Annotated in this window: 56 protein-coding genes and 3 pseudogenes (2 of these 59 only partly in view); 39 read left to right on the top strand and 20 right to left on the bottom strand. The window is 63.5% G+C overall.

From position 1 onward, the window contains the following. The 5 genes from ugpB to IC608_RS11970 form a co-directional block, all read left to right on the top strand. Positions 1-87, top strand: partial view of a sn-glycerol-3-phosphate ABC transporter substrate-binding protein UgpB gene (gene ugpB, locus IC608_RS11990; protein ID WP_191775647.1) — the final stretch only. 1,242 nt of this gene lie to the left of the window's left edge; only the last 87 of its 1,329 coding nucleotides appear in the window; its start codon lies off the left edge, out of view; it ends in the stop codon at positions 85-87. Between the two features lie 83 nt (positions 88-170). After that, on the top strand, positions 171-1,055 hold the full coding sequence (ugpA, locus tag IC608_RS11985) for a sn-glycerol-3-phosphate ABC transporter permease UgpA (protein WP_191775646.1): 885 nt from the start codon (positions 171-173) through the stop codon (positions 1,053-1,055). A gap of 12 nt (positions 1,056-1,067) precedes the next feature. Beyond that, positions 1,068-1,910 (top strand): sn-glycerol-3-phosphate ABC transporter permease UgpE, encoded by an 843-nt coding sequence (ugpE, locus tag IC608_RS11980; protein WP_191775644.1) that lies wholly within the window; start codon positions 1,068-1,070, stop codon positions 1,908-1,910. Positions 1,911-1,914: 4 nt separating this feature from the next. After that, the gene (ugpC, locus tag IC608_RS11975; RefSeq protein ID WP_191775642.1) at positions 1,915-2,961 is read left to right on the top strand and encodes a sn-glycerol-3-phosphate ABC transporter ATP-binding protein UgpC; all 1,047 of its coding nucleotides are present in this window, start codon (positions 1,915-1,917) and stop codon (positions 2,959-2,961) included. A gap of 114 nt (positions 2,962-3,075) precedes the next feature. Further along, positions 3,076-5,778, top strand: a complete 2,703-nt coding sequence (locus IC608_RS11970) for a bifunctional diguanylate cyclase/phosphodiesterase (protein ID WP_210316344.1) — start codon at positions 3,076-3,078, stop codon at positions 5,776-5,778. On the opposite strand, the gene IC608_RS11965 is transcribed toward IC608_RS11970, so the two are convergent. Then, the gene (locus IC608_RS11965) at positions 5,747-8,953 is read right to left on the bottom strand and encodes an alpha-mannosidase (protein WP_191775640.1); all 3,207 of its coding nucleotides are present in this window, start codon (positions 8,951-8,953) and stop codon (positions 5,747-5,749) included. The genes IC608_RS11970 and IC608_RS11965 overlap by 32 nt on opposite strands. Before the next feature lie 114 nt (positions 8,954-9,067). Here IC608_RS11965 and IC608_RS11960 point away from each other — a divergent pair, with 114 nt between their 5' ends. Beyond that, positions 9,068-10,093 carry a LacI family transcriptional regulator gene (locus tag IC608_RS11960; RefSeq protein WP_191775638.1) on the top strand — a complete coding sequence of 342 codons (1,026 nt, stop codon included), beginning with the start codon at positions 9,068-9,070 and terminating at the stop codon, positions 10,091-10,093. 2 nt (positions 10,094-10,095) lie between these two features. Here the strand turns inward: IC608_RS11960 and IC608_RS11955 are convergent, their stop codons facing one another. After that, complete coding sequence (locus tag IC608_RS11955; protein WP_191775637.1) at positions 10,096-11,034, bottom strand: aldo/keto reductase; 939 nt, start codon at positions 11,032-11,034, stop codon at positions 10,096-10,098. Beyond that, positions 11,006-11,569 carry a hypothetical protein gene (locus IC608_RS11950; RefSeq protein WP_191775635.1) on the bottom strand — a complete coding sequence of 188 codons (564 nt, stop codon included), beginning with the start codon at positions 11,567-11,569 and terminating at the stop codon, positions 11,006-11,008. The genes IC608_RS11955 and IC608_RS11950 overlap by 29 nt, the downstream gene beginning before the upstream one ends. Positions 11,570-11,796: 227 nt before the next feature. On the opposite strand from IC608_RS11950, the gene IC608_RS11945 reads away from it, so the two are divergent. From IC608_RS11945 to IC608_RS11920, 6 genes are all read left to right on the top strand, one after another. Then, positions 11,797-13,392, top strand: coding sequence for an ABC transporter substrate-binding protein (locus IC608_RS11945; RefSeq protein WP_191775633.1), 1,596 nt, complete (start codon positions 11,797-11,799; stop codon positions 13,390-13,392). Between the two features lie 175 nt (positions 13,393-13,567). Continuing rightward, positions 13,568-14,575: an ABC transporter permease subunit gene (locus IC608_RS11940; protein WP_191775631.1), complete on the top strand. Its 1,008-nt coding sequence runs from the start codon at positions 13,568-13,570 to the stop codon at positions 14,573-14,575. A 1-nt stretch (position 14,576) separates the two neighbouring features. Beyond that, a complete protein-coding gene (locus IC608_RS11935; protein ID WP_191775630.1) occupies positions 14,577-15,476 on the top strand; it encodes an ABC transporter permease subunit in 900 nt (299 codons plus the stop codon). A gap of 4 nt (positions 15,477-15,480) precedes the next feature. Next, on the top strand, positions 15,481-16,326 hold the full coding sequence (locus IC608_RS11930; protein WP_191775628.1) for an ABC transporter ATP-binding protein: 846 nt from the start codon (positions 15,481-15,483) through the stop codon (positions 16,324-16,326). Next, entirely contained in the window at positions 16,326-17,153 is an 828-nt protein-coding gene (locus IC608_RS11925; RefSeq protein ID WP_191775626.1) for a dipeptide ABC transporter ATP-binding protein, read from the top strand. The genes IC608_RS11930 and IC608_RS11925 overlap by 1 nt, the downstream gene beginning before the upstream one ends. Positions 17,154-17,194: 41 nt before the next feature. Then, positions 17,195-18,229, top strand: a complete 1,035-nt coding sequence (locus IC608_RS11920) for a YihY/virulence factor BrkB family protein (RefSeq protein WP_191775624.1) — start codon at positions 17,195-17,197, stop codon at positions 18,227-18,229. Here the strand turns inward: IC608_RS11920 and IC608_RS11915 are convergent. Next, positions 18,219-19,253, bottom strand: coding sequence for a Gfo/Idh/MocA family protein (locus IC608_RS11915; protein ID WP_191775623.1), 1,035 nt, complete (start codon positions 19,251-19,253; stop codon positions 18,219-18,221). The genes IC608_RS11920 and IC608_RS11915 overlap by 11 nt on opposite strands. Before the next feature lie 82 nt (positions 19,254-19,335). Here IC608_RS11915 and IC608_RS11910 point away from each other — a divergent pair, with 82 nt between their 5' ends. After that, positions 19,336-20,061, top strand: a complete 726-nt coding sequence (locus IC608_RS11910; RefSeq protein ID WP_191775621.1) for an SIMPL domain-containing protein — start codon at positions 19,336-19,338, stop codon at positions 20,059-20,061. Here IC608_RS11910 and IC608_RS11905 read toward each other — a convergent pair. Then, a complete protein-coding gene (locus IC608_RS11905) occupies positions 20,039-20,362 on the bottom strand; it encodes an integration host factor subunit alpha (RefSeq protein WP_210316343.1) in 324 nt (107 codons plus the stop codon). The two genes, IC608_RS11910 and IC608_RS11905, sit on opposite strands and share 23 nt — an antisense overlap. Before the next feature lie 167 nt (positions 20,363-20,529). Between IC608_RS11905 and rirA the strand changes: the two genes are divergently transcribed. Together rirA and IC608_RS11895 are read left to right on the top strand one after the other, a co-directional pair. Then, complete coding sequence (rirA, locus tag IC608_RS11900; RefSeq protein WP_191775617.1) at positions 20,530-21,009, top strand: iron-responsive transcriptional regulator RirA; 480 nt, start codon at positions 20,530-20,532, stop codon at positions 21,007-21,009. Positions 21,010-21,168: 159 nt separating this feature from the next. Next, the gene (locus IC608_RS11895) at positions 21,169-22,983 is read left to right on the top strand and encodes an ABC-F family ATP-binding cassette domain-containing protein (protein WP_191775615.1); all 1,815 of its coding nucleotides are present in this window, start codon (positions 21,169-21,171) and stop codon (positions 22,981-22,983) included. Positions 22,984-22,992: 9 nt separating this feature from the next. Here the strand turns inward: IC608_RS11895 and IC608_RS11890 are convergent, their stop codons facing one another. After that, positions 22,993-24,039 (bottom strand): LacI family transcriptional regulator, encoded by a 1,047-nt coding sequence (locus IC608_RS11890; RefSeq protein ID WP_345890893.1) that lies wholly within the window; start codon positions 24,037-24,039, stop codon positions 22,993-22,995. 489 nt (positions 24,040-24,528) lie between these two features. On the opposite strand from IC608_RS11890, the gene IC608_RS11885 reads away from it, so the two are divergent. After that, positions 24,529-24,744: a hypothetical protein gene (locus tag IC608_RS11885; RefSeq protein ID WP_191775613.1), complete on the top strand. Its 216-nt coding sequence runs from the start codon at positions 24,529-24,531 to the stop codon at positions 24,742-24,744. Between the two features lie 48 nt (positions 24,745-24,792). Here the strand turns inward: IC608_RS11885 and IC608_RS11880 are convergent, their stop codons facing one another. The 5 genes from IC608_RS11880 to IC608_RS18155 are packed head-to-tail and all read right to left on the bottom strand — an operon-like array spanning position 24,793 to position 27,569. After that, entirely contained in the window at positions 24,793-24,984 is a 192-nt protein-coding gene (locus IC608_RS11880; protein ID WP_191775611.1) for a hypothetical protein, read from the bottom strand. Then, on the bottom strand, positions 24,971-25,117 hold the full coding sequence (locus tag IC608_RS11875; protein ID WP_191775610.1) for a hypothetical protein: 147 nt from the start codon (positions 25,115-25,117) through the stop codon (positions 24,971-24,973). Before IC608_RS11875 ends, IC608_RS11880 begins: the two co-directional genes overlap by 14 nt. A 54-nt stretch (positions 25,118-25,171) precedes the next feature. After that, the gene (gene phnN / locus IC608_RS11870) at positions 25,172-25,738 is read right to left on the bottom strand and encodes a phosphonate metabolism protein/1,5-bisphosphokinase (PRPP-forming) PhnN (protein WP_191775608.1); all 567 of its coding nucleotides are present in this window, start codon (positions 25,736-25,738) and stop codon (positions 25,172-25,174) included. Next, entirely contained in the window at positions 25,735-26,877 is a 1,143-nt protein-coding gene (locus IC608_RS11865) for an alpha-D-ribose 1-methylphosphonate 5-triphosphate diphosphatase (protein WP_248306362.1), read from the bottom strand. The genes phnN and IC608_RS11865 overlap by 4 nt, the downstream gene beginning before the upstream one ends. After that, on the bottom strand, positions 26,874-27,569 hold the full coding sequence (locus IC608_RS18155; protein ID WP_248306361.1) for a DUF1045 domain-containing protein: 696 nt from the start codon (positions 27,567-27,569) through the stop codon (positions 26,874-26,876). Before IC608_RS18155 ends, IC608_RS11865 begins: the two co-directional genes overlap by 4 nt. 119 nt (positions 27,570-27,688) lie before the next feature. Here IC608_RS18155 and IC608_RS11860 point away from each other — a divergent pair, with 119 nt between their 5' ends. From IC608_RS11860 to IC608_RS11845, 4 genes are all read left to right on the top strand, one after another. After that, positions 27,689-28,942 carry a glycerate kinase type-2 family protein gene (locus IC608_RS11860; RefSeq protein ID WP_191775604.1) on the top strand — a complete coding sequence of 418 codons (1,254 nt, stop codon included), beginning with the start codon at positions 27,689-27,691 and terminating at the stop codon, positions 28,940-28,942. A 56-nt stretch (positions 28,943-28,998) separates the two neighbouring features. Beyond that, positions 28,999-29,352: a VOC family protein gene (locus IC608_RS11855; protein WP_191775602.1), complete on the top strand. Its 354-nt coding sequence runs from the start codon at positions 28,999-29,001 to the stop codon at positions 29,350-29,352. Between the two features lie 83 nt (positions 29,353-29,435). Further along, positions 29,436-30,374: a Gfo/Idh/MocA family protein gene (locus tag IC608_RS11850; RefSeq protein ID WP_191775601.1), complete on the top strand. Its 939-nt coding sequence runs from the start codon at positions 29,436-29,438 to the stop codon at positions 30,372-30,374. A gap of 21 nt (positions 30,375-30,395) precedes the next feature. Beyond that, positions 30,396-31,310 carry an SMP-30/gluconolactonase/LRE family protein gene (locus IC608_RS11845; RefSeq protein WP_191775599.1) on the top strand — a complete coding sequence of 305 codons (915 nt, stop codon included), beginning with the start codon at positions 30,396-30,398 and terminating at the stop codon, positions 31,308-31,310. Between the two features lie 119 nt (positions 31,311-31,429). On the opposite strand, the gene IC608_RS11840 is transcribed toward IC608_RS11845, so the two are convergent. From IC608_RS11840 to IC608_RS11820, 6 genes and pseudogenes are all read right to left on the bottom strand, one after another. Then, positions 31,430-31,807, bottom strand: a complete 378-nt coding sequence (locus tag IC608_RS11840) for a response regulator (protein ID WP_191775597.1) — start codon at positions 31,805-31,807, stop codon at positions 31,430-31,432. 283 nt (positions 31,808-32,090) lie between these two features. Beyond that, the gene (locus tag IC608_RS11835; protein ID WP_191775595.1) at positions 32,091-32,417 is read right to left on the bottom strand and encodes an NIPSNAP family protein; all 327 of its coding nucleotides are present in this window, start codon (positions 32,415-32,417) and stop codon (positions 32,091-32,093) included. Positions 32,418-32,426: 9 nt separating this feature from the next. After that, a pseudogene (locus IC608_RS18150) lies at positions 32,427-32,578 on the bottom strand (mandelate racemase/muconate lactonizing enzyme family protein); the annotation flags it as partial. A 31-nt stretch (positions 32,579-32,609) separates the two neighbouring features. Next, positions 32,610-33,173, bottom strand: a complete 564-nt coding sequence (locus tag IC608_RS11830) for a pyridoxamine 5'-phosphate oxidase family protein (RefSeq protein WP_191775593.1) — start codon at positions 33,171-33,173, stop codon at positions 32,610-32,612. A 673-nt stretch (positions 33,174-33,846) separates the two neighbouring features. Next, a pseudogene (locus IC608_RS18145) lies at positions 33,847-34,221 on the bottom strand (HK97 family phage prohead protease); the annotation flags it as partial. A gap of 112 nt (positions 34,222-34,333) precedes the next feature. Then, the gene (locus tag IC608_RS11820; RefSeq protein WP_248306360.1) at positions 34,334-34,657 is read right to left on the bottom strand and encodes a hypothetical protein; all 324 of its coding nucleotides are present in this window, start codon (positions 34,655-34,657) and stop codon (positions 34,334-34,336) included. 620 nt (positions 34,658-35,277) lie between these two features. Between IC608_RS11820 and IC608_RS11815 the strand changes: the two genes are divergently transcribed. From IC608_RS11815 to denD, 3 genes are all read left to right on the top strand, one after another. Continuing rightward, a complete protein-coding gene (locus tag IC608_RS11815) occupies positions 35,278-35,685 on the top strand; it encodes a RidA family protein (RefSeq protein ID WP_191775591.1) in 408 nt (135 codons plus the stop codon). Between the two features lie 288 nt (positions 35,686-35,973). Continuing rightward, a complete protein-coding gene (gene bla, locus IC608_RS11810; RefSeq protein WP_345890892.1) occupies positions 35,974-36,747 on the top strand; it encodes a class A beta-lactamase in 774 nt (257 codons plus the stop codon). Between the two features lie 175 nt (positions 36,748-36,922). Next, positions 36,923-37,909, top strand: a complete 987-nt coding sequence (denD, locus tag IC608_RS11805) for a D-erythronate dehydrogenase (protein ID WP_191775589.1) — start codon at positions 36,923-36,925, stop codon at positions 37,907-37,909. Between the two features lie 3 nt (positions 37,910-37,912). Here denD and otnC read toward each other — a convergent pair whose 3' ends face one another. Genes otnC through IC608_RS11790 form a run of 3 tightly spaced genes read right to left on the bottom strand, consistent with a single transcriptional unit; the run spans position 37,913 to position 40,583 of the window. After that, entirely contained in the window at positions 37,913-38,554 is a 642-nt protein-coding gene (otnC, locus tag IC608_RS11800; RefSeq protein ID WP_191775587.1) for a 3-oxo-tetronate 4-phosphate decarboxylase, read from the bottom strand. Continuing rightward, entirely contained in the window at positions 38,551-39,807 is a 1,257-nt protein-coding gene (otnK, locus tag IC608_RS11795) for a 3-oxo-tetronate kinase (RefSeq protein WP_191775585.1), read from the bottom strand. The genes otnC and otnK overlap by 4 nt, the downstream gene beginning before the upstream one ends. Before the next feature lie 38 nt (positions 39,808-39,845). Further along, positions 39,846-40,583 (bottom strand): FadR/GntR family transcriptional regulator, encoded by a 738-nt coding sequence (locus IC608_RS11790; RefSeq protein ID WP_191775583.1) that lies wholly within the window; start codon positions 40,581-40,583, stop codon positions 39,846-39,848. 144 nt (positions 40,584-40,727) lie between these two features. Between IC608_RS11790 and IC608_RS11785 the strand changes: the two genes are divergently transcribed. The 16 genes and pseudogenes from IC608_RS11785 to IC608_RS11710 form a co-directional block, all read left to right on the top strand. Next, entirely contained in the window at positions 40,728-41,726 is a 999-nt protein-coding gene (locus tag IC608_RS11785; protein WP_191775581.1) for a 4-hydroxythreonine-4-phosphate dehydrogenase PdxA, read from the top strand. A gap of 108 nt (positions 41,727-41,834) precedes the next feature. Next, positions 41,835-42,827, top strand: coding sequence for a Bug family tripartite tricarboxylate transporter substrate binding protein (locus IC608_RS11780; protein ID WP_191775579.1), 993 nt, complete (start codon positions 41,835-41,837; stop codon positions 42,825-42,827). Positions 42,828-42,895: 68 nt separating this feature from the next. Beyond that, positions 42,896-43,378: a tripartite tricarboxylate transporter TctB family protein gene (locus IC608_RS11775; protein ID WP_191775578.1), complete on the top strand. Its 483-nt coding sequence runs from the start codon at positions 42,896-42,898 to the stop codon at positions 43,376-43,378. Positions 43,379-43,398: 20 nt separating this feature from the next. Beyond that, entirely contained in the window at positions 43,399-44,913 is a 1,515-nt protein-coding gene (locus tag IC608_RS11770; RefSeq protein WP_191775577.1) for a tripartite tricarboxylate transporter permease, read from the top strand. Positions 44,914-44,940: 27 nt separating this feature from the next. After that, positions 44,941-46,338 carry an NAD(P)H-dependent oxidoreductase gene (locus IC608_RS11765; RefSeq protein ID WP_191775576.1) on the top strand — a complete coding sequence of 466 codons (1,398 nt, stop codon included), beginning with the start codon at positions 44,941-44,943 and terminating at the stop codon, positions 46,336-46,338. A gap of 15 nt (positions 46,339-46,353) precedes the next feature. Further along, positions 46,354-47,106, top strand: a complete 753-nt coding sequence (locus IC608_RS11760; RefSeq protein WP_191775575.1) for an SDR family NAD(P)-dependent oxidoreductase — start codon at positions 46,354-46,356, stop codon at positions 47,104-47,106. A gap of 7 nt (positions 47,107-47,113) precedes the next feature. After that, positions 47,114-47,905 (top strand): 2-oxo-tetronate isomerase, encoded by a 792-nt coding sequence (gene otnI, locus IC608_RS11755; protein WP_191775574.1) that lies wholly within the window; start codon positions 47,114-47,116, stop codon positions 47,903-47,905. A gap of 229 nt (positions 47,906-48,134) precedes the next feature. Continuing rightward, positions 48,135-48,329 carry a hypothetical protein gene (locus IC608_RS11750; RefSeq protein WP_191775573.1) on the top strand — a complete coding sequence of 65 codons (195 nt, stop codon included), beginning with the start codon at positions 48,135-48,137 and terminating at the stop codon, positions 48,327-48,329. After that, positions 48,326-48,596, top strand: a pseudogene (locus tag IC608_RS11745) (transposase zinc-binding domain-containing protein); the annotation flags it as partial. The gene IC608_RS11750 and the pseudogene IC608_RS11745, both read left to right, overlap by 4 nt. 49 nt (positions 48,597-48,645) lie before the next feature. Then, a complete protein-coding gene (locus IC608_RS11740; protein WP_191775572.1) occupies positions 48,646-51,186 on the top strand; it encodes an ATP-binding cassette domain-containing protein in 2,541 nt (846 codons plus the stop codon). After that, positions 51,183-52,172: an ABC transporter permease gene (locus tag IC608_RS11735; protein ID WP_191775570.1), complete on the top strand. Its 990-nt coding sequence runs from the start codon at positions 51,183-51,185 to the stop codon at positions 52,170-52,172. The genes IC608_RS11740 and IC608_RS11735 overlap by 4 nt, the downstream gene beginning before the upstream one ends. Before the next feature lie 36 nt (positions 52,173-52,208). Further along, complete coding sequence (locus IC608_RS11730; protein WP_191775568.1) at positions 52,209-53,210, top strand: rhamnose ABC transporter substrate-binding protein; 1,002 nt, start codon at positions 52,209-52,211, stop codon at positions 53,208-53,210. A 53-nt stretch (positions 53,211-53,263) separates the two neighbouring features. Beyond that, positions 53,264-54,037, top strand: a complete 774-nt coding sequence (locus tag IC608_RS11725) for a glutamine amidotransferase (protein ID WP_191775567.1) — start codon at positions 53,264-53,266, stop codon at positions 54,035-54,037. Continuing rightward, positions 54,034-54,705, top strand: a complete 672-nt coding sequence (locus tag IC608_RS11720) for a nucleoside/nucleotide kinase family protein (RefSeq protein ID WP_248306359.1) — start codon at positions 54,034-54,036, stop codon at positions 54,703-54,705. The genes IC608_RS11725 and IC608_RS11720 overlap by 4 nt, the downstream gene beginning before the upstream one ends. After that, complete coding sequence (fsa, locus tag IC608_RS11715; RefSeq protein ID WP_191775566.1) at positions 54,702-55,355, top strand: fructose-6-phosphate aldolase; 654 nt, start codon at positions 54,702-54,704, stop codon at positions 55,353-55,355. The genes IC608_RS11720 and fsa overlap by 4 nt, the downstream gene beginning before the upstream one ends. Positions 55,356-55,455: 100 nt before the next feature. Next, a protein-coding gene (locus tag IC608_RS11710; protein WP_191775565.1) for an ROK family transcriptional regulator crosses the window boundary here: on the top strand, positions 55,456-56,237 show its 5' portion. It continues 457 nt past the right edge of the window; only the first 782 of its 1,239 coding nucleotides appear in the window; the start codon lies at positions 55,456-55,458; the stop codon falls past the right edge of the window.

Genomic DNA, 56,237 nt, shown 5'->3' with positions numbered 1-56,237 from the left:
GGCGACAAGACCGCCCAGGAAGCGCTGGACGAACTGGTGAGCCGCGGCAACCAGCAGTTGCGCGATTTCGAGGCCGCCAACCAGTAAGGCGCCTCACCTCGGCCGGGCGTGGCGGGTCAACCGCCGCGCCTTTCCTTTGACGCATCGCGTCGGCTCCAGCGGATCGGGCCATGGATACCAAACGCACAGTCTTTCCGGCACGCGGGCTGCCCTATCTCCTCGTGGCGCCGCAACTGCTCATCACGCTGATCTTTTTCATCTGGCCGGCCGGGCAGGCGGTGAAATCGTCCTTCGAGGCCGAGGATCCGTTCGGCCTGTCCACCCGGTTTGTCGGGATGCAGCACTACCTGCGTCTATTTTCCGAGCCGGCCTACCTTGCCTCGATCGGCCGCACGGCCGTGTTTGCCCTGGCCGTCAGCATCATCTCGATGGGTTTTGCGCTGATCCTTGCCGTGGCCGTCAACCGGCTGGTGCGCAGCGCGTCGGCCTACTCGACCCTGCTGCTCTGGCCCTATGCCGTCTCGCCCGTGGTGGCCGGTATCCTCTGGTGGTTCATCTTCAACTCCACGACCGGCATTCTGCCCTTCGCGCTCGAGCAGATCCGCATCCGCTGGAACCACCAGCTCAACGGCACGCAGGCGATGATCCTCATCATCATCGCGGCCAGCTGGAAGCAGGTGTCCTACAACTTCCTGTTTTTCCTGGCGGGCCTGCAATCGGTGCCGCAATCGCTGAACGAAGCGGCCGCCATCGATGGCGCAGGCCCGGTCAAGCGCTTCTGGACCATCGTCTTTCCGCTCCTCTCGCCCACCACCTTTTTCCTGCTGATCGTCAACCTCAACTACACGATGTTCGATACCTTCGGCATCGTCGACGCCACGACGGGGGGCGGACCCAACCAGGCCACCAACACGCTGGTCTACAAGGTCTATACGGACGGCTATATCGGCCTCAACCTCGGCTCGTCTTCCGCCCAGTCGGTCATTCTCATGGCCTTCGTCATCGCGCTCACCGTCATCCAGTTCCGCTACGTGGAACGCCGGGTGCAGTACTAGGGAAGCGCCACCATGGTCGAAAACCGTCCCTTCCTCGCCGTTCTCACCCATCTCGTGCTTTTGGCCGGCGTGGTGATCGTGGCCTTCCCGGTCTATATCGCGCTCGTCGCTGCCACCCATGGCCCCACCGCGCTGACTTCCGGCGCCATGCCGCTGCTTCCGGGAGGCGAACTGTTCGCAAACGTCATGCAGGTGCTGACGGAGAACCGCCGCGGCGTGGCCCCGTTCTGGCTGATGGCGTGGAATTCGCTCTGGATGGCGGTCATCATCACGCTGGGCAAGATCGCCATCTCCATCATCTCGGCCTTTGCCATCGTTTATTTCCGCTTCCCCGGGCGGGTGCTCGCGTTCTGGCTGATTTTCATCACGCTGATGCTGCCGGTCGAGGTGCGCATCATCCCCACCTTCAAGGTGGTGGCGGATCTTGGGCTGCTCAACTCCTATGCCGGGCTCACCATCCCGCTCATCGCCTCGGCCACGGCGACGTTCCTCTTCCGGCAGTTCTTCATGACCATTCCCGACGAACTGATGGAGGCGGCGCGGGTGGACGGGGCAGGGCCGCTAAAATTCTTCCGCGACATTCTCCTGCCCTTGAGCCGCACCAACATCGCCGCGCTCTGCGTCATCCTCTTCATCTATGGCTGGATGCAGTACCTTTGGCCGCTGCTCGTCACCATCGATCCCAACTACTACACGCTGATGATGGGCGTGAAGCGCATGGCCGCCGTGTCCGATGCCGATCCGCAGTGGAACATCATCATGGCGGCAGTGCTGCTGGCCATGCTGCCCCCCATCCTCATCGTCGTCTTCATGCAGCGCCTGTTCGTCAAGGGCCTGGTCGAAACGGAGAAATAAGCCCATGGCAAGCATCGACATCAAGGGCGTGAAAAAGGTCTATCAGGGCAACGTCACGGCCATTCATGGCATCGATCTTGCCATTGGCGATGGCGAACTGGTGGTTCTCGTCGGACCCTCCGGCTGCGGCAAGTCCACGCTGCTGCGCATGATCGCGGGCCTCGAAACCATCACCGAGGGCACGATTGCGATCGACAGCGCGGTGGTCAATTCCAGGGAGCCCGCCGAGCGCGACATCGCCATGGTGTTCCAGAACTATGCGCTCTACCCGCATATGAGCGTGCGGCAGAACCTCGAATACGGCCTCAAGAACCGCGGCACACCGCGTGCCGAAATCGACAGCCGCGTCGCCGAGGCGGCCCGCATGCTCGAGATCGAGCCGTTCCTCGAGCGCAAGCCGCGCCAGCTGTCCGGGGGCCAGCGCCAGCGCGTCGCCATGGGCCGGGCCATCGTGCGCCAGCCCAAGGCGTTTCTGTTCGATGAGCCGCTGTCCAACCTCGACGCCAAGCTGCGCGGCCAGATGCGCGTCGAAATCCGCCGGCTGCAGCACCGGCTAAAGACCACGAGCGTCTATGTTACGCATGACCAGCTCGAGGCCATGACCCTGGCCGATCGCCTTGTGGTGATGAACGGCGGCCGCATCGAACAGGTCGGGAAACCCACCGAAGTCTACGACCGCCCCGCTTCGCTCTTCGTTGCGGGCTTCATCGGCTCGCCGCCCATGAACCTCATTCCGCTCGAGGCGCTGAAAAACATCGTCGGGAGCGCCGTGCTGAAGGATCTGCCGACCGAAACCGATCTCATCGGCGTCCGTCCCGATCGCATGCAAACGGGTGAGGGAGAAGGGTTTGTCCTTACTGGCACCGTGGATCTGATCGAACCGGTGGGCGGGGAGAGCCATCTTTATCTGCACGTGGAGGAGATCGCCGCCCCCTTGGTTATGGTCATGCCCGGCCGACCCGACCTTTCGGAGGGTGCAGTAGTGCCGATCCGCTTGCCGCTCGACGCCTTGCACCCGTTCTCGACGCGAACGGGACTGCGCACCGATTGAGGCGTCGTTTGCCTCCCGTTTACCAAGCCGGAGATTGGCCGACCCCTTAAGCCAATCGTCAACGCTCTCGGCTCTAGCCTAAGGCTTGAAGAGGCCGGATTGGGTTGGGGCGGCATGGCGAGGACAAAGGGAGCAGGGCGGTCCTGGCGCTGGTTGGGGCGTGGCGGCACCACCGCGCCCGTCCTTGTGGCGCTCATCGTCATCGCGGTGGTTGCCGTCCTCGTCGATCGGCAGGCCCAGACGCTGGCCGAAAACCAGATGCGGGCGCAAACGCTGGCGCAGATCTCGGTCATCCGCGCCAAGCTCGAAGGCAACATCTCCGCCAACGTGCAACTCGTGCGCGGTCTGGTCTCCACGCTCTCGACCGAGCCGGAGATGAACCAGGCACGCTTTGCCGCACTCGCCTCCAACCTTTTTGAGGAAGACAGTCAGCTCCGCTCCGTCGCGGCAGCGCCCGATCTCGTGGTGCGGCTGACCTATCCCTACGAGCCCAATCGGACGGCCATCGGTCTCGACTACCGGAATATGCCCGCGCAGTGGGGCAGCATCGAGGAGGTCATTCGAACCGGGCGGCTCGTCATGGCCGGCCCGGTTGACCTGGTCCAGGGTGGGCAGGGTTTCATCAGCCGCTTCCCTGTCTACACCGGTGATGGGGCCGACCGACATCTTTGGGGAATCGTCTCCGCCATCGTCGATGTGGAGCGGCTCTATGCCGACAGCGGCTTGCTCGACCCCACGCTGCGCCTCGACATTTCCATCTCATCGGCATCGGCCGCCGACGGCGCGGGGGGCCGGTTTTTCGGTCCCGACCTGAGCGCCACCAATCCCGTGGTGGCCGATGTGGTCCTGCCTGCCGGCGCATGGCGCATCGCCGCCGTTCCGTATGGCGGGTGGCAGCGCGACATGGGGGCGCTGCTGCTCCTGCGTGGCGGCATCGGGCTTGCGGGCGCTCTCATCTTCCTGCCCTTTCTCATGACCGCCCGCATGGCGAGCGAGCGCCACCGTCACATTGAAGCGCTCGGTCTGCGCGAGAAGGCCCTGGCTCAGGTCACAAGACGTCTCAACCTGGCGCTCGACGCCTCGAAGATCGGCGTCTGGGAAATGGACCTCACCCAGAATGTCGAGATGTGGGACGAAAGAACCCATCAGCTCTACGGGCGGGTTCCCGATGGCGCCTTGCGCAAGCATGCGGATTGGCTCTCGGCAGTGCACCCGGAGGACCGCGATCGCGCCGAGGGGGCATTCCGCAGCATGATCGGGTCCGGCCGCTACGAATGCGACTACCGTGTTCTGCGGCCCGATGGCACCGTGCTCCACGTGCGGTCCATGGGCGCGCTTCACCGCGAACCGGGGGAGCCGGAGCGCGTCATTGGCGTCAACCTCGACATCACCGCCGACGTGAGGCTGGCCGAAGACCTGCGGCGGGCCAACACGCTGAGCGAGGCCCGGAACCAGGCCCTCGAGGAGGCCCGTGTCCGCATCGAGCACAACGCGCTGCACGACAGCCTGACGGGGCTGCCCAATCGCCGCTATCTCGACGACATCCTGGCCCGCAACGCGGAGCATGGCTTCCACGAGAGCGGTGGTATCGCGCTGCTGCACATCGACCTCGACCGCTTCAAGCAGATCAACGATACGCTCGGCCATGCCGCCGGCGACGCCATGCTGATCCACGCCAGCCAGGTGCTGAGGCAGCAGTGTCGCGACGATGACTTCATCGCGCGGATCGGTGGCGACGAGTTCGTCATCGTCGCCGAAGCCGGTCAAACCGACGCTGCGCTAAGCGATCTCGCCCTGCGCGTCGTTGCCGAGATGCGCAAACCGGCACTGCATGAAGGGCACGAGTGCCGCTTCGGGGTCAGTGTCGGCCTCGCCGTGGCGCGCGGACGGGACATCGACGTCCGGCAATTGCTGATCAATGCCGACATTGCGCTCTATCGGGCCAAGGACCGAGGCCGCAACCGCCTGGAGTTCTTCTCGGAGAGCCTGCAGGCCGAAGTCATCACCGCCAAGCGCGTGGCCGATGAAATTCTCAAGGGCCTGGAGGAGGGTGCATTCTTTCCCCACTACCAGCCGCAGTTCGACGCAAGGACCCACGACCTGATGGGCGTGGAAGCGCTGGCGCGCTGGAGCCACCCCACCCGTGGGCTGCTCGCTCCAGACGCCTTCATGACCATCGCCGAAGATCTCAACGTGGTCGCCTCGCTCGATCGGATGATCCTCGAAAAGACCCTCGCCGACCTCAAGCGCTGGGATGAACAGGGGCTTCGGGTGCCGCGCGCGTCGGTGAATGTTTCCCTGCGTCGCCTCGACGATGAGGGCCTTGTGGCGAGCCTGCGCGATCTCGCCATCGAGCCGGGCCGAATTTCCTTCGAGCTCGTGGAGTCCATCTATCTCGATGAACGCGATGGCGTCGTCGGCTGGAACATCGACCAGCTTAAGGATCTGGGCATCGATATCGAGATCGACGATTTCGGCACGGGCTACGCCTCCATCGTCTCGCTGCAGAAACTTCGCCCCAACCGTCTCAAGATCGATCGGCAGTTGGTGACGCCGATCGCCGATGATCCGGCACAGCGCCGCCTCGTTTCCTCGATCGTGGACATTGGCGCCTCGATGGGCATCGGCATCGTCGCAGAAGGGGTCGAGACCCTGGAACAGGCCGAGATCCTGCGCGATCTCGGCTGTGACGTGCTCCAGGGCTATGCCTTCGCCCGTCCCATGGCACCCGCAGACCTCCAGCAGTTTCTGGTTGCGCGGCGGGCGGACCGGGGCGCTATCGCGCTCAACTCTCCTTCAGTTCGACGAGGAGCGTGACGATCTCGAAGGGCCGCAGCGAGAGCGTCACCCCGCCGTTCTCGACCACGAGGGAAGCGCCGGGATTTTCCTCCATCAGGTCGACCGGGCGCACACGCCCGACCGGGATGCCGAACTCGATCCGCGTGCGCGCCCGCTGGTTGGCGGTCTCGAAGACGCGCAGCACCAGAGCGTTCGACGCCTCTGCCTTCTTGACGGTTTCGACGGCCACGTTGGGCGCCGTCACGCGCGCCAGGCTGAAAGCACCGAGATCGGCATCCGCTGCGTCCACTGGATGGCTATTGCCGATGACGGCTACGGGGTTGTTGAACCGTTCGGCCGCGTCGTGAACGGTGCTGAGATCGACCACGCCGTCATGGACGAAAAGTCCATAGCGGATGCGATGCTCTCCGATGTCGGCATCGGGGCTTGGGAAGCTCGAGCCGCGGACCAGGGTCAGCCGAACGGTCTGCTCATGGCAGTCATAGGCGTACTTGCTGTCGTTGAGCAGCGCCACGCCGAAGTCGGGCTCCGAAAGATCGACCCACCGGTGCATCGAGGCCTCGAACCGGGCCTTGTCCCAGCTGGTGTTGCGATGGGTCGGGCGCTTGACGTGCCCGAACTGGATTTCCGAGCGGATTTCGGAGGTATTGAGATCGAACGGGAACACCGCCTTGATGACCTGCGCGCGTTCGCGCCAATCGATGAAGGTGTCGAACTCGACCTGGCGTTCACCCACCGCCAGCGACACGATCTGCACGATGCGCGAGGCGCGATAGGCACGCTCGATGCGGATGGCCGCACGCAACGGCCCGCTCTCCACCACGGAGATGGCCGCTTTCTCCTCCGCCAGGGGCCAGAACTGCTCTTCGAAGTACCGGTCGATGTCCCAGGCGTCCCATTCCATCGGCTTGTCTTCATAGGCAATGAGGCGGTTGGCGGCCAGGCCCGGTGCGAGAACCTCGCGGTCGCGCTGCTTGTCATGGATGGAGATGATCTCGCCGCTCGGATCGAGTTCGATCCGCAGATGCGCGTTTTCGAGATGCTGCGGCGAGACGGAGAGCTCGGCGGGAGCACTGCTCTCCCCCGCGACGATCTGCGCCGCCGCCCAGCCCAAGGGGGCGATATCGCCTGCCCAACCCACGGACAAGGTTGACCCGTCGGCTCGGGTGATCTGCTGCAGCGGGGCCGTGCCGGCGGCAGTGGCCAGTGCAAAACCCTCCGCGGGGACGGCAGCGCCGAGGGATATGAGACCCTTTCGGCCCTGGCTGGTGAAGTTGAGAAGCCGCAGCTGGTGGCCGGGCCTGGCGGCGGCCATGGCGCTGGCGTGCCAGGGGCCGTTGGCCGAGTTGAGCGTTGAAAAGATGCGTTCGTAATCCGCATCGCTATCGACATAGACCTCGGGGATCGAGGTGCCGGGCAGGATGTCGTGGAACTGGTTGATCAGCACCAGTTCCCAGAATTCCGCCAGGATATCGCAAGGGTAGGCGACCCCGGCGGTGGCCAGCGCCGTGGCGCCCAAGAATTCGAGCTCGCGCAGGCGCCGCTCCGCGTTGCGGTTGTTGGCCTTGTTTTTTGCCACCGAGGTCAGCGTGCCGCGGTGGTACTGCAGGTAAAGCTCCCCGTTCCACACCGGGAATTTATTGGGGTTGGCCTCCATCGCCGCGCCCAGCCGATCGAGGAAGGGCACGATGCCTTCGAGCTTGACCCGCGGCGCACCGGGGATGCCGCGCTGGAGGCGGATGCCGCGCTCGATCATGGCGCGCGTCGGGCCACCTCCACCATCGCCATAGCCATAGGACATGACGACCTCGTTGTGGGCCGCCTTGGGCTCGTAGCGCTTCCAGACGCCCATGGTCTCGCTGACGGACAGGTCGCCATTGTAGGTCGTGAAGATCTGCTCGCTGTCATAGGCCTGCGCCGTGATCAACTGCGCCTTGGTGACGGTGCCGTCGATGCCGCGCCAGAAGAAGGTGTCGTAGGGATGCCGGTCGGTGTCGTTCCAGCTGAGCTTGGAAGTGACGAAGTACTCAAGGCCCGACTTGGCCATGATCTGCGGCAGGTTGGCCGAATAGCCGAAGGTGTCGGGCAGCCAGACCGTGCGTGGATCGACGCCGAAATTCTCCCGATGGAAGCGCTTGCCGCGCATGATCTGGCGCACCAGGCTCTCGCCCGAGGCGATGTTGACGTCCGGCTCCACCCACATGGCGCCTTCGATTTCGAACTGCCCGGATTTGACGCGCTTGAGCATGCGCTCCCAGAGTTCGGGGTAGTCCGTCTTGAGGAAATCGAAGAGCACCGACTGGTTGTACATGAAGACGAACTGCGGATACTCCTCCATGAGGTTGAGCACCGTGGCAAAGCTGCGGCCCGTCTTGTCCCGTGTGTGCAGGACGCGCCAGAGCCAACCGACGTCGAGATGGGTGGAGCCGACGGCGGTAATCTGCGGCTGCACTTGCGTGTCCACGAGGGCGTAGATTTCGGCCGCGATCTTTTCGGCGGCGGGCAGGCTGGCCTCAAATTCCGGGGTGTGGCCATCGCGCCGGTCGAGGGCGCGCAGGGCCCGCTCGACAATCCCGAGGATTGCATGCCGGCGCGGGTCGTTCTGGTAGAGCAGCACGGCAACGTCCAGCGGGGTTTGCAGATCGTAGTAGAGCTGTTCGGCCCGTTCGTTGCGGATGAAGAAGTCCGTGTTGAAGCCCACCAGCGGCCGGTCGAAGAAGGTGAAGGCGTTGATGAGGAGGACGTGTCGGTTGCCGGGCGTCGCATCGCGCTCGATGACGAGTTCGGTGTGGTTGCCGTCAAGCGCCTGGGCGATGTGGCCGTCGAGATAAGCCAGGCACTGGGGATCCGTCGATCCCGGGCGATCCTGCCACTGGCTGGTGACGTGCATGACGAACGTCTTGCCGCGCGCTCCCTCCGGAACCACGATCTCGGCCGCGAACCAGGTGTGTTCCTGGTGCTTGCCCCAGACGGAGTGGCGCCCGAACGGCTCCCACTGCCGCCAGTCCGCGGCCAGCGCATCGGAGGCCGAAAAACCATCCGCGCGCTGCACGCGCCATTCGAACGGCACATCCGGCAGGGGCGTACGGGTCTTCTGCTCAAGATCCTTGCACAGCCGCAGGAGCTTGCCCTCCATCTTGAGATCGTCGTCGAGCAGGCCCAGCTTGGTGGCGAGCGGATTGGAGTAGGTCATGGCGCGGTCCGAGATGCAAAGATGGCGGGAGAGTAGCCGTCCCGTTGCAACGTTGCAATCCGGAGTGGTTCCCTTGCGGGAGGAACCGCACTAGAACGGCAACAGGAGCCGAAAATGACAGAGCAGAGCCCGGACGAGGCGCATGAGCGGGTAACGCTCAAAACCATCGCGGAAAAGACGGGGCTTAGCCTCTCGACGGTGTCGCTGTCGTTGCGCGGTGGCGCGACGCTCAAGGCAGAGACCCGCGACCGCGTGGCGGCAGCGGCGGCCGAACTGGGATACGTGCCCGACCGCGCCGGGGTACGGCTGCGAACGGGCAAGACCAACGTCCTGACTTTGGTGCTGGGCGGCGGGGAGGACTCGGTGGATTTTGCGCGGCAGATGATCCAGGGCATCGGGCGCGCGCTGGTCGGGACGCGCTATCATCTCAACGTGGCGCCGGAATTCAGTGCTGAACCGACACTGGAAACGGTGCGCTATATTCTGGTCAACCGGGCGGCAGACGGGGTGGTAATCACCCACACCACGCCCGATGACGAGCGGGTCAGGTTTCTGACCGAACGCGGTTTTCCCTTCGTCAGCCACGGCCGGACAGGCTTTTCGGCGCCGCACGCGTTCGTCGATTTTCATTCCGAGGTCTTCGCGCAGAAGGCCGTGGAGCGGCTGGCGCAGAAAGGCCGGCGGCGGCTGCTGCTCATGATCGGCGACGACCGGACCACCAACTACGCCAATATTACCAGAGCCTTCCGCAAGGCGGCCGCAAAGGCGGGCGTTTCCGCCGAGGTTCTCGATACCCGGCCGGCACAAGGGGATCCGGCCCGCATTCGCGATCTGGCGCGGGATCTTGCCGGGCGCGCTGATGCCCCCGATGGGATCATCTGCGACAGCGAAATGCGCGCGATTGCGCTACTGGGCGGGCTGATCGCCAGCGGACAGTTCCCCTCTCGCGCCATCGACGTCATCTACAAGCAGACCTCGGGGATCGTGCCCACGCTGTTCCCGGACCTCGACTCCATCGAGGAGAATGTGACGGCCGCTGGCGATGAACTGACGCGCCTGTTGCTCCGCCGCATCGCCGGCGAACCGCCGCAGGACCTGCAGCGGCTCGCCGAGCCCGTGCTGCATTGGCGCAGCGGCTGACCTCAGCGTCCAGCCGCGTCCAGCTTGGCGACAGCATCGTCCGACAGGGAAAGGCGTGCGCCACGGGCGATGGAGCGAACCTGCTCCACCGAAGTCGCCGAGGCGATGGGGGCCGAAACGCCGGGCTTGGCAATCAGCCAGGCCAGCGCCACCTCGGCAGGGGTGGCATCGAGATCGGCGGCCACGGTGTCGAGAGCGCCCAGGATCGCCAGGCCCTTTTCGTCAAGATACCGCTCGACGCCGCCGCCGCGCGGCGACTGCCCCAAGTCGCTCTTTGAGCGATATTTGCCGGTGAGAAAGCCCGAGGCGAGGCTGTAGTAGACGACAGCCCCTACCTCGTTCTTGACCAGATAGTCGCGCAGCGCCTCGAACTCGGCGCGATCATAAAGGTTGTAGCGCGGCTGGACGACCTCGTAGCGGGGCAGGGATTTGACGATCGAGGTCTGCTGGGCATCCTCCATCATTTCCGTCGTATAGTTCGAGGCGCCGATGACACGCACCTTGCCGGCCCGGATCAGCACATCATAGGCCTCGAGCGTCTCCTCGTGGCTGGCTTCGCTGTCGGGCCAATGGCTGAAATAGAGGTCGATATAGTCGGTCTGCAGGCGCTTGAGGCTGTCCTCCACCGAGCTCTTGATGGCATCGGCCTTGAGCCCGCCCGGCTTCTTGCCCGAATTGACCTTGGTGAAGATGTGCACCTTGTCGCGATTGCCACGCGCCTTGAGCCACTTGCCGATAATGGTCTCGCTCATCCCCGGCGGATTGCCGGGCACCCAGTTGGGGTAGCCCTCGGCCGTGTCGATGGCGGTGAACCCTTCCTCGACAAAGGCGTCGAGGATGTCGAAGCCCCTGGTTTCGTCGACGGTCCAGCCGAAGACATTGCCACCCAGGACAAGCGGCTCGATCACCAGTTCACTGCGGCCCAGGGGACGTCGGTTCATTACTGTTCTCCATTTCCGTTTGCGGCGTAACGCGGGAAAGCGTGTTTTGTTCGGAGACTGGCGCCTTGGGTGCGCACCAGTAGAGGGCCTCGCGGATGGAAGTAAGGGAGCCGGCCAGGTCGATGAACACGAAGGCGTCACTATCGTCATCGTCGCGCCGGAGATAGACGAACGTGCCCTGTTCGAGCCTCTCGAGGATGGGCGCAATATCGCCCACCACCCGCGCGGCGTAGGGGCTCGCGGCGGGTTCGGTCCTCAAGGCAAGGTTTTCGCGATCGATGGTCAGCGTCCACCGGGCAGGGCTGGCGGGCGGATCGCTGGCGTGGACATAGAGGCCGGTCGTGAGATCGTCTTCGCACCGCACGGCGAGGCATGTGAATGCCGAGGCCGTCGCCTTGCTGTCGCACCCCAAAGATGCACGGTCGCCTTCGCCGGGAAGCGGCGAATAGTGCCAGCCGGGCTCCACGGCCCTGACGCCGGAGACGGACAGGAAAAGAGCAAATGCCAGGCTGGCAAGGCGAAGGGCGCGGCGCATGCAGCCATCTAGCACGGGCCGCGGGAGGCGGGGCAAGCCGTAAGGCCGCGTCCGAACGGTTGTTTTCGTTTCCGTCCATTTCTGTGGAAGGGCGTTCCCTCCGTCACACGGTTGACCAATTGGTCAAACTCACCCATTGCGCTCCTTTAGAATCTAGGCTTTTGTGTCCCTCAAGCCCCTGGCGTGCAATCCAGGTGCGCAATAATTCGTTTCGGGAGACGACACTGATGAAATTGATGAAGACGATGATGGCGGCTACGGCGATGGTGGCTCTTGCCGCCGGCGCTGCCGAGGCCAAGCAGCTTGTATACTGCTCGGAAGCTTCCCCCGCCCACTTCGACCCCGGTCCGCTGACCGGCGGCAACGACTTCGACGCCTCCTCGCAGACCATCTACAACCGTCTGGTCGAATTCGTCCCCGGCACCACCGAGGTGGCTCCGGCCCTGGCCGAGAGCTGGGAAATCTCTGACGACGGCCTGGAATACACCTTCCACCTGCGCCCCGGCGTCAAGTTCCACACCACCTCGTACTTCACCCCGTCGCGTGATCTCAACGCCGACGACGTGATCTTCTCCTTCGAGCGCCAGTACAAGGAAGACAATCCCTGGAACCAGTACCTCGAAGGCATGACCTGGGACTATTTCCAGGGCATGGACATGCCCAAGTACATCAAGTCGCTTGAAAAGGTTGACGATCTCACCGTCAAGCTGACCCTGACCGAGCCCAATGCGCCGATGCTGGCGAACCTGGCGATGGACTTCGCGTCGATCGTCTCCAAGGAGTATGCCGACAAGCTCGAAGCCGACGGCAACATGGCCGCCTTCTCGACGCAGCCGATCGGCACCGGTCCGTTCCAGTTCGTCGACTACCAGCTCGACACCGTCATCCGTTACCAGGCGTTTGCCGACTACTGGGACGGCAAGCAGCCGATCGACGACCTCGTTTTCGCCATCACCACCGACGCCTCGGTGCGCGCCCAGCGCCTCCTGGCCGGCGAATGCGATATCATGCCCTATCCGGCACCTGCCGATATCGAAACGCTCAAGGCCGACGAAAACCTCAACGTGATGGAGCAGGAAGGCCTCAATATCGGCTACATCTCCTACAACGTCACCGAGAAGCCCTTCGACAATCCCGAAGTGCGCAAGGCGCTGACCATGGCCATCGACAAGCAGGCCATCATCGACGCCGTCTACCAGGGTGCCGGCCAGGACGCCAAGAACCTGATCCCGCCCACCATGTGGTCCTATAACGACGCCATTCCGGCCGACGTCTATGATCCGGAAAAAGCCAAGCAGATGCTCGAAGAGGCCGGCGTGACCGACCTCACCACCGATCTCTGGGCCATTCCGGTGTCGCGTCCGTACAACCCGAACGGCCAGCGCGTTGCCGAACTGATCCAGTCCGACTGGGCCAAGGTGGGAGTTACCGCCAACATCGTGACCTACGAGTGGACCGAATACCGCGAGCGCGGCAAGCAGAAGGACCGCAAGGGCCCCTTCATGATCGGTTGGACCGGTGACAACGGCGATCCGGACAACTTCTTTGCGACCCTGTTCTCCTGCTCGGCCATCGGCGTCTCGAACTATTCGAGCTGGTGCAATGACGACTTCGAGACGGCCATCCAGGACGCCAAGAAGACCGCCGACCAGGACGAGCGCGCCGCGCTCTACACCAAGGCCCAGGAAATCTTCAAGCAGGAAGAGCCGGCGATCACCCTGGCCCATAGCCGCGTGTTCATGCCGATGAACAAGAAGGTGCAGAACTACAAGATGAGCCCGCTCGGCTCGCACATCTTCAAGGGCGTCGACATCGCCGAATAAGGCGTCGACCGCGCATTTTCGCCATTGAGCCTCGATCCGGCGCCGCCGGACCGGGGCTCAGCTTTAAGAGAGCGGGATCACGAGGCGCCGAACAACGGCACCCGGCCAGATCCGGCCACAACAGGAAACGCGGTGTGTCGCCTAGACGGACCGCCAAGGGGCAAGAACCCGACCCATGCTCACCTATGTCCTGCGCAAGCTTGCCTTGCTGCTGCCGACCATTCTCGGCATCTCCATCTGCGCCTTCGCCTTCGTGCGCGTGCTTCCTGGCGACCCGATCCTGGCCATGGCGGGCCAGCACGGCGTCACGCCGGAGCGCTACGAAATCCTCAAGGAGCAGTTCGGCTACAACCTGCCCATCTGGCAGCAATACTTCAATTATCTCTGGTCGGTCCTGCGCGGCGATTTCGGCATTTCGCTGGCCACCAAGCGCCCGGTGATCAATGAGTTCATGACGCTCTTCCCCGCCACCATCGAGTTGTCGCTCTCGGCCATGTTCCTGGCCGTCATCATCGGCATCCCGGCGGGGATCTTTGCCGCCGTCAAGCGCGGCTCCTGGTTCGACCAGTTCACCATGGGCGTGGCGCTGACCGGCTATTCCATGCCCATCTTCTGGTGGGGCCTGCTTCTGATCATCTTCTTTTCCGGCTATCTGGGCTGGACCCCGGTGTCGGGGCGCATCGACCTCACCTTTTTCCTGCGGCCGATTACCGGCTTCATGCTGATCGACACGCTGCTTTACGGCAACTGGCCGGCTTTCGTTTCGGCGGTGCGGCATCTGATCCTGCCCGCCGTGGTGCTGGGGACCATCCCGCTTGCCGTCATCGCGCGCCAGACGCGCTCGGCCATGCTCGAAGTGCTGGGCGAGGACTATGTGCGCACGGCCAAGGCCAAGGGCATGCCCCCGCGCCGCGTCGTCAACGTCCATGCGCTGCGCAACGCGCTGATCCCGGTGGTGACCACCATCGGCCTGCAGGTGGGGCTGCTGCTGGGCGGCGCCATCCTCACAGAAACCATCTTCACCTGGCCGGGCATCGGCAAGTGGATGATCGATTCCATCTCCAAGCGCGACTATGTCGTGGTGCAGTCGGGGCTCCTGATCATCGCCCTCATCGTCATGGCGGTGAACCTTCTCGTCGACCTGCTCTACGCCCTCATCAATCCGCGCATCCGGGTGCAGTAGCATGAGCACGACCACCGAACCCCCCGTCACCACCAAGCCTGTCTCGGGCTTGCGTGAATTCTGGTATTACTTCTCGGTCAACCGCGGCGCCGTCATCGGCCTCACGGTGTTCGCGATCCTCCTGATCTGCGCCATCTTCGCCCCATGGATCGCGCCCTATTCGCCCGACGTGCAGTTCCGCGACGCGCTGCTTAAACCTCCGGTCTGGGACGCCGCCGCCGACCCCCGCTTTCTCCTCGGCACCGATCCGGTGGGCCGCGATATCCTTTCGCGCCTCATCCACGGCGCCCGCTTCTCGCTGTTCATCGGCTTCTTCGTGGTCGTCGGCGCGCTGGTGGTGGGCGTGGTGCTGGGCGTTCTGGCAGGCTATTTCGGCGGCTGGGTCGATGCGCTGGTGATGCGGGTGATGGACATCATCCTGGCCTTTCCGCCGCTGCTGCTGGCGCTGGTGCTGGTGGCAATTCTGGGCCCGGGCCTCTTCAACGCCATGATTGCCATTGCGCTGGTCCTGCAACCGCATTTCGCGCGTCTGGTGCGCGCCGCCGTGATGGCCGAGAAAAACCGGGAATACGTCACCGCTGCAAAGCTGTCGGGGGCCGGTCATATTCGCCTGATGCTCATCACCATCCTGCCCAACTGCCTGGGGCCGCTGATCGTGCAGGCGACGCTGAGTTTTTCCAACGCCATCCTCGAGGCCGCGGCGCTCGGCTTTCTCGGCATGGGCGCGCAGCCGCCGACGCCTGAGTGGGGCACCATGCTGGCCTCGGCCCGCGAGTTCATCATCAAGGCGCCCTGGGTCGTGACCTTTCCGGGGCTGGCCATCCTTATCACCGTTCTCGCCATCAACCTGATCGGCGACGGCCTGCGCGATGCGCTCGATCCCAAGCTGAAGCGGAGCTGAGCCAATGCCCCTTCTCGACATCAAGAACCTCTCGGTCTCCTTCGATACGTCGATCGGTCTCTTCCGGGCCGTGGACGGCATCGATATTGCCGTCGACAGCCGCGAAGTGCTGGCCATCGTGGGCGAGAGCGGCTCGGGCAAGTCCGTGGCGATGCTGGCCACCATGGGTTTGCTGCCCTCGACGGCGACCGTCACCGCTGACCGCATGACCTTCGAAGGGCGCGACCTCTTAGCCATGGGCGAGAGCGAGAAGCGCTCGATCATCGGCAAGGAGATTGCGATGATCTTCCAGGAGCCGGTGGCCAGCCTAAACCCGTGCTTCACGGTCGGCTTCCAGATCGGCGAGGTGCTGCGCCAGCACCTGGGCCTCACCGGCCGTGCCGCCCAGAAGCGGATGGTGGAACTGCTCGAACTGGTGGGTATCCGGGATGCTGCCGACAAGCTCAAGGCCTATCCGCACCAGATGAGTGGCGGGCAGTGCCAGCGCGTCATGATCGCCATGGCCATCTCCTGCAATCCCAAGCTGCTGATCGCCGACGAGCCGACGACCGCGCTCGACGTCACCATCCAGAAGCAGATTCTCGACCTCCTCGTCCGCCTGCAGGCCGAAACAGGGATGGGGCTGATCATGATCACCCACGACATGGGCGTGGTCGCTGAAACCGCGGACCGCGTCATCGTGCAGTACAAGGGGCACAAGATGGAGGAGGCGGATGTGCTGTCTCTCTTCGAAAACCCACGCTCCAACTATACGCGGGCGCTACTCTCTGCCCTGCCGGAGAATGCGGTCGGTGATCGCCTGCCGACGGTTTCCGACATGCTGTTCGAACCCGCCCCGGGGGTGCGCTGATGACGACGCCGGTTCTCGAGGTCCGCGACCTCAAGCGCGACTACGTCTCTTCGGGCGGCCTGTTCCGCCCGGCCAAGGTGGTGCACGCCGTCAAGGGCGTCAGCTTCACGCTCGAGAAGGGCAAGACGCTGGCGGTGGTCGGCGAGAGCGGCTGCGGCAAGTCGACCCTGGCGCGCATGATCACGCTGATCGATCCGCCCACTGCCGGGGAAATCCGCATCGACGGCATCCCGGCAAGCGCGGCGCACGTGACCAAGGAACTGCGCCAGAAGGTGCAGATCGTCTTCCAGAACCCCTACGGTTCGCTCAACCCGCGCCAGAAGATCGGCGACGTGCTGAGCGAGCCGCTACTCCTCAACACCGACATGCCGGCCGGCGAGCGGCGTGCCCGCGCGATGGCCATGCTGACCAAGGTCGGCCTCCAGCCCGAGCACTTCAACCGCTATCCGCACATGTTCTCTGGCGGTCAGCGCCAGCGTATCGCCATCGCCCGCGCCCTGATGCTCAACCCGAGCTTTCTCGTGCTCGACGAGCCGGTCTCGGCGCTCGATCTTTCGGTGCAGGCGCAGATCCTCAATCTCCTCAAGGACCTGCAGGACGAGTTCGGGCTGACCTATGTGTTCATCAGCCATGACCTGTCCGTGGTGCGCTACATCGCCGACGAGGTGATGGTGATGTATTTCGGCGACGTGGTGGAGCATGGCAGCCGGGAGGCGGTGTTCGCCGATCCCCAGCACGACTACACCAAGACCCTCTTCGCCGCGACGCCGCGCGCCGACGTGGAGAGCATCCGCGCCCGCATTGCCCGCAAGAAGGCCATGGCCTGATACGACCGGGAGCCAAGGGGACGCTGGCGCGTTAGGCGCACATGACGACCCCTGTGCAGGAGCAAGAGGCCATCCAGCCGAACCGCGGGCGCTCCGCCCGTGCGCCTCAGGCCGTTCCCTGGCAGGGTTGGAAGGACATCGGCTACCGCATCTTTGTTGGTTTTAACCAGAACCGCATTGTGCTGACATCTGCCGGCGTCACCTTCTTCATGCTGTTTGCGCTGGTCCCCTCTCTTAGCCTCTTCGTGACCAGTTATGGCCTGCTCAATGATCCGGCGGGAGTGATTGGCCAGCTGAACCTGCTCAACGGGGTGGTGCCCGACAGCGGCCTGCAGATCATCCGCGACCAGCTGGTGCGCTTGACCAGCCAGGACTCCCGTTCCCTTGGCATTACGCTGATCATCTCGCTTGCGGTGGCACTGTGGGGCGCCAGCGCTGGCATCAAGGCGATGTTCGACGCCATGAACGTCGTCTATGGCGAGGCGGAGAAGCGCAACTTCTTCTTCATCAACTTCCTGGCTCTTCTGTTCATCCTGGGCGCGATCGTGCTGCTCGTGATGATGCTGGGCGTCGTGCTGGTGCTGCCGCTGGTGCTTCGGCTGTTTTTCGTTTCGAAGTTCGAGTGGCTGGTTCAACTGGGGGCGTATGGGCTGATGCTGATCAGCCTTCTGGTCGCGCTCTCGGCCATCTACCGTTGGGGCCCGAGCCGGGAGAAGGCGCGCTGGCGCTGGATTACGCCGGGCAGCCTCTTTGCGGCGATCGGCATCATGCTCATGTCCGGCGGCTACTCCTGGTACGCGGCCAACTTCTCCAACTACGACGCTGCCTATGGCTCGCTGGGGGCGCTGATCGGCTTCCTGACCTGGATGTGGGTGTCGGTGATCATCGTGATCGTGGGAGGCTCGCTGAACTCCGAGATCGAGCACCAGACAACTGTCGACACCACCACCGGCGAGCCGGAGGCGATGGGAGAGCGTGGTGCCTTCGTTGCCGATACGGTGGGCGGGCGGTGGCCGGCCCACGGCGGCAAGGCCGCCGAGGGGCACGCCTCCGACGGCCAGGCCGTTAAAGGCTAACCCGTCGCCCATCCTTCGAGGATGCGATCAACCCGTCGATCAGCCTGTGCACCGCCAGCGCCGTCCGTCCAGTGCTGCGTGGCTCTCCCCCGCCCTGCACCGCCTTGATGAAGTCGGTGATCTGGGCCATATGCCAGTCATAGGGGAACGCCATGGGATCGGCCCCGCCACCGCTATTGCTGCCTTCGCCAAAATTCTCGGAGTGGCCGTCGTGCCAGTTGATGGTCAGCGTGCCGCCCGCCAGAGTTGCCGCTGCCTTCTCGAAGCCGAAATAAAGCGTCTCGGCACCCCCTGGAAACGCAGCCGTGGTGGCCATCACCGAGCCCACCGTGCCATTGGTAAACTCCAGCCCGCCCGCCACGAAGTCCTCCGTCTCCATGCTGTGCAGGCGGGTGGTCGCCGCCAGCGCCGTCACCGCGGAAACCGGGCCAGTCAGGGAGAGCATGAGGTCCAGCGAGTGGATCGCCTGGGTGATCAGGACGCCCCCGCCGTCCTGCGCCACGGTGCCGCGACCGGGTCTGTCGTAATATCCCTTCTGTGGCCGCCACCAGGGCACGGTGAGATTGACCACGTGCAGCGCACCCAGTTCTCCACTCTCGATCTTCTTGCCCAGCGCGATGGACGCGGCCCGGAAGCGATGCTGAAAGATGATGCCCAGAGTGACGCCGGCGTCTTCGCATAGCGCAACGATCCGCTCGGCCGCCTGCGTGGTCCGCTCGACCGGCTTTTCCATCAGCACGTGCTTGCCGGCAGCGGCTGCCTGGCGGACGATGTCCTCGCGCGTGTTGGGTGGTGTGAGGACGAGGATCGCATCGATGTCCGGGTTGCCCAGCATGGCCTCGTAGCTGGTGGCTGGCGGGAAGCCGTATTGCGTGCAGAACTCTTCAAGGGCGCCGGCGTCGCGCCGCCAGACCCCGCGCACCTCCAGCCGGTCCTTGAGGGCATTGAGCGCCAGCGCGTGCGGCTTTGCCGCCATGCCCGCGCCCACGATGCCGATCCCGAAGGTCTTGTGTTCATGCGCCATTCAGCCTGATCCTCCTATGGCTTGACGGCGCCACAATTGAGGCGCCGGGATATGCCTTGCGGGCAGTGGTGGGGGACCTAACATGAAACTGGTCGGTGTTGTTGCAGCGCTTTGCGTGAGCATAGGTATTGCGCTGGCTGGATGGTTCGTCGGAACGTCCTTGGTGGAGAGCCGGCAACCGCTGCGGGTGGTGACCGTCAAGGGCCTTAGCGAGCGTGCGGCCAAGGCCAACCTCGGCTTCTGGCCCATCCGCTTCGTGGCCACCGGGCCAACACTGGAAGCGGCGCGTGCAGGGCTCGAGAGTTCGGAAGCCGCGGTTCGGAATTTCCTTGCCGACCGGGGTTTCGTGGACGACAGCGTGCAGGTTCAGAACGTTCTCGTTGAGGATCGCGCCGCCGGCTACAACGCGGGCACGACGCCAGACGATTATCGGTTCGTGCTGACAGAGGACATGCTGGTGACGACCGATCGCGTGGATGATCTGGCCGGAGCCACTCGCGCGGTCGCCGACCTCCTGCGACAGGGTGTGGTCTTTTCCGCCGACGCTTACAGCGCCGGTGCGTCCTTTGTCTTTACCGGCATCAACGATCTCAAGAGCGAGATGCTGACGGAGGCGACACAAAGGGCGCGCGAGACGGCCGAGCAGTTTGCCACTGAGTCCGGGGCCAAGGTGGGGGGTATTCAGACGGCTAACCAGGGCATCTTCGAGGTGCTGCCGGCGGTCGAAATTCCCATCGACCGGCCGGAAAAGCAGATCGACAAGAAGGTTCGGGTGGTGACGACGATTACGTATTTTCTGGTTGACTGACCGGGGGCGTATCGAGCGCGTCCAGCGCCTCGCGCAGGCGGGCGCTTGGCGTCATCACGACGGTGTGGCGCGCGGAGATGGGATACTGCTCGCCGGTGCGCGGATTGCGTCCGGTCCGCTCGGCCCGGGATCGGACCTGCAACGAGGCAAAACCGGAGAGTTTCACGGTTTCGCCAGCCATGAGCGCGTCGCCGATCATCTCGAACATGCGTTCACCGATTTCGGACACGTCGGGACGAGAAAGGCCGGTGCGGGAAGCAGCCGCCTCAGTGAGCATGGCGCGCGTGATCGTCTTGGGCACCTGTTCCTCCTCAACCCTTAAATTCATACGCGGAACTTATTAAATTGTCCAGCTGAAAAGCTGATCATCGCCTTCAGCATTGTTTGACATTTTTTAGAATGGTTATAAGCTGGAACTATCTTTGCGGCTCGCCTTTTGGAGCTGCGCGCCTCTCGAAAGGTCCGCTCGTGAGACTTACTCGCCAGTCCAACTACGCCATCCGCACGCTGGTCTATTGCGCCGTCAATGAACCCGGGTTGAGCCGCGTGGCCGAGATTGCAAGGGCCTATGGGATCTCCGAGCTGTTCCTGTTCAAGCTGATCAAGCCGCTCGTCGAGGGCGGGCTGATAAAGACCGTGCGCGGTCGTCACGGCGGGATTCGGCTGGGGCGTCCGGCCGACGACATCACGCTGCTCGAAACCATTCGCCTCACCGAGGAGAGTTTCGCGCTGGCCGAGTGCTTCGAGGAGAACGCCGATTGTCCGCTGATCGGAGAGTGCGACCTCAACGGCGCCCTGCGCGAGGCTCTTGGGGCGTTCTTCGAGGTTCTGGCCGGCTATACCATTGCCGATCTGGCGAGCAAGAAGCGCTCGATCCGGGAACGGCTTGGGTTGACGACGGCCGAAGCGGTATCCGAAACCCGGCTGGCCGAGATTTCGGCGGCGTAGCGGCTAGGCGAGGTCTCACGACCGCTGCGCCCCTCGCCAATCTCTGACGAATGTGTGCTGCACTCCTCTTCCGCCCGGCCAGAATCCGCAACATTCTGGCCGGTCTTTTCTTTGCCTCTGAGCTGTGGTCTATCCGCCGCCAACGGATCCGGAACCTTCATGGCGCAGCCTCCTCTTCTTTCCCTGCAGAACATTCAACTGACCTTTGGCGGCACGCGCCTGCTGGAGGCGGCGGACCTGATCGTGTCGCCGGGGGACCGCATTGCCTTGGTCGGCCGCAACGGCTCGGGCAAGTCGACGCTGCTCAAGATTGCCGCGGGCATGATCCAGCACGATGCCGGCATACGCTTTGCCGAACCCTCCGCGACCATCCGCTATCTGCCGCAGGAGCCCGACCTCTCGGCCTTCGCCACCACCCTGGCCTATGTGGAGGGGGGACTGGCGCCGGGTGACGACCCTTATCGCGCGCAGTATCTGCTCGAGGCGCTAGGGCTGTCGGGACAGGAGAACCCGGCAACCCTGTCGGGTGGCGAAGGCCGCCGCGCCGCTCTGGCGCGAGTACTGGCGCCGCAACCCGATGTCCTGCTGCTCGACGAGCCAACCAATCACCTCGACCTGCCGGTGATCGAATGGCTGCAGGCCGAACTCAGCGCCATGCGCTCGGCGATGGTGCTGATCAGCCACGACCGGCGGTTCCTGAGTGATCTCAGCCGCGCCACGGTGTGGCTTGACCGCGGAGTGACCCGGCGGCTCGACAAGGGGTTCGGCGCCTTCGAAGGCTGGCGCGACGAAGTCCTGGAACTGGAGGAAAAGGAGCGTCACAAACTTGACCGGCAGATCGTGCGCGAGGAGCACTGGCTGCGCTATGGCGTCACCGCCCGCCGCAAGCGCAATGTCGGCCGCCTGGAGCGCCTGGCAGGGCTGCGCCAGGATCGGCGCGAGCAGCGTCGCAGCGTCGGCGCCGTCAATCTCGTTGCCAGTGAGGGCCGCACGTCGGGCGCCTTGGTGAGCGAGGCGGAGGCGATTTCCAAGAGCTTCGGCACACGCACCGTGGTGCGTGACTTCTCCACCCGCATCCTGCGCGGCGACCGCGTGGGGATCGTTGGTCCCAACGGCGCTGGCAAGACCACGCTGATCAAGCTGCTCACCGGCCTGCTCGAGCCCGATAGCGGCACCGTCAAGCTCGGCGCCGCGCTGGAAATGGCGATGCTCGACCAGGGACGCGCCCGGCTCGATCCCGACACGCGCCTCAAGGACGCCCTCACCGGCGGCGGCAGCGACACCCTGACGATCAATGGCGAGTCGCGCCACGTCGTGGGCTACATGAAGGACTTTCTGTTCACCCCCGAACAGGCCAATACGCCCATCGGCCGCCTTTCCGGCGGGGAGCGGGCGCGCGTGGCGCTGGCCCGCGCACTGGCGCTGCCATCAAACTTCCTCGTGCTCGATGAGCCCACCAATGACCTCGACCTCGAGACGCTCGACCTGCTCGAGGAGATGGTGTCCGACTATGCCGGAACGGTGGTGGTCGTCAGCCACGATCGCGACTTTCTCGATCGTGTCGCCACCTCGGTGATCATGGCCGAGGGCAATGGCAACTGGCTCGAATATGCGGGTGGCTATTCCGACATGGTCGCCCAGCGCGGCGGCGGCGTTTCGGCGCGGGTGAGCGAGAAACAGCCACGGGCGGAGAAGCCCAAGGCCGCCGCTGCCGGCCAGCCGTCGCCCACAGCCAAGCGCAAGCTGAGCTTCAAGGAAAAGCACGCGCTCGAAACCCTGCCCAAGGACATTGCGCGGCTGGACGCCGAGATCGAAGCCCTCAATGCGGCTCTGGCCGATGCCGATCTCTATGCCCGCGACCCCAATGCCTTTGCCAGCAAGTCCAAGGCCCTGGAAGCGGCGGCGGCCAGGAAGGCGGCTGCCGAGGACCAATGGCTCGACCTCGAAATGCTGCGCGAGGCACTTGAGGGATAGAGGCTGCGCCTAGTCGGCCCATTCGAACCTTGGGTGCAGCATATGGGTCAGATTGTCGGTTTCGCCGGCGATGCGCCGCAACAGCACGCGCCCGAGGTTGCGCCCCGCCTCCACGAAATCTTCCTGCACCGTCTCTGCCGCCGGCTGGAACTGCATGAACATGGCCGAGGACTGCTTGGTTACCACATGGGCGTCGTGGCCCACCCGTTTGCCAGCCTCGGCCAGGCCATTGAGCACGGCCAGAGCCGACACTTCGGACGCGCAAACATAGCCATCCGGGCCATCGGGGCGTCGGGCCCGCTTGATGACATAGTTGCGGATGGCGTCGGTGGGGCTTTCGAGGTTGACGTCGGCCGCGAACTCGCAGGCGATGCCGGCTTCCTTGGCGGCCCGGCTCATCCCGGCCTTGAGGTGCTCGGTATAGGTTAGGGTACTTTCCGGCAGGACGATCGACACTTTCCGACAGCCCTTAGCGGCCAGACGAAGGGTCGCGCCATAGGCGTAAGCCTCGTTGTCGAAGTCCACATAGGGGTGCGGCTCCGGCCAGAGCGTCCGACCATGCACGGCAAAGGGGAAGTCGTGGTCGAGCAGGTAACGCACGCGCTCGTCATAATATTCGGCCTTGGAGAAGATCACGCCATCGGCGATGCGGTTGCGCACGATGTGCCTGATGGGCTCGATGGGCTCGACGTTGCGAAAGAGCGGCGTGATCACGAGGTGATAGGCGGTGTCGCGCAACGCCTCGGTGATGCCGGAAACCAGATAGGTCCCGAAGCCATAGATCTGTTCATCCGGCTCCAGAATCAGCGTGATGACGTTGGTGCGGCCTGTCTTGAGGCGCAAGGCGGCACGGTCAGGAAGGTATCCGATCTCTGCAGCAATTCGCTGCACGCGGTCGCGCGTCTCCTGGGCCAATTCGGGGGCATTGTTGAGAGCCCGCGAAATGGTCGTGACGGCCAGCCCGGTCATCTGCGCAATGGTCTTGAGGGTTGGCTTGCCCGAAGGCTTCACGCCCCGCTTTGCGGGCGCAATGGGCGGCGACTCGTCGTTCGACACGGCAATCCCCTTTTCCGGCCGCAAGGCCGGTGACGCTAAGGGCCGTACCACACCAGATTGTCTGCGCCAGTTCAAGAAGAAGGCGACTAGACGGGCCTTCTCCTCGAAACAGGATCATCGGGAGCAGTCTTTTTTCTCTTTTTGTCGATTTCCGCACGCCAATGTACTGGCAAATTTCGTGGACGGGGACTATCTTGCCTTCGCTGCGCCGCATTGCCGGTGCACATTCCCTATGGCCCAACACCCGCAAGGAGAGGACTGCGATGATGACATCGACGACCTTTACGATCTGTGCCCGGTGTTCGACCGTAGTACTCCGAGAGCATGGCGCCAAACGCTGGCAAGGGTTCTGTCGCTCGAAACGAATGTGACTGTCGTCACACCATCGTCTCACAGAATCGATAGAAACCCGCGCAACGGTTGGTCTCCGGACAGCGACGCTTCGTCGCCATCCGTCGCGGACCCGATGCGCAAGTGGAGCATCCACCCATGCAGGAAAACAATCTCAATAGGGCCACCAGAGTGAGGCCCACCGTCATCGAAGTGGCCGGCGAGCCGCAGGGCGTCGTCGTACCTGAGGCTGGTGGCTACAAGTTCGTCGCGGTCAAGCTGCCAGCCTTTCCCATCGACGGGCAGTACTTTGCCAATATCGAACTGGCCCACCTGGCGGTGAGTCAGGCGGTCCGCGAGAGCGACCACGCGTGAGTAAGCCGGTGGCTGGTCCACCGGCTTCGGCGCCCGCGTCCGGGTAATCTAATCGTCGTTGGTGGCGTTGAGGTCTTCGGGGCGCTTGCCTTCGACCGGCGGCGCTGGTGGCTCCAAGGCGGCTTCGACAGCTGCTGCCAGGGCTTCCACATCGATCCGCACGGCGCCGTCGAGGGCCTGTCGCTCCAATTCGGCGCTGATCGCTTCCCTTATCGCGGCGCGGCGGTTATCCATTTCCATCGATCGAAACTCCCTGGCTATCCACGCGGACTTCGAGCCCCGGCCTGGCCTGCTCCTGATATGTGTAGATCGCGACCGCGACCAAGGCGACCACGAGGATCGCGATGACCGCGTAAAGACCATTTCGGGACATCCCGAACTCCTGACGCTTGTTGACGCCGACCCAACGCCGCAACACGGCAAGGGTTCACTCTTCGGCGATGCGCCGCAGCGCCATCACGAAGGCGGTGACACCGATGGCCACTGAGCTCGAATTGTCGATGACGAAGGGATCGATGTCGGCCGGCAGCACTGCGCCATCTCGCGCCAGCCGCGCCGCGATCTGATCGCGGCTTTCCCGGCCTCGACCGGCGAGGCGCGCGGCGCGCAGCGATATTTCCGCCGAGACTTGCACCACCCGGCACATCGGATATTTTACCATCGCCCGGGCGATGACGTGCCGCGAGACGTTGGCGACCACCACGCGTCCGAGCGCAAGATCGGTATCGACGCCGATGGGGAGCGCGTAGTGCAGGCCATGCGCCTCCCAGGCGAGCGCAAATCGCCCCGTGTTCTGGGCGGCAAAGAATTCGTCAGGCGCAAGGCTGACGTGATCTTCGAGCTCGGCATCGGCCCGACGGGTCACGAGGCGCCGCACGAAACTGAACCGGCGGTCTGCCTCCAGCGCCTTGCGCGCTCCGCCGATCAGCGTGTCCTTGCCGACGCCGGAGGGCCCGACCACAAGCACCAGAACCCCGGGCGGTCGCTCGCTCAACTGACCCGTACTCCTTCGCGCCAGACGCCACGAACCACGGGCAGCGGCAGATCGGCGCCGATCCGCACCAGATCGGCACGCAGGCCCGGTGCAATCCGCCCCCGATCAGTCAGGCCCGCCGCGGCGGCAGGCCGGCTGGTCACGGTCGAGAGTGCCGACCAGAGCGGGAAACCCTCCACCCGCTCGGGCAGCAGGAAAACGGCCTGCAGGAGGGCAAAGGGGACGTAGTCGGACGAGAGGATATCGAGCAGGCCGGCGGCCACAAGGTCGGTGGCCGAGATGTTGCCCGAATGGGAGCGACCCCGCACCACGTTGGGTGCCCCCATCAGCACGGCGAGGCCGGCATCATGGGCGGCAGAAGCCGCCTCGAGCGTGGTTGGAAATTCGGCGATGGCGACACCATCGGAAACGGCTTCTTCGACATGGACAAGCGTCGCATCGTCGTGGCTGGCCAAGGCCAGTCCACGCTCCCGCGCGCGCTCCACCAGAGCCTGGCGATTGGTAGCCGAATAGCGGTCGTGCTCCGCCTGCCGGGCGGCCAGATAGGCCTGCAACTCGTCTTCGGTCCGCCCCATCTGCTTGCGATAGAAGCGCTTGTAGTCCTCGAGTGAGCGGAACTGCCGCTGGCCCGGCGTGTGGTCCATAAGCGAGGCGAGGCGCGTTGCGGGGTCGCTGGCCAAGGCGTCGAAGTGGCTGACGACATCGTGGCTGGGCAACTCGCACCGCAGGTGGATGAAGTGCTCCGCTCGGAGCCAGTCGCCCCTGCGTCCCTCGCGGATCGCAAGAACCAGTTCTCGGGCGTGGGCCAGCATGTCGGGCAGGTCCTGGTCCGACCCGATGCGAACCGCGTCGAAGACCGTCGTGATGCCCGAACCGACAATCTGGGCGTCGTGCGCGTGGAGCGCCGCGAGCGGATCCCAGAAAACCCCCGGTCGCGGCCGATAGTGATTTTCAAGATGATCGGTGTGGAGCTCCACGAGCCCCGGGATCAGGTAGTCGCCGCCCAGATCCTCGCCAGTCCGGCTCGGGCCGCTGTCGATCGATGAAATCACGCCATTCTCGACAAGCAGGCTGCCCTCGACGATGCTGTCTTCAAGCACGATCCGCGCGTTGCAGAACGCCTGTGTTCCCTGCCTCAAGCCGCCCCTCCCAGCTTGAAATCGGCGAGCCGCCGGAACGGCTGTCCCTTGTCCGGTTCGTGGAACAGCACCAGGCGATCGAGTTCCACTGGCTGGGCGAGCTCCGGGCCGAACCATGTTTCGGCCGCGACCTTGATCTCGCGGCGGTCGGGGTCGTCGAGGGCATCCGTCAGGGTCATGTGAAAGCGGAACTCGTCGAAGACATAGGGGTAGCCATAGCCATCGAGCAGTTCCTGCTGGCGCGGCGACAGGGCCTGTGCCGCCCGTGCCTCACGGTCCTTGAGCGACAGGGGCGCGCGAAACGGTTCGAACTCTTCGACAACCTGCGCGGCGAAATCCTGCAGGGTCTCGCTTGGCGCCTCCGGCACAAGGGCCAGGAAAGGGCCCAGCTCCGCCACCACCAGCCGCCCCAGCTCCACCTTCGAGCGTGACGCAGCGAACGTCGCCAACGCACCGGTCAACGCATCGAGGCTTCGGTCTGGTTCCAGGGCCATCGGCGCCTTGAGCGTCGCATGGAAGCCGTAGCGTTGCGCGGACTGGGTCAGGTTGAGCAGCCGCGCCCGATCGATACCGGCCACCATTCCGTCCATCAACTCGCCGCTGGCCGGATCCCGCCCCAACCATGTGCAGGCACGATCCCAGAGCGGGCTGTTCACCGAGGGGGCGAAGTAGAGGGCGAATCTTTCAGCCATGCGGTCTCCTTGAAGGACGGGTAATGGACGTCTGTGACGCCGATTTGGCAAGCCGGGATAACTGGACAATTGTAGACGGTGGAGCCACAAAGGCGGCGCCGTGCCGGGAGGGGAATGTCATGGACCGCGCTTTGCTCCAGAAATTATTCCGCGAGGCCGTCGCGGCGGCACAGCCTGCGCTGGCGGTGGAACGGCACCTTCCCGACGCGCCGAAGGGACGCACTCTGGTGATCGGCGCTGGCAAGGCCTCGGCGCAGATGGCCCGGGCATTCGAAAAGGCCTGGCCCGGTCCGCTCGAAGGGCTCGTCGTCACCCGCTACGGCTATGCCGAGCCCTGCGAGCGCATCGAAATCGTCGAAGCGGCCCACCCTGTCCCCGATGCAGCGGGTTTCGAAGCTGCTCGCCGGATCCGCGCGCTGGTGAGCGGGCTTGGTCCCGATGATCTCGTGGTGGCCCTGATTTCCGGGGGTGGGTCGTCCCTCCTCCCATCGCCGGCCGAGGGGCTGACGCTGGCGGACGAGCAGGCGATCAACCAGACGCTCCTGGCATCGGGCGCCACTATCGGCGTCATGAACCTCATCCGCAATCAGTTCTCCACCATCAAGGGTGGGCGGCTGGCCGCAGCAGCCGCGCCGGCGCGGGTCGCAACGCTGGTGGTGTCCGACGTGCCGGGGGACGATCCGGCCCTCGTCGCTTCCGGTCCTACGCTGCCGCTTCCCGGAAGCCGGGAGGAGGCGCGGCGCTTGGCCGCCCTTTATGGCTTGGATCTGCCCCCCGCGGCCCGGGATATTCTGGCGAGCGAGCGCAACCTGCCGCCACGCGCGGTCGACCCTGTTTTTGCCCGCAACAGCGTCGTCACCATCGCCTCGGCCGCGCTTTCGCTTGATGCGGCAGCGGCCTGTGCAAAGGGTGAGGGCGTCGAGGCCGCCATCCTGTCGGACGCCATAGAGGGTGAGGCGCGCGATGTGGCGCTGGTGCATGCCGCACTGGCGCGCGAAGTCCGGCTGCGCAACCGGCCCTTTGCCAAGCCGGTGGCCCTGCTCTCGGGCGGCGAGACGACGGTCACCCTCCGCGGCAAGGGGCGAGGGGGTCGCAACGGCGAATTCCTGCTGTCGCTGGCGATAGCGCTCGACGGAGTGGAGGGGGTGACGGCTCTTGCTGGCGATACCGACGGCATCGACGGCTCGGAGGATAATGCCGGCGCATGGGTGGACGGCAACTCGGCCCGCCGCATGCGCGAAGCCGGCATCGATCCGCAGGCGGCGCTGGCCAACAACGACGCCTACGGCGCGTTTGAAGCGATCGGCGACCTCTTCGTCACCGGCCCGACCGGCACTAATGTCAACGATTTCCGCGCGATCCTCATTCGCTGACTACCGCTGCCCGCTCCGCCGTGGCAGACTTTGATCAGCGGCAGAGGGAGGGGCGGATGGCGAAGGCAACCGGTATCGGTGGCGTTTTCTTTCGGGCGCAACACAACAAGGCGCTGGCCCAGTGGTACGAGACGCATTTGGGCGTCACGGGGTTCTGGAACCAGATGGGCGGCATGACGGTCTTCGCGCCGTTCAATGCCGACACCGACTACTTCCCCGCAGACCGCCAGTTCATGCTCAACTTTCGGGTCGACGACCTCGACGGGCTGATGGCGCAACTTGAGGCCGCCGGTATCGCCGTGGAAACCCGGCCGGACGAATGGGACGCTCCCGACACAGGGCGCTTTGCCCGCATCCACGATCCCGAGGGTAATCCTATCGAACTGTGGGAGCCGCCGAGCGCGGCATAAAAATCATACTTTTCCGCGCGTGGCCTCTTGGCAGGGCGGGGGGCGGTCTGCTCTAAAGCCTGCGCAGCATCAGGAGGAACGGCATGGCCGCACGCAAGATTGCAGTCATCGGTGTGGGCAAGATTGCGCAGGACCAGCACCTGCCGGTGATCGATGCGTCGGCGGAGTTCGAACTGGCGGCGACGGTTTCAACCCGCGGCGTTGGCCATGGCGATGTGCCTGTGTTCCGCACGCCGGCTGAGCTTTACGCGGCCATGCCCGAGGTCAAGCTGGTGTCCATCTGCACGCCGCCCGGCGTGCGCCACGCCTATGTGCGGGAGGCGCTCGATGCCGGCAAGGACGTGATGATGGAAAAGCCGCCCACCACGACCATTTCCGAACTCGATGACCTGGTAGCGCATGCGGACCGCCTGGGACGCATCCTGTTCCAGACCTGGCACAGCCAGTACAATGCGGCTGTGGACCGGGCCAAGGTGGTTCTGGCCGAGCAGGGCGTGCAGTCGGCCCGCATCGACTGGCGCGAGAGCGTGCGGAAGTGGCATCCGGGCCAGGACTGGGTCTGGGAGCCGGGTGGCTTCGGTGTCTGTGACCCGGGCATCAACGCCTTTTCGATCTTTACCAAGGTCATGCCGTTTCCAGTCTTCGTGCAGCGCTCGGAGCTGACGTTCCCCGCCAACCGGCAGACGCCTGTCGATGTCCAGGTCACGTTCAAGTCCGGCCAGCCGCACCAGCCGGAAATGAGTTGTGGCTTCAACTGGCTCGAGGAGAGCGGGGAGATCTGGACCATCCGCTTCGTCACCGGCACGGGCGATGAGGTCAAGCTCGAGCGCGGCGGACGTTTGCTGCGGGTCAACGGTGAGGTCGTGCTCGAGCACGGCGACGCCGAATATGCCGGCATTTACCAGCGCTTCGCCAATCTGCTGGACGATGGCCGCTCTGAAGTCGACGCCGCTCCGTTGCGATTGATGGCAGACGTCTTCCTGATGGGCGCGCGCAAGACCGGTCCGGATTTCGAATGGTAGGCTGAGGGCCGGGGGAACGAAATGGCGATTGGTGGAGAAGCGCTCGAGTTCATCGAGAAGGAATTCTACGATCTCACGATCGGGATCGCGACGCTCGATGTGCTTTATGACGGGTGCCGCTGGGCCGAGGGACCGGTCTGGTTCGGCGACGGCAATTTCCTCGTCTGGAGCGATATTCCCAACAACCGCATGCTCCGCTGGGTGCCCGAGCTGGGCGTGACCAGCTTCCGCATGCCGTCCAACTACATCAACGGCAACACCCGCGACCGGCAGGGGCGGCTGATCTCGTGTTCGCACGGTGCGCGGGCCGTGTTGCGAACCGAATGGGATGGCACGGTCACCACTCTGGTCGATCGTTTCGAAGGCAGGCGGCTCAACTCGCCCAACGACGTCGTCGTCAAATCCGACGGCACCATATGGTTCACCGATCCCCCCTACGGCATTCTCTCCGACTACGAAGGCTACAAGGCCGAGCCCGAACAGGCCGGCTGCTTTGTCTATAGGTTCGATCAGTCCGACGGATCCCTGCGCGTCGTCGCGGACGATCTCGCCAAACCCAATGGCCTCGCCTTCTCTCCCGACGAGCGGCACCTCTATATCTCCGATACCGGCCAGAGCCACGATCCGGACTGGCCAGCCCAGATCCGGATCTACGACGTGGATGGCGCGGGCCTGAGCAAGAGCCGTGTCTTCACCATTGTCGACTCGGGCCTGCCCGATGGCTTCCGGCTCGACACCAGCGGCAATGTCTGGACGAGCGCAGGATTGGGCGTCAACGTCTACAATCCTTCCGGGGCGCTGCTGGGCCGCATCCGCACGGGCGCCAAGACCTCGAACGTGGTGTTTGGCGGGCCCCGGCGCAATCGCCTCTTCATCACCTGCAGCCAGTACGTGATGGCGACCTATGTGGCCGCCACGGGCCTGCAGGTTCCCTGACGGCCCATCGTCCTGCGCGGATCTGCCACTCGCCGCATCGCGAAGCCGTCCAATAGTTGCGCCCGCCGCAAAGGTGGTCTGAGGCCAGGCTTCTCGACCCGCCTGGTGAACCTCACCTGTCAACCAGCGCCCTTGTTGAGGAGGCTGGATATGGCGGTGACCACCTGGGCCGTCGCGAACGGCTTGGGGATCATCAGGCTGTTCGGGACACCCTCCACGGGCCAGTCCCTGGCGCTGTCCCCGCTCATGTAGACGATGGGTATGTCCGGGTTCAGTTCCCGCGCCTTGTGCGCGATTTCCCAGCCATTGGGCCCCGGGCCAACCCGGATGTCGGTGACCAGGCCCACGATTTTCTCGCCCTCGCTCTCGAGCAGTGTGAGCGCCTGGGCGCCATTATAGGCGCTGATGACGGCAAAGCCGGCGTCTTCAAGTGCGCTTTCGATATCGACAAGAATGACTGCTTCGTCCTCAACGACAAGCAGAGTGACCGTATTCAAAATGAAGACCCCCACCGCAGGCCGGCGCGCTGACGGACGCTAATCCCGCGCACCGCTTAAATGCGGACGAAGAACTAATGTTTAAATGCGGACGAAGAACTAATGTTCCAAATGTGGGACGTCTTCAACCGGAAATCGAGGGGTGGACGGGATCAGTCGAATAAGCCGGCGTCTTCCTCCAGCAGGTATTTCCCTGCGCTTTCGCGCTTCGTCGGTGACGAAACGCACACCGGACCGCGACCGATGACAGCGCAGCGGGGGTCGGTGATTTTATGGCGCGCCCTTACCGTACCGAGGAGAACGCTGTCGGGTTCAAGAGTTCGTTGCGAACATTGGCAAGGATCGGGCCATCGCGCTCCGAGGCATCCCGCGCGCTGATCCAGTCGGGATCAGCGATGAAGGCAGTCCACTTCGCCTCCCGTTCGGCCAGGCTTTCCCACGCCAGCAGATAGGTCAGGCGGTTGTTGTTTTCGCCGACCAGCGTCGTGAAAAAGCCGGCCTGCCGGATGCCGTGACGCTCCCAAAGGGCCAGCGTGTGCTCGTTGAAGCGCTTGAGTAAGGCCGGCAACCGGCCGGGCAGGCAGTCGTAGATGCGCAGTTCGTAGATCATGGTTTTGATTTACCTCCAGGTCCGATCCCAACTGTATTCCTGATCCCACTGGTCAGTGGGCTGCAGATGCCCAAACGCCGGGCTTGTCCGGTATCTCTATGAAACCGTTCCTGACCAGGCCTGAGCAGACCAGTCACGATATCGTCCCTCCACTCCATTTCCCAGACCGTGTGCATGGAGATGCAGGACCGCTCATGATCCGGCGGAATCGAACAGTCCGGTGGGGAAACCATCGAGGCTGACCTGGTTCTTCTCGCGCCAGTACGCCTCAATGCCATCCTCGCCTTTGGCCTGCGCCCACTGATCCATCTGGGGCCGCTCTTCCCGATAGTCGAAGAGCGGCACGCCATAGCCGCACGATGTCTGTACCAGGTCGAAGTCGAGGTGCACCATCTGGCGAGCACCCAAGGGAGGATCGTTGTCGAAGTGCTCGGCCAGCAACTGAGCGTACTCCGTGCTGCCACGGTGGATCACACGACCCTTGCCGTAGAGCCTCATGATCAATGGCGGCCCCTCGAGTGCGCAGAACATGATGGTCAGTCGCGGGTCGATCCGGAGGTGCGCCGCGGTCTCATTGCCGCTGCCGGTGCGGTCCAGGTACATGACGGCATTGTCGCCGAGAATCCGAAACATGTCGGTGCTGCGCGGCGACACATTGACGTGGCCGGTTGGCGCAGCCGATGCCGTAAAGAACATGTGCTGCGCTTCGATGTACCGATGATGGTGGGGTTCCAGGGAAGGAAATTGCTTTGCCATGTCCTGACATCGCATGCTCCTTTCTCCCGGACAACCCGGGGATCCGAAACGGCTGCTGGCCGATCCGGACAACAGCCGGTTGACCGAGTGTTGTGCGCATGTGCGAGGTTCGGGCGGGGCGGGAGATTAGAGGTCGAAGCGGAGTCCGCTTACCAGCCCCAGAGAGCCTGCCGACGTCGACCCCAATGCCGACTTCAGCACGTGCGATCTCCCGAACGCGGTCGCCGGAACGGGGGCGGCCTGCAGACTCATAACCTGAAGGTCGCAGGTTCAAATCCTGCCCCCGCAACCAAACTTTCGTAAAATATATCAAACACATATCCACTGGCGTGGCATAGGCATAGCGGCGGGCCGGTTCGCTGAGGTCATGGCGCGGGTTGATCCGGGCGTAGAGAGCCTCGCCCATCTGACGCGCGCGCAGGGCCGGGTCATCGTGGCTATCGCCCATCTCGACGCGCACCTGTTCGGTGCGGATCGTCGGCGCGCTGCGGGTCGCCAGCGCCTCGAAGGCGGCGCGACGGGCGGTGTCGGCATCGGCGGCGGCGTCGATCTGGCCGTCGATCCACGGCTGGTCCAGCCCGGCGATGCGGGCAATGGAGCGGATCTCGGTGTTGATCGCGGCGCGGGTAAGGGTCTCGGGCGGGGCCGGGGTGGTCGTGTCGGTCATGTGGGTCTCCATGCGGATATGGGCGCCGGGGTCAGCGGGCGTCGGCACCAGGGAAATCTCGTGGGGTGTCCAGCGAACGGCGGTCAGCACGCGCGCGCCACTTTCTGTGCTTTCGGTCCATTCCTCGACCGAATAGCCGACCGAGACATGGCGCAGGATACCGGACAGGACGTCCTGCCAGAGCGGTTCGACCTCGGGCCGCGATGAGAAGCGGATCAGCGCCGTGCCGCGCTGACCATCAACATTGGCGGATTGCACGCTGCCAAGGACATCGCGGACGGCGGATTGCCGGTGGGCATCCAGCACGCTCGCCCCTTGCAGGCGCGACAGGTCCACCGCCTCGGGCGCAAGGCTGAGGCGTTCGACATAGGGGCCAGCCATGTCGCGGCGGCGCACTGGCGCACCGGTGGACCATATCACCTCGACGGTGCGGGCGTCGCGGTTAGCGCTGGCCGGGGCCAGGTCGGCGCGGCGGGTCAGCAGGGTGACAATATCATTCATCGGGGATGTCCTCCTTCTGGACAGGCGGAGCACCGAAACCTAGGCCCAGCGCGTCCGACCGTGCCTTGTCGGCGGCGATCTCGGCATCGACCTGTTCGGCGTCGTAGCCCCGTTCGGAAATCGCCTGCGTCCTGCTCTTGAGCCCGGCGTTGGTGGCGAGGATCTCTGCCTCGACGTCCTTCTTGGGATCGACGTAATCGAACTTGGGCGGGAGCCATTCGCAGGCGAGATAGGCCGCAGGATCGCGGTCGAAATCGCGGGCGGGCAGGTCACCTGACAGCACCGCGTACTGCCGCGCCTGCCGGCGCCCCAGCAAACCCAGACTCTCCCCCTTCTCCCCGTCCCAAAATTCCCTGCCATACTCCCCCCATCAGCCGGGACGTGATGGAGTTGCAACGATCAACTGCCCGGCGACTGTCGGGAGGGCTCTGCATCGTTCCGGAGCCTGGGCCGGGGTTAGAGGATCAACAGGGCCAGCGCCGATCCTTTGAAGAACCTCGCGTCAGAAAACCCGGCGCCCGGAGGCGGTTCTCGTCTCACACATCTACCAAACTCAGAGGCGCGTGCCGCCTCCGGGCACCGTCACCTCTCATGCAACCGCAGGGTTATTGCCCGGGCGGGGCTTCGGCATGCCTATGGGAGAGCGCGTGCAAAGCTCCCGGCGTCGGCGACCGCCATGAAGATGACGATCTCGTTCAGGCTCTTGGCCGTCATGGCGTCCGTGCCGCGCAATCGGTTCTCGTCATCCCACCCATTTCCAAACCTCTATCAAGCCAGCCCCGGCAGACCAAGCTTGTCCACGCGAGAGCGCTCATGCGCGTGCCCGATCCGTGACCCGCGATCATCGGTGGGCGGACATCTCTTCACTGCCGGACGGTCTATCTTAGGGGCGTAACGAGCCATGGGCGATAGGCCGCCTCACGAAGAAAGATCGACATGACCAGACCACTTGTTCGCCTCAACCCGCCGGATTTATGGGACGCGACACAGAACCACCACTCGCAGGGGACGCTGGTCGAGGGAGGGCGACTGGCCTTCTTTTCCGGCCAGATCGCTGCCCGGAAGGGTGTCGATCGCGCACCCAGTTCGCTCCGGGAGCAAACCGCGCTTGTTTGCCGCAACCTGCGCGCGTGTCTCGACAGCGTCGGTGCGACACCTGCCGACATCGTCAGCCTGCGCGCCTACATTGTCGACTGGGCGCCAGAGAAGGCGGAGGAGGTGTTTCCACCCTTGGTCGCATTTCTCGGCGAGGCCATGCCCGCCATGACGGGGATTGGTGTCAGCGCTCTGTTCTCACCCGACCTCAAGATCGAGATCGAAATCGTTGCTCGGGCTGCTGTGTAGTGGAGATGCGCGGTGATCGCCTCATCCGCCTGATGCTTTTTTAGCCGTGTCCACTTGGGCTAGGCATTTGAGTATCGTGTGGGTATGCGTGCAAGAAGTAGCGCGACCGGCGATCCGTCGCATCAGCCCGCCTCTTCTTTCTGGTGTCATCCATGCTGGTCTACCAAGGGATCGAACATGCTTGCTTGTAACTCCGCTCTGCTCCGGTTCCTTGGAGGGCTGGTCCTTGCTGCGCTCATCGCATCTCCCGCCACATCCGCGGACGCTGGCACGCGCCTGGCCCAAACAGTGGAGAACATCGAGGAGAGGTTGGATGCGCGCGTTGGCCTGCTGATCCGCGATAGCGGCACCGGCTGGTCCTGGGGCCATCGTGCCGACGAACGGTTCTTGATGAACAGCACCGCCAAGGTGCCGCTTTGCGGTGCGGTTCTGGCGCAGGTCGACAAAAGCGCGATGAGGCTCACGGACGGACTCGACGTCCGCGCCGAGGACATGGTGGAGTATGCGCCGGTGACCGAGCTGCGGATCGGCGACACCATGCAGGTGGGTGAGCTCTGTTTCGCTGCGCTCGATATGAGCGACAACGCGGCCGCGAACATCCTGATCGATCACCTCGGCGGCCCGCAAGAGGTTACCGCATTCATGCGCCAGATTGGCGACGATGTCTCCAGGCTGGATCGCCGCGAGCCGGACCTGAATAGGTTCGAGACCGGCGACCCGCGGGACACCACCTCGCCGGCGGCCATGGTCGATACGCTTGAACGTTTGCTGGTCGGCGATGCGCTCTCCCCCTCGTCGCGGGCGCAACTGACGGAGTGGATGACGCCGGGGGGAGTGACTGGCGCGCTTCTCCGCGCTTTTACGCCAGATGGCTGGCGTGTGGCCGACAAATCTGGATCGGGCAGCGTGACCCGGAACATTGTCGGCATGATTGTTCCGCCCCAGGGCGGACCATATTTCGTCGCGATTTACCTGTCCGAGGCAGAGGCCGATTTCGATACTCGGAATGCAGCTGTTGTTGCGATTTCCGCTGCGGTCGTCGAGCTGATTGCGTCGCGCTAGCAGAAGTTGGCGCGCCGGCAATCCGCCCAGGTTGGTGTTCCAGCAATTTGTCTCGGATATCTGGGCCTGATGGTCCGCATGATCTGCGTTTCGCACCAATAAAACCGTCAAACGGATGGACAAACAGCCCCGAACAGGATAACTGGTTGGTCCAGTAGTCCAGCGAGGAGCGAAGATGCATATACTCGTCATAGGTGCAGCGGGTATGCTGGGGCGCAAGCTCACCCAGGAAGTGGCGCGTGGCCGCACCTGGGGCGTCCGTGCCGCCGACAAACTGACCCTGGTGGACGTGACAAAACCGGAGCAGCCGGATTTTTCCGGCATTGTCGAGCTTGTGGCCGCCGACCTGGCCGAACCGGGCGTTGCCGGGCAGCTGGTGGCCGACCGTCCCGATGTGATCTTCCACCTTGCAGCCATCGTGTCTGGCGAGGCCGAAGCCGACTTTGAGAAGGGCTATCGCATCAACCTCGATGGCACGCGTGCTTTGTTCGAGGCGATCCGGAAGCAAGGCGCAGAACGGCCCTATTGCCCGCGCGTGGTGTTCACCTCCTCGATCGCTGTCTTCGGCACACCGTTTCCCGATGTCATTGGCGATGACCATGTGCTCTCGCCGCTCACCAGCTATGGGACCCAAAAGGCAATCGGCGAATTGCTGCTGGCCGACTACTCGCGGCGCGGTTTTTTGGACGGAGTGGGCGTCCGGCTGCCCACCATCGTCATCCGGCCCGGCAAGCCCAACAAGGCCGCATCCGGCTTTTTCTCCGGCATCCTGCGAGAGCCTCTGGCCGGTCAGGAGGCCGTGCTCCCGGTGGCCGAGACGGTGCGCCACTGGTTTGCCAGTCCGCGGGCCGCAGTCGGCTTCTTGCTCCATGCCGCGAGCATGGACACGTCGACGCTTGGGGTGCGCCGCTCGCTGAACATGCCTGGCGTGGCCGCGACCGTTGCGGAGGAAATCGAAGCACTCAAGCGGGCCGCCGGTGATGCTGCGGCAGAGCTGATCCGGCGCGAGCCGGACCCCGTGATCGAAGAGATTGTCGCCGGCTGGCCGCGCGCCTTCGATCCGAACCGCGCGCTGTCGCTCGGCTTTTCCGGGGACGCCTCATTCGACGCTATAGTCGATAGCTATATTGAGGACGAACTGGGCGGTCTGCGCCCTGCATGATGCTCAGCGCCGGCGGAGATGATCGACCTGCGCCGGCGTCAGTGGCCGCGTGCGGTGGCCATCGAGCAACAGGTGGAGCCTGGCGGTTTCCTCAAGTTCCTCTGTCGCATACTGGGCGTCGCGCAGGGTCGTTCCAGACACAACAGGCCCGTGATTGGCGAGCAGGACCGCATGATGGCGACCTGCCTTGGCCTTGACTGCGAGGGCCAGAGCTTCGTCGCCGGGCGCAAAATAGGGCACCAGCGGCAGTGACCCGACGCGCATCACATAATAGGCCGTCAAGGGCGGCAGCACGTCCTCGGGATTGTTGTCTGCGAGAATGCTGACGGCGACGGCATGGGTCGAGTGCAGATGCACCACTGCGCCGGCATGGGGCCGCTCGCAATACATGCAGTTATGCAGGAACGCTTCCTTGGTCGGCTTGTCGCCGGAAAGATGAGTGCCGTCCCCCGCCAGATGCGCGAGCCTTTCCGGATCGAGCTCGCCCAGGCAAGCATTGGTAGGCGTCATGATCATGCTGCCGTCATCGAGCCTGACGCTGATATTACCCGTTGAGCCCGCCGTCAGGCCCCGATTGAACAGCGATGCGCCCACTGCGCAGATGTCATCGCGCATGCGGGTTGCCATGGAAACGAGTGCGGTCATTTCAGCCTCTCCCAGGCCTTGACGAAGAAATCATCGGCACCAAAGTTGCCCGACTTCAGCGCCAACGCCAATTCCGGCCCGGAACCGGTCGAAATGGTCCAGGGAACGCCCGGGTCGATTTCCGGACCGATCTGGAGCGTTGTGACGCCGAGATCGCGGATGACGGCGCCGGATGTTTCGCCACCGGCTATCAGGAAACGTGTGAAGCCCCGTCGTGCCAGCGTCCGGGCAAGCTCACCCATGAAGCGCTCGACCAGTTCCCCGGCCTCTTCGGCGCCAAGGGCCTGTTGGACAGCGCGCACCGTCTCGGAATCGGCGCTCGAGTAGATGAGCGGGGGGAGAGCTCCCGTCTCCCGTTCGGCAAAGTCGGCGGCGGCCTCGACGCTGAACGTTCCGTCGGTGATCTGGGCGGCTTCGATCTTGAGGGCGGGCATGCCTTGGGCGCGGCCGTACTCAATCTGGCGCCGCGTGGCCGCCGAGCAGGAGCCGGCGAGGACCGCGTTGCGCCCAGCAGGTGCTTCAAGGCTGGCTTCAACCGGGACGAGGGCAAGCAGACCCCGCCGATGATAGGCCTCGGGAAGACCCATGGCGATGCCCGATCCGCCGGTGATCAACCGCAGGTCCATGGAGGCCGCACCGATCTCGTAAAGATCCTCGTTGCTGATGGCATCGACGATGGCAATGCCCTCGAGGCTCGCAAAGCTTTCTCGCACCGCTTCCGACCCCCGCCGGACGATGTCGTGATCGATGAGGCTCACCGGGCGATTGGTCTGCCGTGCGAGTACGCGGACGAGATTGCCGTCCCGCATGGGGGTAAGCGGATGGTCGCGCATGGGGCTGTCGCTGAGCAGAACATCGCCGACAAACAGGTGACCCTTGTAGACGGTCCGCTTGTTGGTGGGAAAAGCCGGGCAGGCGAGAGTGCGTGTATCGCCCAGCAGGTCCAGGAGCGCATCGGTGACAGGGCCGATATTGCCCTCGTCGGTGGAATCGAAGGTCGAGCAATATTTGAAGAGGAGTTGGCGCGCGCCTTTGGCCAGAAGCACTTTTGCGGCCGACACCGACATTGCCTGAGCCTCCGGAGCGGGAATCGTGCGCGACTTGAGCGAGACGATGACGGCGTCTGCATCGTCGAAGTCGGCGTCCGGATGGGGAACGCCCACCACCTGCAGCACGCGCATGCCCCCGCGCGTCAGCATCAGGGCCAGGTCGGTAGCGCCCGTCAGGTCGTCAGCAATTGCACCAAGGATCATGGCTCTTCATTTTCCGGACAGAACGCGATGGGAGGAGGTCAGCGACGGCCGGCGCGGGTTTCGGCCATGGCCTCGAGGGTCGTCTGGTGGATGCGATTGAGATGGTTCTCCATCGCCTCGGCAGCCGCCATTGGATCGCGGCGCTCAAAAGCGTCGAGAATCTCGATGTGGTCATCAAGGCTCAGGCTCACGGAGCCCTCGCGCAAGAGCACGTGGCGTCGATACTCCATGCCAAAGCTGAAGAGCTCGTGCAGGAACCCGCCCACCAGTTCGTTGCCGCTGGCGTGGTAGATGCAGTCGTGAAATTCAGCGTCCGAAATCTGGAAGCGGATATGGTCGTTGACCATGTCGCGCTGCGCCTCCACGAGCCGGCGAAGCCGGGCAATGCCGTCATCGTCGATCCTTTCGACGGCAACACGGATGACTGGAATTTCGACCATTAGTCGGGCCTGATAGACTTCCTCTGCCGAGCGGCCCGACAGAACCGGCTGGGTCACGCTGTTATTGGCCGAAAAGCCTTGGGTGCGGGCGATGCGGGTTCGGCTGCCCTGCGAAATCTCCACCATGCCGATGGCAGCCAGCATCTGAATGGCACCACGCACGGTTTCGCGGCTGACTTCAAGCGTCGCCGCCAGTTCGCGCTCGCTGGGCAGTTCGTCGCCAATACGAAGAATCCCTGACTGGACCATTGCAGCAAGCCGATGACTGACCTGCTCGCGAATGGTGAGTTTGGACAGGCCGTTCTTGAGATTCTGCAGATTCAGTGGTGCGTCCATATCGTTCCCTGCCGGTTTCGTCCGCAAAACGCAATATGGCGCAACTCGCCAAACAGGTCTAGTGGTCTCATGGCCGGACCAGTTGACAAGTTGGTGTGCGTCATGTTTGGTAGGTGGCATCAGGGCCGACGGAGGAGAGCAGCCATGAAGCCACGTTTGGCAGTTGTCTTGGGAGATCCAGCAGGTATTGGCCCTGAACTGATCGCCAAGCTTCTGGCGCGGCCCGAGAACCGCGCCAAGGCAGACATCCTGCTGATTGCCGACCGCGATGAGGTCGAAGAAGGCATGCGCATCGCTAACGAGCGCTTCACCTACCGCCTGTCCGAAGGGGAGCCGGTCTTCGATGGAACCGACTCGATCCTCCTTGAGGATTTCAAAGGCTCGAGCCGGCGCCCATTCCAGCGGGCAACAGCCACCGAAAATGGTGGACGCTATAGCCTCGAAACCCTCGAACGCGCCGTCCGACTAACCGAGACTGGGATCACCGACGGCGTGCTCTTCACGCCCCTCAACAAGAATTCCATGCACCAGGCGGGTCTGCCGCATGAGGACGAAAGCCAGTGGTTTGCCGCCATGCTCGGCGTCAGCGGCCCCCATGGCGAACTCAACGTCTTGGACAATCTCTGGACCAGCCGGGTCACCAGCCATGTCGCTCTCAAGGATGTGCCCGGCCTGATCACCCGCGAACGGGTGCTCGACGGGATCGAACTGGCTCACACAACCCTGTTGTCCACCGGAGTGGCGCGTCCACGCATCGCCGTCTGTGGTCTCAACCCGCACAACGGAGAGAATGGCAGCTTCGGGCGCGAGGAAATCGACGTCATCGGTCCGGCTGTCGAAGAGGCGAAGGGCAGGGGTCTACCCGTCGTTGGGCCATTCCCGGCCGACACCATCTTCCTGCGTGTGAAGGATTTCGACGCGATCGTAACCATGTATCACGACCAGGGTCAGATCGCGATGAAGCTGATGGGCTTCTCGCGCGGCGTGACTGTCCATGGCGGCCTGCCGATCCCGATCGCGACGCCAGCCCATGGCACGGCTTTCGACATCTACGGACAGGGTAAGGCCAATCTGGGCGCAACGCAGGCCGCTTTTGACATCGTCGTCGCCCAAAGCATGAGCCGCAGTCGCCTCGCAGCCTGACCCGTCCGCACTGCGACATTCAAGCCGGCGCAAGGCCGGTGCCGAGTACACTTCACCGCCAATCCTGGTGAAACCGTCTATCCAAACCTGCCGAGGAGGGCAGATTCCATGAAGAAGACCTCTCTTGTTCTTGCCGTAGCCACAACTCTTCTATCGACGGCGGGAGCCTTTGCCCAATGGGCTCCCGAGCGCCCGGTAGAGTTCGTCGTAGCATCGGGCGCCGGCGGTGGCACCGACAACTTCGCCCGCACCATCCAGTCCATCATTGCCCAGCACGACCTGATGGATCAGTCGGTGGTGGTCCTCAACAAAGGCGCCGGCAGCGGGGCGGAAGCTTTTATCTATGCCAAGGCCAATGCTGGCGATCCGCACAAGCTGATCTTCGGCACCAACAATGTCTATCTGCTCCCGCATGTGGCCAAGATGGCCTACACGTCCGACGATCTCGTGCCGGTTGCCGCCCTGGCGCTCGATGAATTCCTGATCTGGGTGAAGGGCGACGCGCCCTACGCTGACGCAGGCCAGTTCATCGAAGCGGCTAAGGCCGATCCCGGTTCTATCGCCTTCGGTGGCAGCCAATCCAAGGATACCGACGAGACCCTGGTCGCGTTGATCGAACAGAAGACCGGCGCCGAGTTCAAATATGTGCCGTTCAATGGCGGTGGCGAGGTTGGCGTCCAGTTGGCCGGTGGCCACATCGCAGCCAATGTCAACAACCCGAACGAAAACCTGGGCCAGTGGCAGGCCGGCGCCATCAAGCCGCTTTGCGTGTTCAGCGACCAGCGCATGGCTGAAAGCGAGCCGGTCCACGGGGACATGGGCTGGCATGACATTCCCACCTGCACCGAAAGCGGCATCGACATTTCGGCCTATCAGATGCCGCGAACGGTCTGGCTGCCTGCCGGCGTCACAGACGAGCAACTGGCCTTCTATGTCGACATGATGGAAAAGGTCAGCCAGACGCCTGAATGGCAGGAATATGTCGCTAACACCTCGCAGACCGGCCGTTTCCTGGCCGGCGAGGAACTGGCCAGCTTCATCGACAACAGTGAAACCAGCACCGTCGAAGTCTTCAAGGCCGAAGGCTGGACGGCTCAGTAGTCCCTCCCGTGTCCGGGGCGGGTCCTATGCCCGTCCCGGTTCAGTCTACTCCAGCGTAGGACCAAGCGATGGTCGTCAAGCGTATCCACATGGAAGTCCTCGTTACCGGGCTGACAGCCCTGGCAGGCGTCGTCGTGGCAGGAGGTTCGCTGGAATTGGGCGTCGGCTGGACCGGCTCAGGACCGGAGGCGGGCTATTTCCCGTTCTACGTCGGCCTGTTGCTCGCCCTTGCAGGGACGGCCAATGCCGTCTGGACGATGGTGATCCATCGTGGCGAGAGCGAAGTGTTCATCGAATTCGAGCAGGCCAAGCGCCTGTTGACCTTCTTCCTGCCAATGGCCGCCTTCGTAATCGTGACCATCGTCCTCGGGCTCTACGTTGGGGCGGCCCTCTACCTGTTCTATGTCGCCTGGCGGCAAGGCAGGTATAACCCGTTCTGGGCGGCGGGCCTGGGCATCGCATTCTCCGTCGGCCTCTTCGTCGTGTTCGACATCCTCTTCCGCGTCCCCCTGCTCAAGGGGCCGCTGGAAGCCTTCCTGAAAATCTACTGATCGGCCGCAGGAGCGACGAAATGGAAAATATCGGCTTGCTGATGCAAGGTTTCCAGGTTGCCATCACTCCGATGCACATCACCATCATGGTCGTTGGCGTCCTGCTTGGCCTGGTGGTCGGTGTGTTGCCGGGGCTTGGTGCGCCGAACGGGGTTTCGCTGCTGATCCCGCTGACCTTCACCATGGATCCTGTCTCGGCGATCATCCTGTTGGCCAGTATGTATTGGGGCGCCCTGTTCGGAGGGTCGACGACGTCGATTCTGTTCAATATCCCGGGTGAACCATCATCGGTGGCGACGACGTTCGACGGCTATCCGATGGCACAGAACGGGCAGTCGACACGCGCCCTGACCCTGGCATTCATGTCCGCCGGCTTCGGCGCGTTAGTGGGCGTCGTGGTCATTACCCTATTGTCCACATGGGCGGCCGACTTCGCCTTGCGCTTTGGGGCGCCCGAATACTTCTCGGTCTATTTTCTCGCCTTCTGCGCCTTTATCGGCATGGGCAGTTCCGCCCCCCTGAAGACCATCATCTCGCTGCTGATCGGGTTGGCCTTGTCTACCGTGGGCATGGATACCATCACCGGTAGCCTGAGGCTGACTTTCGGATTGAATGAACTCATGGGGGGCGTCAGCTTCCTCGTTGTCGTCATCGGCCTGTTCGGTCTCGGCGAAATTCTGATGACTGTGCAGGACGGGCTCCATTTCCGGGGCGTGGCGTCTCGGATCGACTTGCGTGACGTCTTCCGCACCATCGCCGAACTGCCCCGCTATTGGGCGACCCTGCTACGCTCTTCAGCCATCGGCACCTGGATGGGCATCACGCCCGGCGGCCCGACTGCGGCCTCCTTCATGAGCTATGGCGTGGCGCGCCAGTGGTCCAGGCCCGGCGAGACGTTCGGCAAGGGACGTCCGGAAGGGATTGTCGCGCCCGAAACCGCCGACCATTCTGCGGGCACCTGCGCCATGCTGCCCATGTTGGCCCTGGGGGTTCCCAGCTCTGCCACCGCAGCCGTCATGATGGGCGGCCTCATGATCTGGGGGCTAACCCCCGGACCCATGCTGTTCGCGACCAAACCCGACTTCGTCTGGGGCCTCATCGCCTCGATGTATGTCGCCAATATCGTGGCGGTCGTGCTGGTCATGGCAACCGTTCCCATGTTTGCTGCCCTGCTGCGGATACCCTTTGCCGTCATCGGGCCGGTCATCGTCGCAATATGCTTCGTGGGTGCCTATACGGTGAGCAACTCGACCTTCGATCTGTGGCTGGTGCTGCTGTTCGGCGTAGTCGGCTTCTTCTTCAGCAAGCTCAACTATCCGCTGGCCCCGCTCGTCCTCGCGATGGTGTTGGGACACAAGGCGGAGAACTCTTTTCACCAGTCCATGATCCTGTCCGACGGTTCGCTCGGGGTCTTCTGGTCCAATCCACTGGTTGGCTCGATAATGAGCTTGGCCTTGATGCTGATCATCGTCCCTCAGCTGGCCAAGTTGGTTTCGAGGTATCGCAACCGCGGCACGCTCCGCTCAGCACGGTGAAACTCGGTCTCTCGTGACAATATCATAATGAACTATCACACCTATTTCTCTTCGCCGGCGCGTGTCGAACCGGTCCAGACCTGTATCGTGGGCACCGGTGGCTTCGGGCGGAGCTTTCTGGCGCAGGGCCGGCGCGTGCCGCTGATGCACACGCGCGTGGCGGTCGACGTCAGCGCCGAGATCGCGGCTGCATCCATGCGTTCGGCCGGCATTGCCGAGGCCGACATCCGCATATGCAACAGCACCACGGAGGCTCGGGCGGCCTGGGACGCGGGCACGTATATTGCCGCCGGGCAGCTGGAAACGGTTCTCGACCTGCCGCTCGACGTGGTGGTCGAGGCAACCGGGCACCCGGAAGCAGGGGCGCGGCATGTGCGTCTGGCCGTTGAGGCCGGTCACCATGTGGCCCTCGTCTCCAAGGAAGTCGACAGCGTGGTCGGGCCCGAACTGGCGCGCCTGGCCAGAAGCCGGGGGCGTTTTGTCTCTCCCGTTGACGGCGACCAGCCGAGCCTTCTGATCGGCCTGGTCACCTGGGCCGAGGTCATCGGGCTCGACATCGTGGCGGCGGGCAAGTCCAGCGAATACGACTTCATCTTCGACCCCGCGGCTGGCAGGCTGACCAGCAATGGCCGCACTGTGGACGCGCCGGGTTTTGCCGACTGGCTCACTCTTGGCGACCGCGATTGTGCGGAGGTCGCTGCAGGCAGGGCAGCGGCGGCAGCGGAATTGCCGCAGCGGGCCGTGCCGGACCTATGTGAAATGACGGTGGTGGCAAATGCCACCGGGTTGATGCCCGATCGGCCTGACCTGCATGCGCCGATCGCCGCGATTGGTGAAGTCGCCGACTTCTTTGCGACAAGGAAAGACGGCGGGCTTCTTGACGGGACACGCCGCCTCGACGTCTTCCACTGCCTGCGCCTGCCCAATGAGGTCAGCTTTGCCGGTGGCGTCTTTGTCGTCGTGAACTGCGACGACGAGTCAACATGGACCATGCTGCGCGAGAAGGGGCACGTCCTCAGCCGTTCCGGGCGAACTGCTATGCTCCATATCCCACGCCATCTGCTCGGGCTCGAGGCCGCGACCACCGTCCTTGAGATGGCGCTGCGTGGTGTATCGAGCGGGGCGCAGGACCCCAGACATCATGTCGACCTTGTCGCCCATGCCGATGCCGACCTGCCGGCAGGCACGGTGTTGACCATGGGAGGGCACCATCATGCGATCGACAATGTGTCGTCACGCATGGTCCCGGCCGGCGCGCTGGGGGCCGATAGCCCCGTGCCGTTCTATCTCGCCGCGGGCGCCCGACTGACCCGGCCGGTGACCAAGAATACACCCATCCGCCTGGGGGATCTCGAAATCGATCCGAACTCGGAACTCTCGGTCTTGCGGCGGCAGCAGGACGAGGCTTTCTTTCCTGGCCAGTGAGCCCCGGGGAACAACGTGACTGACAAGACTGCAATCGTGACCGGCGCGGGCACCGGCGTCGGCAAGTCGATCACGCGGGCGCTGCTCGCTGACGAATTCAGAGTGGCCCTGCTGGGGCGCCGGCACGAAGTGCTCGAGGCCACCGCAAGCGAGCTCGATCCGTCGCGGGAAAAGACCCTGGTCCTGCCCACCGACATTGCGGATGCGGCGGCCGTTCAGGCGGCCTTCGACGCCGTGCTCAAGGCTTGGCAGCGGCTCGACCTGCTGGTCAACAATGCGGGCGTGAACGCGCCGCTGGTGCCGCTCGAAGACACCACGCCAGAACAATGGTTCACTGTGGTCAATGCCAATCTCAGTGGTGCCTTCTTCTGCACTCAGTCGGCCTTCCGGGCCATGAAGGCGCAGCACCCGCAAGGTGGGCGTATCATCAATAATGGCTCGATCTCTGCCACAACGCCGCGTCCCTGGTCGTCTCCCTATGCGGCCACCAAGCACGCCATAACCGGGCTTACCAAGGCCTCGGCGCTGGATGGACGGCCATTCAACATCGCCTGCGGGCAAATCGATATCGGCAATGCCGGGACCGAAATGACGACCACGATTGCCAAGGGCGTGCTGCAGGCCGACGGATCAACGGCGGCCGAGCCGACCATCGACGCCAGCCATATCGCGCGCGCGGTGTGCTATATGGCCAGCCTGCCACTCGAGGCCAATGTGTTGACCATGACGGTGATGGCCACGCAGATGCCTTTCGTCGGACGGGGATAGGACGCAGATGCCGCGCTTTGCCGCCAACCTCTCGATGATGTTTACGGAAGTGCCCTTTCTCGACCGCTTTGGCGCGGCCGCAGAGGCCGGTTTCACGGCGGTCGAATTCCTGTTTCCCTATGCGCATCCGATGGAGGAGGTGAGAGCCAAGGCCGCTGCCGCAGGCGTCGAGATCGTTCTGTTCAACATGCCGCCGGGCGATTGGGACAAGGGTGAGCGCGGCCTCGCTGCCTTGCCGGAGCGGGAAGCGGAGTTCACGCTCGGCCTTGAGATGGCGCTCCACTATGCCAGTTGCCTCGGCGTCCCGCGATTGCACATGATGGCCGGCCTGGCCTCCGCATCTGACAGGGCGGCGCGGCAGCGCTACCGCGACGCTTTGATCGAGGCCTCCGATCTTGCCGGGACGGCCGGTGTCGACATCCTAATCGAACCGCTCAATGGGCGGGACATGCCTAGCTATTTTCTCGATAGCTTCGATCTGGCCGCCGAGATCATCGGTGATCTCGATCGCGCCAATGTTCGGCTGCAATACGACATCTATCATCGTCAGATCATGCATGGCGATGTCCTACGCTCGCTTGCGGCGCTGATGCCGATCATTGGGCACATCCAGATTGCCGCGGTTCCAGAGCGAAGCGAACCCGGCACGGGGGAGCTCGATGATGCATGGATCGTTTCGCAGGTCGATCGATTGGGCTACGGCGGATATATCGGGTTCGAATACCGGCCGAGGACAACGACAATTGATGGACTAGGCTGGGTCAAGAAAATGACTTCAGGCTCAGCACTGGCCACATGACCAATGCCTCGCCAATCGTCGTACCGGTGGGCTCCAGCTTCGAAAACCGCTCTTGATGCCAGTGGCGCAGGTCGGTGCCTAGACGTCCTCGATCAAGCTGCAGGTTCACTCTTCGGCGGATGCCGTCGCACGGAGCTCAAACACTGCAGACGGGAGCCTTCGGCATACTACGTTCGGGCCATGAGCGCCGCTGCAAGGCAAGACCGCCAGGCGCCTCGGCCCGCATACCTTGGGGCACAGCTTCGCGACTTATCGTCTGGAAGACCGCGTCGGTATCCGCATCATCCGGGCGCCGCTCGGTCACGCCAAGCTGGAGAACATCGTCCTCTACACCAAGGTGGCAACGCGCACGGTGAGGGCTGTGACCACCGCACTGGATAAGCGGGGCATCTTCGTTACGACGGAGGAACTGCCCGGCCCCTGAGCCATACCCTTGAGGTCGCCGATGTCTTCCGCGTGGCGGGTTTATCCTATCGCATCGCTCATGCCGGACACCTGAGCCTGCACCAGCTCAAGGTCATGTCGGCGATCGAGACCTGCAGCACAGCCTCTGGGCGGTCACGTCGAAGCCTGTTCCGACTGCGGGCATCAGCGGATCGCCTACAGCTCCTGCCGCAACCGGCGCTGTCCGCGGTGCCAGGGCGCCGCAGCACGCACCCAGCTAACGCGAAGAATGACAGAGCCCTTGCCTGAACCGCAGAAATATTATAGCAGTTTGCATTAATAAATGGGAGGGGCCGTTGGAACACGTTCGGCAGTTTACGTCCGAGACAGGAATCATTGCCGGTCTCACCGACGCAACAAAGGCGTTCGGCGGCACGGTGGCAATTCGGGATGTCTCCCTGTCTCTTCGCGGTGGTGAGGTCTTGGCGCTATTGGGAGAGAATGGCGCGGGCAAGAGCACCTGTGTGAAGTTGCTTGCTGGCGTCCACACCCCAACGCTGGGATCAGTGCACATCGACGGGACCCCCGTCACCCTGCAAAGCCCTCACGCCGCGCAGGCCGCTGGCATCGCCGTCATGCATCAGCATCCAGGTCTGTTTCCCGACCTATCGCTCGCCGAGAACATCTACATGGGCAACATGCCGGTAGACGGCCTCGGCAATATCGATTGGGCGTCCATGAAAGAGGGAGCGTCCCGCCTCCTGGCCACCGTTGGCCTGGAGATACCTGCTTCCACTAAGCTCGGGGCGCTGCGGACATCGGAACAGCAATTGGTGGAAGTCGCTCGGGCATTGTCTCGCAAGGCCAGGGTGCTCATCATGGATGAGCCGACAGCTGCGCTCTCCAAGCGCGAGGTGGATCGTCTCTTCTCCGTAGTCACGGAACTGCGCAAGTCCGGTGTGGCGATGATGTTCGTCGGTCACAGGATGGACGAGATATTCTCTATCGCTGACCGCATCGCGGTGCTTCGAGACGGACAGCTCGTGGGAACATACCTCGCGGGGGATCTAGATCGAGGCAAGGCCATTTCGCTGATGGTGGGCCGGGAGATCAGTGCGCTCTATCCCGTGAGGAAGCATGAAATCGGCGCGTTGCGACTTCAGGTGGAGGGGCTGAGCAGGGCCGGCGCCTTCAGGAATATCAGCTTCGAACTGCATGCAGGTGAGGTGCTTGGCCTGGGTGGACTGGTAGGCAGTGGGCGCACCGAGATAGCCAGGGCCCTGTTCGGCATCGACCGCCCAGATTCCGGTCGCGTAGCGGTTGACGGGGTGACCGTCGATTTCCGTTCCGCCAAAGACGCCATGAATGCTGGCATCGCCTACGTTTCCGAGGACAGGCTGGGTCAAAGCCTGGTGATGGACGCGTCCATTCTGGACAATGCCGTTCTGCCGATCGTCGACAAAGCAGCGCGCTTTGGACTCTACGGTCGCCGTCGCGCCCAGTCGCTCGTCAGCGACTGGTTGGCCAGGATGAAGCTCCGCTTCGCTAGCTACGACCAGCAGGTTCGAGAACTCTCCGGTGGCAATCAACAGAAGGTTGCGTTGGCGAAGTGGCTTCGCACCGAGCCACGCATCCTGATCCTGGACGAACCCACTCAAGGCATAGATGTAGGGACCAAAGCCGAAGTCCACGCGATGATCGCCGACCTCGCGTCCCAAGGCATCGCCATCATCCTGATCTCCTCGGAGATGCCCGAGCTCCTCGGGATGTGCGATCGGATCGTGGTGCTCCGTGAGGGCCAGCAGACCGGCGAATTCGACAGGAGCGATGCGACCCAGGAAGCAGTTGTCGCGGCGGCTACCAAGCCCTCCGAGGCGGATGAGATAGCAGGGGAGGCCACCTTCTCCGGACCCGAGAAGGAGGATCCCCTCTCGTTTCTCAAGCGCCGCGAACTCGGCCTTGCCGCAGCCATGCTCGCCGTGGTGATCCCCGTCGCACTTGTCAATCCACGCATGCTCAGCTCCGCCAACCTGACCGCGATTTCGATGGATGCAGCGCTGCTGTTGATCGCAGTCCTGGCTCAGATGCTGGTGCTGATCACGCGCAACATCGACTTGTCGATCGCAGCCATCATCGGCCTCTCCGCCTATGTGGCGGCGAGCATGGTCCAGACCTTTCCAGCGGCGGACATACTGATCGGCCTCGGTTCAGCTGCATTGGTGGGGACCCTGGCAGGCCTTGCGAACGGGCTGATCGTGACCCGCGGGCGCATCCCGGCGATCGTGGTTACGCTCGCCATGATGTCGATACTTCGAGGTCTCACCTCGCTCTCCGCCGCCGGTGACCAAATCAGCGCCGACGAAGTGACGCAGGCATGGCTTGACATGACGACTTTGAAGCCCATGGGCGTCTCGATGATCGTCCTCATCGCCGTCGGCGTATTGGCGTTGGGCTACTGGTTCCTGAACCGGAGAGTAATCGGTCGAGAACTATTTGCCGTGGGGTCCAACCCCGACGGTGCCCGCCTCATAGGCATTCCGGTCGACAGAAGAATTGTCGCTGCGTTTGGGCTCGCGGGACTTCTCGGCGGCATATGCGGCGCCCTTTGGGCCTCCCGATACGCGACCGTGGACGCTCGTGTCGCGCTGGGGTTCGAGCTGACGGTCATCGCGTCCGCGGTCGTCGGTGGCGTGGCCATACGAGGCGGCGCCGGAACGCTGCTCGGAATCGCACTCGGGGCCCTGACCCTCCTCGTCATCAAGAACGGTCTGACACTCGTCCGCGTGGATCCCCTCTGGCTCCAAGGCGTCTACGGGATCGTCATCCTGGGGGCGGTCGGCATCGATGCGGCGATCGCACGCAGCGGAACCGTCTTCCGTCAGGGAGCTCCCAAATGAAGCGCATCATGAAGTCGCTCGATCTTTGGGATGTCCTGCTTGCACTTGCATGCCTGGTCTGCTTCGCAGCAGCGGCACTCCTCATCCCGAACTTCGCCTCCCCTTTCAATCTGTCCCAGCTGGCAGCGAGCGCCGCGGAGAAGGCGCTCCTCCTTCTTCCGATGGCGCTGCTGATCATCGTCCGCGAGATCGACCTCTCGATCGCATCCATGCTGGCGTTGGCGTCGGTGGTCTTTGGCCTGTCGCTGCAGGTTGGCATGCCCACCCCGGCAGCCGTGCTCGTGACCATCCTGGCGGGCAGCGGCATGGGACTGATCAACGGGGTGCTCGTGAGCCGGCTCGGACTTCAGTCCTTGGTGGTAACCCTTGGCACCATGGCGCTCTACCGTGGCGTCGGGTACGTGCTGCTTGGCACGGGTTCGATCAACGTCTTGCCGCCTGAGGTGGTCGAGTTTGGCATCGGCTATGTCCCAGGTACCAAGATACCCCTCACGATCGTCCCATTCCTGGTTCTGGCACCGATCTTCGTGATTGTCCTCCAGCGCATGCCGGCCGGAAAGCGCATCTATGCTGTCGGCGGCAGTCCGGACGTTGCGCGGTACTCGGGGATAGACACGGCCCGGCTGGTGCAGCGCTTGTTCGTGCTGTCAGGAGCGGTCGCAGCCATCGCCGGCATCGTCTACACCGCCCGGCTCTCAAACGCCCGAGCGAACAACGCGCTGGGCATGGAGCTGGACGTCATCACCGTTGTCCTGCTGGGCGGGATCAGCGTCTTCGGGGGCAAGGGCAAGCTCACCGGGGCTATGCTAGCGCTCGTCCTTATCTCCCTCATTCGCAACATTCTCGCGCTCAACCAGGTAGGCGGTGACGCTCAGGGGATGGTTGTGGGGCTGCTGCTCATCGGCTCGCTGATCGTCGGGAACGCTTGGCGTTCGGCATCGGAGCGGTTCAACCGATCTCGCGCACTGCGCGTGACCCAAGGGTAATCGAGTTCCCTTACAAACTCGAAACGGAGGAAAAGAATGAAAGTCAAACAAGTTGCCCTCTTGGCCACTGCTTTGCTCATGACGTCGAGCTCTTTGGCCTTGGCGCAGGAGTGCGCCAGCGGCCCGGTGACCGTCGGCTTCCTGCCGAAGCTGGACACCGATCCCTACTTCAAGGTCGCCCAGCAAGGCGCCGAGGAAGCAGCGGCGGAGATCGGCGGCAAGCTCATCCAGGTCGCTCCTTCGCAAGCGACGGCGGAAGCTCAGATCGAGTTCATCAACAGTCTGGTGACCCAGCAGGTCGGCGTGATTGCCATTTCGGCCAATGATGCCAATGCTGTTGCGCCCGCGCTCAAGCGCGCCATCGGGCAGGGCGTCAAGGTGATCTCCTACGACTCCGACGTCGCCGCCGACGCTCGTTCCGTCTTCGTGAATCAGGCCAAGGGCGACAGCCTCGCGGAAATGATGCTCGAAAGTGCCTTCGATCTGATCGGTGGCGAGGGCCAGTTCGCTATCCTCTCGTCCACGCCGACCGCGACGAACCAGAATGCATGGATCGATTTCATGAAGGCCAAGATGGCCGCGGAACCGAAGTTTGCCAAGATGGAGTTGGTCCAGGTCGCCTATGGCGAGGAGAGCGAACAGATCAACCAGCAGCAGGCTCTAGCCCTGGTGCAGGCATTCCCGGACCTGAAGGCCATCATCGTGCCTGCGGGGATCGGGCTGCCGGCCGCCGCACGGGCACTTGAGGAAGCCGGCCTCATCGGGCAGGTCAAACTCACCGGGCTTGCGCCAGCCACCCTGATCTCGAAGTACATCACGGATGGTGTTGCCCAGGACATCTGGTGGAACGTCGCCGACCTCGGTTACCTCACCTATCAGACGGCCCAAGCGCTCGCCCAGTGCACGATCACTGGCGCGGAAGGCGATACTTTCACCGCAGGCCGGCTGGGCGAATACACGATCGGGGCCGGCGGTGAACTCATCCTCGGGCCAGCCCAGATCGTCACCCCCGAGAACCTGTCCGAGTTCAAGTTCTGACTTGATCAGAGTACCGGGCTAACGCCCGGTACTCCCTACTTGGAGTTGCGGGAATGAAGGCGTTGCTCGCCGGCGAGACCTTCGCCAGCGTTACCACGGTGGCGGTAGGATCCCAAGTTCTGACCCAAGCTGGATGGAGCAGTGGAGCGAAGGCGTTCATCGCCGCCGCCCGAACCGGTGGAATTGAAATTGATCATATTGGCAGCGAACGGTGCTCCGACGACTTCCCTCAAACCGTCGCCGATCTGGCTCTGTACGACGTTGTAGTCATCTCCGACGTGGGTGCCCTGACGTTGCTGGTCGGTCCTGACACCCGTCGGGGAAGGGTAGGACCCAACCGGTTGACCGTCATAAAGGACTTCGTGCGCGCCGGCGGCGGTCTGCTGGTGGCCGGGGGCTATATGGGCTTCCAAGGCATGTTCGGCACCGCGGGTTTTCATGACACGGACGTGGAAGACGCTCTTCCGGTCCTTTGCGAGGCTGGTCCGGACGGGGTGGAGGTGCCGGAAGGGCTGCAGGCCTTAGTGGAAGCGCCTGATCATGCAATCTGGCGCGGCATCGAAGGTCCGATGCCGCCGATCCTCGGTCTGAACCGGGTCAATTTCCGAGGGCGGCCTCAGAGCGAGCTTTTGGCCTCCTGCTCACATCGCGGCAGGTGTCTGCCACTACTAGCGGTGGGTGAGTTCGGCCTGGGTCGTTCGGCAGCTTGGACGAGCGACATCGGCCCCCATTGGCTCACCGAGGAATTCATGGCTTGGGCGGGGTATGCTCCGCTCGTCGTCAACATCCTGGAATGGCTCGCCGGCGGACGAGAGACAAGCAAATGATCGACACGACATCCATGAACCAGGCAAAGACGCTGGCAGCCCAACTTCAGGCGCAGGCTGAAGCGGCCGACAGATACATCGTTGCGATAGCTGGTCCTCCGGGCGTGGGGAAGTCAACGCTATCGACCCAACTCGCTCAGGAGTTGGAAGGTGCCATCGTATTGCAGGCTGATGGCTATCACTTCGACAACGTGCTCCTCGACAGAATGGGCATGCGGGACCGCAAAGGTGCGCCCGATACGTTCGATGTCGACGGGCTGGACACCACCTTGAAGCGTTTACGTTGCGGGCAAGACGTCATCGTTCCGATGTTCGACCGCGCCATGGACGTTGCCCGCGCCGGTGCCGAGATCATCACGCCTAAAGCCAAGTTCGTGATCGTGGAGGGCAACTACCTGGCCCTGAAGCACGGTCCGTGGTCTGCGCTTCGGCCGCACTTCGATTTCATAGTATTCGTCAGCACATCAATGGAGGAGTTGGAGCGTCGGCTCATTCGACGTTGGACAGACCTGGGGCAATCGATCGACCAAGCCCGACATTGGGTGGCTTCGAACGACCTGCCGAATGCCGCCACAGTGCTTAGGGGCAGCGAGCCGGGTCATTTGGTTATCCATCAGAACAGCGAGACCATGCCGCGCGCGTCCTACCAAGGAGAGTTTCAACCATGAAGTTTTTTGCCGACACCGCGGACACCACTGCGATTGCGGAGTTGCACGAGCTCGGCTTGGTGGATGGGGTTACCACTAACCCTTCGCTCGTGGCGAAATCAGGTCGCAACTTCCTGCAAGTGATCCGAGAGATCGCGGGGATCGTCGCAGGGCCCGTCTCGGCCGAAGTCGCCGCCCTTGAGTTCGATGGGATGGTTGAGGAGGGCCAACGGCTTGCCGAAATCGCTGCTAACGTTGTGGTGAAGCTGCCGCTGACGCTCGCCGGGCTCAAGGCGACAAAGTATTTTCAGTCCGTTGGGATCAAGACCAACGTCACGCTCTGCTTTTCTGCTAATCAAGCCCTGCTGGCTGCGAAAGCAGGTGCGACATACATCTCGCCTTTCGTCGGTCGTCTCGACGACATCAATCTCGATGGGGTGCAATTGATCCAACAGACCCGCACCATCTATGACAACTACGGATTCGGGACGCAGATCCTGGCCGCCTCCGTGCGGACACCCAACCATCTGACCGAGGTTGCACTGGTCGGCGCCGACGTCGCCACCATGCCAGCCGACTTGATCCGAAAATTGGCGTGTCACCCACTCACCGATGCGGGAATCCAAGGTTTCCTGAAGGACTGGAAAGCGACGGGTCAAAGCATCCTGTGATGGCCGCCTTGCGCCTAAGCGGTCGTTTCGCTCTCGCTGGCGTAATGGTAGTGAAGCCGCTTTGGTAAAGCAGTGTGCTTTTCGTGAAATCGGAGTGGGCATGGCGGGCAAGGGCAGCAATTCGGTTCAACTACGGCACTACAATGAGCGCGTGATCCTCGACGCGATCAGGCGCTTCGGCCAGGTCTCGAAGGCCGAGATCGGGCAGTACGCCCACCTGACGCCCCCCGCCGTGGCTGCGATCGTCGAGGCTCTGATCTCCGGCGGCTATGTCAGGGAAACCGGCAAGCGCTTCGGCCGCAAAGGCCAGCCCTCGTCGATGTACGAACTGGCGCCCGACGGGGCGTACTCCGTAGGCGTGCACATTGGGCGACGGTCATTGGACGCAATTCTGACGGACTTTACCGGGGCAACACGAGGCTTCGAAAGCCACGAGTACGACCATCCCGATGCAGGGAACGTCCGGAAGGCTGGCAACCGGATGATCTCGAGGTTCAAGGCGCAATTGGGCCCCGCAGAGGCGGCAAAGGTCATTGGAGTGGGGATATCAGCCCCTTACTTCATCGGTGTCTGGGACGACGAACTGGGCTTCCCTGCCGAGGTGCGTGAGGCGTGGCGATCGGTGGATCTGGCATCCAGCTTCTTCGATACCGGGGGGCTCCCGGTGCTCGTCGAGAACGACGCGTCTGCGGCAGCAATCGCTGAGTTGGTCCAAGGGGCGGGGTCCAAATACCAGGACTTCCTCCACATCTCCCTGAATACGTTCGTTGGCGCAGGCCTGGTTCTTGACGGTACCCTTCAGACAGGACCGCACGGCAACACAGCCGCATTTGGGCCTTTCCCGGTCACGCCCTCGATGTTGTCTTCGGTGGCCAAGCCAAA

This window comes from Devosia oryzisoli (assembly GCF_014837245.1).
Classification (GTDB): domain Bacteria; phylum Pseudomonadota; class Alphaproteobacteria; order Rhizobiales; family Devosiaceae; genus Devosia; species Devosia oryzisoli.
Note: the sequence above shows the minus strand (reverse complement) of the source record. Positions and strands in the feature narration are given on the sequence as shown.

Coding starts and splice junctions, on each gene's coding strand:
- ugpA (WP_191775646.1), top strand. CDS start 171: ATGGATACCAAACGCACAGTCTTTCCGGCACGCGGGCTGCCCTATCTC.
- ugpE (WP_191775644.1), top strand. CDS start 1,068: ATGGTCGAAAACCGTCCCTTCCTCGCCGTTCTCACCCATCTCGTGCTT.
- ugpC (WP_191775642.1), top strand. CDS start 1,915: ATGGCAAGCATCGACATCAAGGGCGTGAAAAAGGTCTATCAGGGCAAC.
- IC608_RS11970 (WP_210316344.1), top strand. CDS start 3,076: ATGGCGAGGACAAAGGGAGCAGGGCGGTCCTGGCGCTGGTTGGGGCGT.
- IC608_RS11965 (WP_191775640.1), bottom strand. CDS start 8,953: ATGACCTACTCCAATCCGCTCGCCACCAAGCTGGGCCTGCTCGACGAC.
- IC608_RS11960 (WP_191775638.1), top strand. CDS start 9,068: ATGACAGAGCAGAGCCCGGACGAGGCGCATGAGCGGGTAACGCTCAAA.
- IC608_RS11955 (WP_191775637.1), bottom strand. CDS start 11,034: ATGAACCGACGTCCCCTGGGCCGCAGTGAACTGGTGATCGAGCCGCTT.
- IC608_RS11950 (WP_191775635.1), bottom strand. CDS start 11,569: ATGCGCCGCGCCCTTCGCCTTGCCAGCCTGGCATTTGCTCTTTTCCTG.
- IC608_RS11945 (WP_191775633.1), top strand. CDS start 11,797: ATGAAATTGATGAAGACGATGATGGCGGCTACGGCGATGGTGGCTCTT.
- IC608_RS11940 (WP_191775631.1), top strand. CDS start 13,568: ATGCTCACCTATGTCCTGCGCAAGCTTGCCTTGCTGCTGCCGACCATT.
- IC608_RS11935 (WP_191775630.1), top strand. CDS start 14,577: ATGAGCACGACCACCGAACCCCCCGTCACCACCAAGCCTGTCTCGGGC.
- IC608_RS11930 (WP_191775628.1), top strand. CDS start 15,481: ATGCCCCTTCTCGACATCAAGAACCTCTCGGTCTCCTTCGATACGTCG.
- IC608_RS11925 (WP_191775626.1), top strand. CDS start 16,326: ATGACGACGCCGGTTCTCGAGGTCCGCGACCTCAAGCGCGACTACGTC.
- IC608_RS11920 (WP_191775624.1), top strand. CDS start 17,195: ATGACGACCCCTGTGCAGGAGCAAGAGGCCATCCAGCCGAACCGCGGG.
- IC608_RS11915 (WP_191775623.1), bottom strand. CDS start 19,253: ATGGCGCATGAACACAAGACCTTCGGGATCGGCATCGTGGGCGCGGGC.
- IC608_RS11910 (WP_191775621.1), top strand. CDS start 19,336: ATGAAACTGGTCGGTGTTGTTGCAGCGCTTTGCGTGAGCATAGGTATT.
- IC608_RS11895 (WP_191775615.1), top strand. CDS start 21,169: ATGGCGCAGCCTCCTCTTCTTTCCCTGCAGAACATTCAACTGACCTTT.
- IC608_RS11885 (WP_191775613.1), top strand. CDS start 24,529: ATGCAGGAAAACAATCTCAATAGGGCCACCAGAGTGAGGCCCACCGTC.
- IC608_RS11880 (WP_191775611.1), bottom strand. CDS start 24,984: ATGGAAATGGATAACCGCCGCGCCGCGATAAGGGAAGCGATCAGCGCC.
- IC608_RS11875 (WP_191775610.1), bottom strand. CDS start 25,117: ATGTCCCGAAATGGTCTTTACGCGGTCATCGCGATCCTCGTGGTCGCC.
- IC608_RS18155 (WP_248306361.1), bottom strand. CDS start 27,569: ATGGCTGAAAGATTCGCCCTCTACTTCGCCCCCTCGGTGAACAGCCCG.
- IC608_RS11860 (WP_191775604.1), top strand. CDS start 27,689: ATGGACCGCGCTTTGCTCCAGAAATTATTCCGCGAGGCCGTCGCGGCG.
- IC608_RS11855 (WP_191775602.1), top strand. CDS start 28,999: ATGGCGAAGGCAACCGGTATCGGTGGCGTTTTCTTTCGGGCGCAACAC.
- IC608_RS11850 (WP_191775601.1), top strand. CDS start 29,436: ATGGCCGCACGCAAGATTGCAGTCATCGGTGTGGGCAAGATTGCGCAG.
- IC608_RS11845 (WP_191775599.1), top strand. CDS start 30,396: ATGGCGATTGGTGGAGAAGCGCTCGAGTTCATCGAGAAGGAATTCTAC.
- IC608_RS11835 (WP_191775595.1), bottom strand. CDS start 32,417: ATGATCTACGAACTGCGCATCTACGACTGCCTGCCCGGCCGGTTGCCG.
- IC608_RS11830 (WP_191775593.1), bottom strand. CDS start 33,173: ATGGCAAAGCAATTTCCTTCCCTGGAACCCCACCATCATCGGTACATC.
- IC608_RS11815 (WP_191775591.1), top strand. CDS start 35,278: ATGACCAGACCACTTGTTCGCCTCAACCCGCCGGATTTATGGGACGCG.
- denD (WP_191775589.1), top strand. CDS start 36,923: ATGCATATACTCGTCATAGGTGCAGCGGGTATGCTGGGGCGCAAGCTC.
- otnC (WP_191775587.1), bottom strand. CDS start 38,554: ATGACCGCACTCGTTTCCATGGCAACCCGCATGCGCGATGACATCTGC.
- otnK (WP_191775585.1), bottom strand. CDS start 39,807: ATGATCCTTGGTGCAATTGCTGACGACCTGACGGGCGCTACCGACCTG.
- IC608_RS11790 (WP_191775583.1), bottom strand. CDS start 40,583: ATGGACGCACCACTGAATCTGCAGAATCTCAAGAACGGCCTGTCCAAA.
- IC608_RS11785 (WP_191775581.1), top strand. CDS start 40,728: ATGAAGCCACGTTTGGCAGTTGTCTTGGGAGATCCAGCAGGTATTGGC.
- IC608_RS11780 (WP_191775579.1), top strand. CDS start 41,835: ATGAAGAAGACCTCTCTTGTTCTTGCCGTAGCCACAACTCTTCTATCG.
- IC608_RS11775 (WP_191775578.1), top strand. CDS start 42,896: ATGGTCGTCAAGCGTATCCACATGGAAGTCCTCGTTACCGGGCTGACA.
- IC608_RS11770 (WP_191775577.1), top strand. CDS start 43,399: ATGGAAAATATCGGCTTGCTGATGCAAGGTTTCCAGGTTGCCATCACT.
- IC608_RS11765 (WP_191775576.1), top strand. CDS start 44,941: ATGAACTATCACACCTATTTCTCTTCGCCGGCGCGTGTCGAACCGGTC.
- otnI (WP_191775574.1), top strand. CDS start 47,114: ATGCCGCGCTTTGCCGCCAACCTCTCGATGATGTTTACGGAAGTGCCC.
- IC608_RS11735 (WP_191775570.1), top strand. CDS start 51,183: ATGAAGCGCATCATGAAGTCGCTCGATCTTTGGGATGTCCTGCTTGCA.
- IC608_RS11730 (WP_191775568.1), top strand. CDS start 52,209: ATGAAAGTCAAACAAGTTGCCCTCTTGGCCACTGCTTTGCTCATGACG.
- IC608_RS11725 (WP_191775567.1), top strand. CDS start 53,264: ATGAAGGCGTTGCTCGCCGGCGAGACCTTCGCCAGCGTTACCACGGTG.
- IC608_RS11720 (WP_248306359.1), top strand. CDS start 54,034: ATGATCGACACGACATCCATGAACCAGGCAAAGACGCTGGCAGCCCAA.
- fsa (WP_191775566.1), top strand. CDS start 54,702: ATGAAGTTTTTTGCCGACACCGCGGACACCACTGCGATTGCGGAGTTG.